The sequence below is a fragment of the Thermodesulfobacteriota bacterium genome, from assembly GCA_040753795.1.
GTDB lineage: Bacteria > Desulfobacterota > Desulfobacteria > Desulfobacterales > Desulfosudaceae > JBFMDX01.
The window spans coordinates 1-57,671 of record JBFMDX010000008.1 but is presented as its reverse complement, the minus strand read 5'-3'; the positions used below and the strand labels follow the sequence as shown (position 1 = coordinate 57,671).

The 57,671-nt window shown below is 57.7% G+C and carries 46 protein-coding genes (1 of these 46 running past the window's edge); 25 read left to right on the top strand and 21 right to left on the bottom strand.

All coding sequences use genetic code 11. The features are described from left to right. The 3 genes from AB1724_11160 to eno form a co-directional block, all read right to left on the bottom strand. Positions 1-32, bottom strand: partial view of a cation-transporting P-type ATPase gene (locus AB1724_11160; protein ID MEW6078364.1) — the start only. Its footprint begins 2,692 nt before the window's first position; 32 of the gene's 2,724 nt are visible here — the first part of the coding sequence; the start codon lies at positions 30-32; its stop codon lies beyond the left edge, outside the window. Between the two features lie 133 nt (positions 33-165). Beyond that, the gene (locus AB1724_11155) at positions 166-1,812 is read right to left on the bottom strand and encodes a CTP synthase (protein ID MEW6078363.1); all 1,647 of its coding nucleotides are present in this window, start codon (positions 1,810-1,812) and stop codon (positions 166-168) included. 48 nt (positions 1,813-1,860) lie between these two features. After that, positions 1,861-3,138 (bottom strand): phosphopyruvate hydratase, encoded by a 1,278-nt coding sequence (eno, locus tag AB1724_11150; GenBank protein ID MEW6078362.1) that lies wholly within the window; start codon positions 3,136-3,138, stop codon positions 1,861-1,863. A 96-nt stretch (positions 3,139-3,234) separates the two neighbouring features. On the opposite strand from eno, the gene AB1724_11145 reads away from it, so the two are divergent. From AB1724_11145 to clpB, 5 genes are all read left to right on the top strand, one after another. Next, positions 3,235-3,657, top strand: a complete 423-nt coding sequence (locus tag AB1724_11145) for a hypothetical protein (protein ID MEW6078361.1) — start codon at positions 3,235-3,237, stop codon at positions 3,655-3,657. Between the two features lie 105 nt (positions 3,658-3,762). Further along, entirely contained in the window at positions 3,763-4,044 is a 282-nt protein-coding gene (locus AB1724_11140) for an HPr family phosphocarrier protein (protein MEW6078360.1), read from the top strand. Positions 4,045-4,069: 25 nt separating this feature from the next. Further along, entirely contained in the window at positions 4,070-5,845 is a 1,776-nt protein-coding gene (ptsP, locus tag AB1724_11135; GenBank protein MEW6078359.1) for a phosphoenolpyruvate--protein phosphotransferase, read from the top strand. 59 nt (positions 5,846-5,904) lie between these two features. Further along, positions 5,905-6,366 carry an SsrA-binding protein SmpB gene (gene smpB / locus AB1724_11130; GenBank protein ID MEW6078358.1) on the top strand — a complete coding sequence of 154 codons (462 nt, stop codon included), beginning with the start codon at positions 5,905-5,907 and terminating at the stop codon, positions 6,364-6,366. Between the two features lie 291 nt (positions 6,367-6,657). Continuing rightward, on the top strand, positions 6,658-9,240 hold the full coding sequence (gene clpB, locus AB1724_11125; protein ID MEW6078357.1) for an ATP-dependent chaperone ClpB: 2,583 nt from the start codon (positions 6,658-6,660) through the stop codon (positions 9,238-9,240). 31 nt (positions 9,241-9,271) lie between these two features. Here the strand turns inward: clpB and AB1724_11120 are convergent, their stop codons facing one another. Beyond that, positions 9,272-10,480: a hypothetical protein gene (locus tag AB1724_11120; protein MEW6078356.1), complete on the bottom strand. Its 1,209-nt coding sequence runs from the start codon at positions 10,478-10,480 to the stop codon at positions 9,272-9,274. 307 nt (positions 10,481-10,787) lie between these two features. Here AB1724_11120 and AB1724_11115 point away from each other — a divergent pair, with 307 nt between their 5' ends. Together AB1724_11115 and sfsA are read left to right on the top strand one after the other, a co-directional pair. Further along, a complete protein-coding gene (locus AB1724_11115; GenBank protein MEW6078355.1) occupies positions 10,788-12,557 on the top strand; it encodes a sigma 54-interacting transcriptional regulator in 1,770 nt (589 codons plus the stop codon). Positions 12,558-12,663: 106 nt separating this feature from the next. Further along, complete coding sequence (gene sfsA, locus AB1724_11110; GenBank protein ID MEW6078354.1) at positions 12,664-13,401, top strand: DNA/RNA nuclease SfsA; 738 nt, start codon at positions 12,664-12,666, stop codon at positions 13,399-13,401. 91 nt (positions 13,402-13,492) lie between these two features. Here the strand turns inward: sfsA and AB1724_11105 are convergent, their stop codons facing one another. The 3 genes from AB1724_11105 to sat all read right to left on the bottom strand — a co-directional run bounded on the left by AB1724_11105 (position 13,493) and on the right by sat (position 15,942). Beyond that, positions 13,493-13,849: a DVU0772 family protein gene (locus tag AB1724_11105; protein ID MEW6078353.1), complete on the bottom strand. Its 357-nt coding sequence runs from the start codon at positions 13,847-13,849 to the stop codon at positions 13,493-13,495. 98 nt (positions 13,850-13,947) lie between these two features. Next, complete coding sequence (locus AB1724_11100) at positions 13,948-14,496, bottom strand: DUF2062 domain-containing protein (GenBank protein ID MEW6078352.1); 549 nt, start codon at positions 14,494-14,496, stop codon at positions 13,948-13,950. A 165-nt stretch (positions 14,497-14,661) separates the two neighbouring features. Further along, positions 14,662-15,942, bottom strand: coding sequence for a sulfate adenylyltransferase (gene sat / locus AB1724_11095; protein MEW6078351.1), 1,281 nt, complete (start codon positions 15,940-15,942; stop codon positions 14,662-14,664). Positions 15,943-16,171: 229 nt separating this feature from the next. Here sat and AB1724_11090 point away from each other — a divergent pair, with 229 nt between their 5' ends. The 5 genes from AB1724_11090 (at position 16,172) to AB1724_11070 (ending at position 23,932) form a co-directional block, all read left to right on the top strand. Continuing rightward, positions 16,172-18,628, top strand: a complete 2,457-nt coding sequence (locus tag AB1724_11090) for a bifunctional aconitate hydratase 2/2-methylisocitrate dehydratase (protein ID MEW6078350.1) — start codon at positions 16,172-16,174, stop codon at positions 18,626-18,628. 78 nt (positions 18,629-18,706) lie between these two features. Beyond that, the gene (locus AB1724_11085) at positions 18,707-19,192 is read left to right on the top strand and encodes a hypothetical protein (GenBank protein MEW6078349.1); all 486 of its coding nucleotides are present in this window, start codon (positions 18,707-18,709) and stop codon (positions 19,190-19,192) included. A gap of 97 nt (positions 19,193-19,289) precedes the next feature. After that, the gene (locus AB1724_11080) at positions 19,290-21,548 is read left to right on the top strand and encodes an adenylate/guanylate cyclase domain-containing protein (GenBank protein ID MEW6078348.1); all 2,259 of its coding nucleotides are present in this window, start codon (positions 19,290-19,292) and stop codon (positions 21,546-21,548) included. 8 nt (positions 21,549-21,556) lie between these two features. After that, positions 21,557-23,200 (top strand): SpoIID/LytB domain-containing protein, encoded by a 1,644-nt coding sequence (locus AB1724_11075; GenBank protein ID MEW6078347.1) that lies wholly within the window; start codon positions 21,557-21,559, stop codon positions 23,198-23,200. A gap of 48 nt (positions 23,201-23,248) precedes the next feature. Continuing rightward, positions 23,249-23,932 (top strand): FecR family protein, encoded by a 684-nt coding sequence (locus AB1724_11070; protein MEW6078346.1) that lies wholly within the window; start codon positions 23,249-23,251, stop codon positions 23,930-23,932. A gap of 270 nt (positions 23,933-24,202) precedes the next feature. On the opposite strand, the gene AB1724_11065 is transcribed toward AB1724_11070, so the two are convergent. After that, the gene (locus tag AB1724_11065) at positions 24,203-24,526 is read right to left on the bottom strand and encodes a hypothetical protein (protein ID MEW6078345.1); all 324 of its coding nucleotides are present in this window, start codon (positions 24,524-24,526) and stop codon (positions 24,203-24,205) included. 189 nt (positions 24,527-24,715) lie between these two features. Continuing rightward, positions 24,716-25,558, bottom strand: a complete 843-nt coding sequence (panC, locus tag AB1724_11060; GenBank protein ID MEW6078344.1) for a pantoate--beta-alanine ligase — start codon at positions 25,556-25,558, stop codon at positions 24,716-24,718. Positions 25,559-25,922: 364 nt separating this feature from the next. Between panC and AB1724_11055 the strand changes: the two genes are divergently transcribed. The 4 genes from AB1724_11055 (at position 25,923) to AB1724_11040 (ending at position 30,693) form a co-directional block, all read left to right on the top strand. Continuing rightward, complete coding sequence (locus tag AB1724_11055) at positions 25,923-27,275, top strand: DUF1015 domain-containing protein (protein MEW6078343.1); 1,353 nt, start codon at positions 25,923-25,925, stop codon at positions 27,273-27,275. A 68-nt stretch (positions 27,276-27,343) separates the two neighbouring features. Next, positions 27,344-28,939, top strand: coding sequence for a phosphoglycerate dehydrogenase (serA, locus tag AB1724_11050; GenBank protein ID MEW6078342.1), 1,596 nt, complete (start codon positions 27,344-27,346; stop codon positions 28,937-28,939). A 63-nt stretch (positions 28,940-29,002) separates the two neighbouring features. After that, positions 29,003-29,998: an adenosine kinase gene (locus AB1724_11045; protein ID MEW6078341.1), complete on the top strand. Its 996-nt coding sequence runs from the start codon at positions 29,003-29,005 to the stop codon at positions 29,996-29,998. 5 nt (positions 29,999-30,003) lie between these two features. Then, complete coding sequence (locus AB1724_11040) at positions 30,004-30,693, top strand: tetratricopeptide repeat protein (protein MEW6078340.1); 690 nt, start codon at positions 30,004-30,006, stop codon at positions 30,691-30,693. 12 nt (positions 30,694-30,705) lie between these two features. On the opposite strand, the gene AB1724_11035 is transcribed toward AB1724_11040, so the two are convergent. Genes AB1724_11035 through AB1724_11025 form a run of 3 tightly spaced genes read right to left on the bottom strand, consistent with a single transcriptional unit; the run spans position 30,706 to position 33,459 of the window. Then, positions 30,706-31,569, bottom strand: coding sequence for a glycosyltransferase (locus AB1724_11035; protein MEW6078339.1), 864 nt, complete (start codon positions 31,567-31,569; stop codon positions 30,706-30,708). A 3-nt stretch (positions 31,570-31,572) separates the two neighbouring features. Further along, the gene (locus AB1724_11030; GenBank protein MEW6078338.1) at positions 31,573-32,586 is read right to left on the bottom strand and encodes a radical SAM protein; all 1,014 of its coding nucleotides are present in this window, start codon (positions 32,584-32,586) and stop codon (positions 31,573-31,575) included. 51 nt (positions 32,587-32,637) lie between these two features. Then, complete coding sequence (locus tag AB1724_11025) at positions 32,638-33,459, bottom strand: rhodanese-like domain-containing protein (GenBank protein ID MEW6078337.1); 822 nt, start codon at positions 33,457-33,459, stop codon at positions 32,638-32,640. On the opposite strand from AB1724_11025, the gene AB1724_11020 reads away from it, so the two are divergent. Then, positions 33,458-34,864 (top strand): glycosyltransferase 87 family protein, encoded by a 1,407-nt coding sequence (locus AB1724_11020; protein MEW6078336.1) that lies wholly within the window; start codon positions 33,458-33,460, stop codon positions 34,862-34,864. The genes AB1724_11025 and AB1724_11020 overlap by 2 nt on opposite strands. Here the strand turns inward: AB1724_11020 and AB1724_11015 are convergent. Further along, positions 34,855-35,700 (bottom strand): hypothetical protein, encoded by an 846-nt coding sequence (locus AB1724_11015; protein MEW6078335.1) that lies wholly within the window; start codon positions 35,698-35,700, stop codon positions 34,855-34,857. The genes AB1724_11020 and AB1724_11015 overlap by 10 nt on opposite strands. Beyond that, a complete protein-coding gene (locus AB1724_11010) occupies positions 35,679-37,598 on the bottom strand; it encodes a VTT domain-containing protein (GenBank protein MEW6078334.1) in 1,920 nt (639 codons plus the stop codon). Before AB1724_11010 ends, AB1724_11015 begins: the two co-directional genes overlap by 22 nt. A gap of 142 nt (positions 37,599-37,740) precedes the next feature. Here AB1724_11010 and AB1724_11005 point away from each other — a divergent pair, with 142 nt between their 5' ends. After that, entirely contained in the window at positions 37,741-39,216 is a 1,476-nt protein-coding gene (locus tag AB1724_11005) for a glycosyltransferase (GenBank protein ID MEW6078333.1), read from the top strand. A gap of 97 nt (positions 39,217-39,313) precedes the next feature. Here the strand turns inward: AB1724_11005 and AB1724_11000 are convergent, their stop codons facing one another. From AB1724_11000 to AB1724_10970, 7 genes are all read right to left on the bottom strand, one after another. Next, positions 39,314-42,247 (bottom strand): rhodanese-like domain-containing protein, encoded by a 2,934-nt coding sequence (locus AB1724_11000; GenBank protein ID MEW6078332.1) that lies wholly within the window; start codon positions 42,245-42,247, stop codon positions 39,314-39,316. A 194-nt stretch (positions 42,248-42,441) separates the two neighbouring features. Further along, on the bottom strand, positions 42,442-45,162 hold the full coding sequence (locus tag AB1724_10995; GenBank protein ID MEW6078331.1) for a calcium-translocating P-type ATPase, SERCA-type: 2,721 nt from the start codon (positions 45,160-45,162) through the stop codon (positions 42,442-42,444). A gap of 9 nt (positions 45,163-45,171) precedes the next feature. Beyond that, the gene (locus tag AB1724_10990; GenBank protein MEW6078330.1) at positions 45,172-46,239 is read right to left on the bottom strand and encodes a calcium/sodium antiporter; all 1,068 of its coding nucleotides are present in this window, start codon (positions 46,237-46,239) and stop codon (positions 45,172-45,174) included. A gap of 105 nt (positions 46,240-46,344) precedes the next feature. Beyond that, the gene (locus AB1724_10985) at positions 46,345-47,124 is read right to left on the bottom strand and encodes a hypothetical protein (protein ID MEW6078329.1); all 780 of its coding nucleotides are present in this window, start codon (positions 47,122-47,124) and stop codon (positions 46,345-46,347) included. 6 nt (positions 47,125-47,130) lie between these two features. Next, entirely contained in the window at positions 47,131-48,120 is a 990-nt protein-coding gene (gene moaA, locus AB1724_10980) for a GTP 3',8-cyclase MoaA (protein ID MEW6078328.1), read from the bottom strand. Positions 48,121-48,134: 14 nt separating this feature from the next. Beyond that, positions 48,135-49,109, bottom strand: coding sequence for a glucosyl-3-phosphoglycerate synthase (locus AB1724_10975; protein ID MEW6078327.1), 975 nt, complete (start codon positions 49,107-49,109; stop codon positions 48,135-48,137). Further along, positions 49,102-50,262: a peptidase dimerization domain-containing protein gene (locus AB1724_10970; protein MEW6078326.1), complete on the bottom strand. Its 1,161-nt coding sequence runs from the start codon at positions 50,260-50,262 to the stop codon at positions 49,102-49,104. The genes AB1724_10975 and AB1724_10970 overlap by 8 nt, the downstream gene beginning before the upstream one ends. A 170-nt stretch (positions 50,263-50,432) precedes the next feature. Between AB1724_10970 and AB1724_10965 the strand changes: the two genes are divergently transcribed. The 7 genes from AB1724_10965 to AB1724_10935 all read left to right on the top strand — a co-directional run bounded on the left by AB1724_10965 (position 50,433) and on the right by AB1724_10935 (position 57,303). Then, positions 50,433-51,095, top strand: a complete 663-nt coding sequence (locus tag AB1724_10965) for a hypothetical protein (GenBank protein MEW6078325.1) — start codon at positions 50,433-50,435, stop codon at positions 51,093-51,095. 37 nt (positions 51,096-51,132) lie between these two features. Further along, positions 51,133-52,320, top strand: a complete 1,188-nt coding sequence (locus AB1724_10960; GenBank protein ID MEW6078324.1) for a BMP family ABC transporter substrate-binding protein — start codon at positions 51,133-51,135, stop codon at positions 52,318-52,320. Between the two features lie 22 nt (positions 52,321-52,342). Then, on the top strand, positions 52,343-53,851 hold the full coding sequence (locus AB1724_10955) for an ATP-binding cassette domain-containing protein (protein ID MEW6078323.1): 1,509 nt from the start codon (positions 52,343-52,345) through the stop codon (positions 53,849-53,851). Further along, positions 53,848-54,897 carry an ABC transporter permease gene (locus tag AB1724_10950; GenBank protein MEW6078322.1) on the top strand — a complete coding sequence of 350 codons (1,050 nt, stop codon included), beginning with the start codon at positions 53,848-53,850 and terminating at the stop codon, positions 54,895-54,897. Before AB1724_10955 ends, AB1724_10950 begins: the two co-directional genes overlap by 4 nt. Next, positions 54,885-55,853, top strand: coding sequence for an ABC transporter permease (locus AB1724_10945; GenBank protein ID MEW6078321.1), 969 nt, complete (start codon positions 54,885-54,887; stop codon positions 55,851-55,853). The genes AB1724_10950 and AB1724_10945 overlap by 13 nt, the downstream gene beginning before the upstream one ends. 207 nt (positions 55,854-56,060) lie before the next feature. Then, positions 56,061-56,495 carry a hypothetical protein gene (locus tag AB1724_10940; protein MEW6078320.1) on the top strand — a complete coding sequence of 145 codons (435 nt, stop codon included), beginning with the start codon at positions 56,061-56,063 and terminating at the stop codon, positions 56,493-56,495. A 43-nt stretch (positions 56,496-56,538) separates the two neighbouring features. Then, positions 56,539-57,303 (top strand): enoyl-CoA hydratase/isomerase family protein, encoded by a 765-nt coding sequence (locus tag AB1724_10935; protein MEW6078319.1) that lies wholly within the window; start codon positions 56,539-56,541, stop codon positions 57,301-57,303. Positions 57,304-57,671 lie beyond the last annotated feature (368 nt).

The window sequence follows — 57,671 nt, the reverse complement described above, 5'->3', positions numbered from 1 at the left end:
CCGTGCCACGCGTTTTCGGGGAGGTTCTTCATATCAATCTCCGTTTTCCAATTCGGCTGCCGCGGACGCGTCGACAGGGGCTCGTCAGCAGAACACGGCCTGTTCCGACGGACGGCTTCCGTCAGCCTGCGGGATCAAATTACGACAAGATGCAAATCGGGTTGATTACGACTTCCCGCCGGCGTATTCCAGAGATGCCTTAATAAAACCCCGGAACAGGGGATGGGGGTTTTCCGGCCGGGACTTGAATTCCGGATGAAACTGGCAGCCCAAAAACCAGGGATGGTCCTTGACTTCCACGATCTCCACCAGCTCGCCGTTGGGGGAGGTGCCGCTGATGATCAGGCCGGCCTTTTCCAGGGGCGCCCGGTATTCATTGTTGAATTCATAGCGGTGGCGGTGGCGTTCGGAAATAGTGCCGGCGCCATAAGCGGCATGGGCGAACGTGTTTCCGGCCACGCTGCAGGAGTAAGCGCCCAGGCGCATGGTGCCGCCTTTATCCGAAGAGAGGTCCCGTTTCTGGGTAGTGCCCGTCTGCTCATCAAACCATTCCCGCATCAGATAGATAACGGGGTAGGCCGTGTCCCGGTCGAACTCGGAACTGTGCGCGCCTTTCAGCCCGGCCACGTTCCTGGCAAACTCCACTACCGCCACCTGCATGCCCAGGCAGATGCCGAAAAAAGGCACTTTGTTTTCCCGGGCATACTGGCAGGCCAGAATTTTTCCTTCCACCCCCCGGGAGCCGAATCCGCCCGGCACCAGAATGCCGTCGACGCCGGCCAGCTTGTCGGCGCGGTTTTCCGGGGTAATGGTTTCCGAATCGATGAACATCAGGTGGACCTTGGCGTTGTTGGCAAACCCGCCGTGATACAAGGCTTCATTCAGACTTTTATAAGATTCGGTCAGGTTGGTGTATTTGCCGACCACGCCGATGCGAACGTGATGTTTGGGGTTCCTTATTTTTTCGGACAACCCCATCCAGAAATCGAGTTTCGGCGCCCGGGTCCAGATGTGGAGCATTTCCACGATCTTGTCATCCAGTCCCTCCTGGTGAAAAATCAGGGGCACCTCATAAATATTATCCACGTCAATGGCCGTAATGACCGCGTCTTTGCTGACATCGCAGAACAGGGCGATTTTCTTCTTGATGGAATCTTCCAGAAAGACGCCGGTCCGGCAGAGCAGAATGTCCGGCTGAATGCCGATGCTCCGCAGTTCCTTGACGCTGTGCTGGGTCGGCTTGGTTTTGACTTCCCTGGCGGTGGCGATGTGGGGCACCAGGGTGAGGTGAATGTAAATCACGTTTTCTTTGCCCACGTCCGCCCGCATCTGGCGGATGGCCTCCAGAAACGGCAGGCTTTCGATATCGCCGATGGTGCCGCCGATTTCCGTGATGACGATATCGGCCGTATTTTCCAGGGAGCGGATGCTCTGCTTGATCTCATCGGTGATGTGAGGGATCACCTGGACCGTGCCGCCCAGGTAATCCCCCCGGCGTTCCTTGGAAATCACCGAATCATAAATCCGGCCGGTGGTGAAGTTGTTGGCCTTGCCCAGATGGGCGTGGGTGAAGCGCTCATAATGCCCCAGGTCCAGGTCGGTTTCCGCGCCGTCGTCGGTGACAAACACTTCCCCGTGCTGGAAGGGGTTCATGGTGCCGGGGTCCACGTTGATATACGGATCCAGTTTCTGAAGCGTAACCGACAGCCCCCGGCTTTCCAGAAGGGCGCCGATGGCGGCAGACGCCAGCCCCTTGCCCAGAGAAGACACCACGCCGCCGGTTACAAAGATGAACTTTGAGGATGCGCCCATTCCCCTCCCCCTGTGTGCTGAAGTTGTTGATGCGTCGACTATCCGGGATTAAAATTCGCAGGCCAGCCGGCCGGCTACCCCCAGCTCTTCTTCAATCCGCAGCAGTTGATTGTACTTGGCGATCCGATCCGACCGGGAAAGGGAGCCGGTCTTGATCTGGCCGCCGTTGACGCCCACCACCAGATCGGCGATAAAGGCGTCCTCGGTCTCGCCGGACCGGTGGGAAATCACGGTGCTGTAACCCGCCTGCCGGGCCAGGTCAATGGTATCCAGGGTTTCGGTCACGGTGCCGATCTGGTTTAATTTCACCAGAATGGCATTGGCCAGGCCCTCATTGATCCCCTTGGCGAAGATCTCCGGATTGGTGACAAAGACATCGTCCCCGACGATCTGGATCAGGTTGCCCAGGCGTTCGGTCATCAGGGGCCAGTTGTTCCAGTCCTGCTCGGCCAGACCGTCCTCGATGGAGACGATGGGATACTTATCGATCCACTTTTCATAGTATTCGATCATCTCTTCGGAACTCAGTTCCCGGCCTTCGGCCTTGAGGACGTATTTGCCCTTTTTCCCCTTTCCCTTGAAAAACTCGCTGGCCGCGGCATCCAGTCCCAGGCAGATATCCTCACCCGGTTCATAACCGGCGGCGGAAATCGCCTCCACGATCAGTTTCAGGGCGGCCTCATTGCTTTCCAGGTTGGGCGCGAAACCGCCTTCATCACCGACGGCGGTGCTGAATCCCTTGGCCTTTAATATTTTCTTCAGGTTATGAAACACCTCGGCGCCCATGCGCAGGCAATCGGCAAAGCAGTCGGCGCCGACCGGGATGATCATGAACTCCTGGATGTCCAGGCCGCTGGAAGCGTGGGCGCCGCCGTTGACGATATTCATCATCGGCATGGGCAGCTGCCGGGCATAAATCCCCCCCAGATATTTGTAAAGCGGCAGGGAATACGCATCGGCCGCGGCCCGGGCCGTGGCCATGGAAACGCCCAGAATGGCGTTGGCGCCAAGCTTGGACTTGTTGGCCGTGCCGTCCAGTTCGATCATGGTGCTGTCGATCAGCGCCTGATCGTCGGCCGGCAGACCGGTCAGCCGGGGCGCGATGAGGGTGTTGACGTTGTTCACGGCTTTGATGACGCCTTTGCCCAGGTAGCGGCGGGCATCTCCGTCCCGGAGCTCCAGCGCTTCCCGGGTTCCCGTGGAGGCCCCGGAAGGGACCGCTGCCCGGCCGATGGCGCCGCAGGCCAGGGCCACCTCCACCTCCACCGTGGGATTGCCCCTGGAATCCAGTATTTCCCTTGCATTAATATCTGTAATTTCAATCATTTTTCATCCTCCCGGAAAGGTTGTTGACGGTTGGCCCTGCCTTGACAAATTCAGGCAGGATGCTACTATCTATTCAGGTTCATGTCAAGGAGACTGATGAACAACCTTTCACCTTATCATAGCGCCCATCTGGTGGTGGCGGCCATACGGATCCTGGAGCACCGCGATGGTCACCCGCCGTCCGTGGAGGCCATAGGAGAGATTCTGGCCGTTTCCGTCGAACAGGTTCACCGGCTCTGCCGCAAGCTGGAGCAGCAGGGAATCGTGGAAATGGCCAGCGGTGCTTACGGGGTCCGTGTTTTTATCCGGGATCACACGGCCATCGAGCATTTGCCGGATGACGCGCCCAGGAGTGGCATGGGCGACGAGCTGGCCCGGTTCAAACAGGAACAGCAGAGCCGGAACAAGACCATCGAGGATTTAAAACAGAAGGAAGAGACCAGGAAAAAGGAGCTGTTCAAGCAGATTGAACAGCAGTTCAAGAAGAAACCACCATCTGATCATAATAATACCGAATAAAATTAGTTTTTTATAAAACCACCGGTTTTCTCTTTTCTTTTTGTGCGTTTTCGTTCATATTAGTTTGATTTCGGGCATATAGTACATAGATTGGATGAAAAAATCATGCATACCTCTTCCGGGAGGCACGGCATAGACACCGTTGTCGTCAACGAACTCGGACTGCATGCCCGGGCCGCCGCCAAGGTGGCTAAAGCCGCCGCCGGGGCCAGGGGCCCCGTCTGGTTGGTCAGAAACGGAACAAGAGTGGACGCCAGCAGCGTTATTGACATCCTGACCCTGGCCTGTGCCAAGGGGGCGGAAATCCGTTTTGAAGCGGATAACCCGGCGGATGCGTTGCTTCTGGAAAAGCTGGTAGATCTGGTTGCGAGGGGTTTTGACGAATAAGAAAAAACAGGAAGAGACGGGAATAATGTCAGGGAGTGACAAACAGATCGCCCTCGTCGGCGTGAGCGGTTCCCCGGGAATCTGTATCGGAAAGGCCTACCTGGTGGACACCGACAGCCCCGGTGTGGAAGTGGTGGAAAAGTATTTTATCGATTCGGACAATATCACCGCCGAAGTGAACCGGTTCAGGGCCGCCGTCAAAAGCGCCAAGGAAGAGCTCACTCAGATCATCCGCGACATCCCGGGAGACCTGCGGGATCACATCCACATTCTGGAGGCCCACAAGGTTCTGTTCAAGGACAAGATGCTCTATGGAAAGGCCATCGAGACCATTGAAAAAGAGCAGGTCAACGCGGAATGGGCCCTGAAAAAGGTGGTGTCCAATATCAAGGCCATGTTCCGGGAAATCGCCGACCCCTATATTAAAGGAAGAGCCGCCGATATCGTTCATGTGTCCGACCGGATCATGCAGCATCTGGTGGGAACCCCCAACGTCAAAATCAGCAAGATCAATAAACGGGTCATTCTGGTCGCCCATGACCTCTCCCCGGCCGATACCAGCCAGATCCAGCTCAACCGGATCAAGGGTTTTATCACCGACAAGGGCGGCCGCACCTCCCACACCGCCATTATCGCCAAGACGCTTGAAATCCCATCTGTTTTAGGTCTGGAGCGGGCCACCTGGGTCATCCGGAACGATGATATCATCATCGTTGACGGCGACAACGGCATGGTCATCATCAACCCCACCGAAGAGACCCTGATTGATTATCAGAACCGGCAGGAAGCCTATTACGCCTATAAAACCGACATCATCAAGGGCGCCCTGCTGCCATCGACAACCGCCGACGGCGTTACCTTAAGGATACTGGGCAACATCGAACTGCCCGACGACATCGATCAGGTCAAGCGCTACGGCGGCGACGGCATCGGCCTTTTCCGGACGGAGTTTCTCTACTTGAGCCGCAACTCCTTCCCCTCGGAAGAGGAATTGTTCGAGCAGTATAAAGAAATCGCCCAGAGAATGGCGCCCCTGCCGGTGACCATCCGCACCCTGGACATCAACGGCGACAAGGCCATCGCCTATAACCAGACGGAAGACGAGGCCAACCCGGCCCTGGGTCTTCGGGCCATCCGCTTCTGTCTCAAGCGGCCGGATATTTTCAGAACCCAGTTAAGGGCCATTTTGAGAGCGGCCGTCTTTGGCAACGTCAAAATCATGTTTCCCATGATCTCCAGCGTCGATGAAACCACCGAAGCCATCAGCCACCTGGATCAGGCGGCGGCGTCCCTGAAAAAAGACAAACTGGAATATAACCGGGATATCGATGTGGGCATCATGATCGAGGTCCCCTCGGCCGTAATCATCGCCGATCTGCTGGCGGACATGGTCGATTTTTTCAGCATCGGCACCAATGACCTGGTTCAGTATTCCCTGGCCATCGACCGGGGCAACCGCAAGGTGGCCCATCTCTTTCAGACCCTGCACCCGGCCATTATCCGCATGATCCGGCAGATCGTGAAAATCGCCCGGGAGAAAGAGGTGGAACTGGTCATGTGCGGGGAAATGGCCGGCGCGCCGATCAACCTGCCGATCCTGCTGGGACTGGGCATGAGGGATTTGAGCATGAATCCGCCGTCGATCCCCATTGTCAAGAACACCCTGCGCGCCCTGGATGTGAAAACGTCGGAAAAATTCATTGTCGATGTCCTCAAGCAGACCTCGTCATCGGACATCAGCGACCTGATCCAGAAGAAATTCGGCGACATATTTCTGAACATGCCGGGAACCGGTCACTAACCCCCTTTAACGGAAATGACTTTGTTTCCGCAGTCAAACATCAGGCCGGGAGCGCCTCCTTGAACGATCAGCACATCAAGATCATCACCGTCAACAAACAGGCCCAGCACGAATACTTCATCGAAGACACCATGGAAGCCGGGCTGGTACTGAAAGGTACCGAGGTCAAGTCCCTGCGGCAGGGCCGGGCCAACCTCAAGGACGCTTATGCCCGGATCAAAAACGGCGAGGTGTATCTGCATCAGATGAACATCAGCGCCTATACGTTTGCCTATTACGACAACCACGAGCCGGAGAGACCCCGCAAGCTGCTGCTCCACAAACAGGAAATCAAACGGCTGTTCGGTAAAATCAATGAAAAGGGATTCTCCCTCATCCCCCTGAAAGTCTATTTCAAGTCCGGCAAGGCCAAAGTGCTGCTGGGCCTGGCCCGGGGAAAAAAGAAATACGACAAGAGGGAAGAGATCAAGAACCGGGACGCCAAGCGGGACCTGGACCGGGAAATCCGCCGGCGACGATAGCCGGTGGCAATCCGCCGGCGACGATAGCCGGTGGCAATCCGCCGGCGACGATAGCCGGTGGCAATCCGCCGGCGACGATAGCCGGTGGCAATCCGCCGGCGACGCTGATTCAATTACACAAATCCTGTCCGCCACAACCATGGTGCCGAACAATCAATAAACCGTTGCTTGTCGCCTTGTTTTTCGCTGTCATCCCCATTGAACCTCCTGTTTTCATGATTATAATTTAAGTCATGCCAGCGCCGTCGGGGAGATCGGCACTGAAACCATATAAAATTACAGGAGAAAACCATGCGCATCGACAAACTGACCATCAAGTCTCAGGAACTGCTGCAGGCGGCCCAGGGCCTGGCGTCCGAACGCGGCCACCAGCAGATCGAGCCGGAGCACCTGCTTTACGCCATGCTGGATGACGCCGGGGGAATGATCGGCGCCATGCTGGAAAAAACAGGTGTGTCCGCGGATGCCGTCCGGCGGGACGTGGTCGCGGCCTTAAACGAAATTCCCAGGGTCAGCGGCGGATCAACGGAAGTCTATATTTCCAGAAGGACCAAGGCCGTCATGGATACGGCCTTTGCCCAGAGCGCCGGCATGAAGGATCAGTACGTCAGCGTGGATCATATTTTTCTGGCCATTATCGAAGAAAAAGGCGGCAAGTCAGCCGCTGTTTTGAAAAAATTCGGTATTAATAAGGAAACAGCCCTGAAGGTCCTGATGGAGTTCCGGGGCAGCCAGCAGGTCACCGACCAGAACCCGGAGGAAAAATACCGGGCCCTGGAAAAATACAGCCGCGACCTGACCGGGCTGGCCCGCCTGGGCAAACTCGACCCGGTCATCGGCCGGGACGAGGAGGTCCGCCGGGTGGTCCAGGTGCTTTCCCGCCGGACCAAGAACAACCCCGTCCTTATCGGCGAACCGGGCGTGGGTAAGACGGCCATTGTCGAAGGGCTGGCCCAGCGCATCGTGGCCGGGGATGTTTCCGAAGGGCTGAAAAACAAGAAACTGGTGGCCCTGGACATGGCCGCCCTCATCGCCGGCGCCAAATACCGGGGCGAATTCGAAGACCGGCTCAAGGCCGTTTTAAAGGAAGTGGAGCGCGCCGAGGGCGAGGTCATTCTCTTTATCGACGAATTGCACACCCTGGTGGGCGCCGGCGCCAGCGAAGGCTCCATGGACGCCTCCAACATGCTCAAACCGGCCCTGGCCCGGGGCGCTCTGCGCTGCATCGGCGCCACCACTTTAAATGAATACCGCAAATACATTGAAAAGGACGCGGCCCTGGAACGGCGCTTTCAGCCGGTCTTTACCAGCGAACCGTCCGTGGCCGACACCATCTCCATCCTGCGCGGTCTAAAAGAAAAATACGAAGTGCATCACGGCGTCAAGATCCGGGACGCGGCCCTGATCGCCGCCGCCACCCTGTCAAACCGCTATATCACCGACCGCTTTCTGCCGGACAAGGCCATCGATTTGATGGATGAATGCGCCTCCAAGATGCGCATTGAAATCGACAGCATGCCGGCGGAGATCGACGAGATCCAGCGCAAGATCACCCAGTCCGAAATCGAACGCGAGGCCCTGAAGAAAGAGACCGACAAGGAATCCGAAGAACGCCTGAAGGCCCTGGAAAAGGAGATCGCCGAATTAAAAGAAGAGATCGGCGGCATGAAGGCCCACTGGGAGCGGGAAAAAGACCTGATCCAGACCATGCGCGCCATCAAAAAGGAAATGGACGAGCTGGGCATCCTCCAGCAGCAGGCCGAACGCCGGGGCGATTACGCCAAGGTGGCGGAGCTGCGCTACGGCCGTACCAACGAGCTCAACAAAAAAATGGAAGCCACCGAAGCCGAGCTGGCCCAGGTGCAGAAAGATCAGAAGATGCTCAAGGAGGAGGTGGATGCCGAGGACATCGCTGAGGTGGTCTCCCGCTGGACCGGGATACCGGTCAGCAAGATGATGGAGGGCGAGCGGGAAAAACTGGTCAAAATGGAAGAGCGGCTGGCCCGGCGCGTGGTCGGCCAGGAAGAGGCGGTGGCCGCCGTGTCCGACGCGGTCCGACGTTCCCGCTCCGGCCTCCAGGATCCCAACCGGCCGGTGGGCTCGTTCATCTTCCTCGGCCCCACCGGCGTGGGCAAGACCGAGCTGGCCAAGGCCCTGGCCGAATTCCTGTTCGACAGCGAGCAGATCATCCGCATCGACATGTCCGAATACATGGAGAAACACGCCGTGGCCCGCATGATCGGCGCGCCTCCGGGGTATGTCGGCTACGACGAGGGCGGACATCTGACCGAAAGCGTCCGCCGCCGGCCTTATTCGGTGGTGCTGTTCGATGAAATTGAAAAAGCCCATCCGGACGTCTTCAACATCCTGCTTCAGATGCTGGACGACGGCCGTATGACCGACGGCCACGGCCGGACCGTGGACTTTAAGAACACCATCATCATCATGACCAGCAATATCGGCAGCCAGATGATCCAGGAACTGACCGGCACGGAACCGGACAAGATCAAGGACCGCCTGTCCGATATTCTGCGCCAGCATTTCCGGCCGGAATTTTTAAACCGGATCGATGAGACCATCATCTTTCACAACCTGGACCGGAACCAGATCGCCCGCATCGTGGATATCCAGGTGGAACGGCTCACTCGCCGCACCGCCGACCGGGGTATCAAGCTGGAGTTGACCGAGGAGGCCCGGCAGTTTCTGGCCGACCAGGGCTATGACCCGGTTTACGGCGCCCGGCCCTTGAAACGGGCCATTCAGAAACACCTTGAAAATCCGCTGGCCCTGGAAATCCTGAAAGGGAACATCCCGGAAAACAGCACTGTCCGGGCCGAGGCGTCCGGGGGTGGAATCGTCTTTACGGTAGCGTAGGGGAAACCGAAGAAAGCGGCCTGGCCGGCCCTTACCCCGAAAAATGTTCCTTGAGAAAGGCGCCGGCCAGCCGCTGAACGCAGAGGTTTTCCGGCGCGTGGAAAGGGCTCTGCCGGGGATCCATCTTGAGAATGGCCTGCAGCAGGGCGGCCGCCTCCTCTTTTCTGCCCATATGAAACAGAACCTCGGCCTTGGCGAAATGGGTATAAAAATAGGTGGGAAAGGCGATGGTCGCCAGTTCCAGGCCCATGGCCACCGTTTCAATGGTATAGCCCGCCAGGCCGAGCCCTTTTTCCGCCAGCCAGCCCCCTTTTTCAATAATCGTGGCGGTGGAAATCAGTGGGCCGGAGTAAAAATAGGTGGCGTTTTCATTGGCGGTCAGCACCAGGTGGTCCATGATGGAATTCATGTAACTGGCCTTGACGACGATATTGGCGTCCTGGATGGAGCGGGCCAGGTTGAGCTGCCGCCAGTAATTGGCCGGCACATAGTGCTGATCAAGGGAAAGGGCTTTGAGCCCGTAAACATTGCCCTCGCGGAAAAAGGGCAGGGCGGTTTCGTTTTCTCCGAAGGACAGGTAGTAATATCCCAGGTAATAGCTGCCCCGGGACACCCAGGTCTGGGCAACCAGATGGTCCGGATGCGCTTCCGCGATTCTTTTGAACATCGAAACCGCTGTTTTTCCTTTTTCAATATCCTCCCGCTGATCCCAGACGGCCAGGGCTTCCGTAAATTCCGGGATGTCGTCCGGCACGGGAAGGGCCCGGCCCACGGGGACCGGCAGCTTACTGGCCCATAAGGCCCCGTAGGTTTTTTTGATATAATCCAGATCCGCGTATGAGGAAACCGAGGTGATCAGCAGTTTCATAGCCGTCATGTTGTCGCCGTCAAGAGACACGGCCCTGGACGCATACGTTTCCGATTTTTTCCAGTTTTCAACCCGGCCGTCTTTTTGAAATCGGCCTTTGAGGTAATAGCTTTGCGAAAGCCACAGGCAAACCGCCATGGGGTTGGCGCCGGTTTTCTCCAGTTCGTGGATAAGACCGATGATCCGATCGATATTTTTCCCGTCCCAGTGATCGTCCCAGAGGGCCTTTACTTCCTGCCAGCGGGAATCATCGGACGGCAGGGGCAGATCCAGATCCCAGACACCCGGGGAATAAGCGTGGGCCGTCCCCCCCCCCAGCAGAAACAGGACCCACAGCCATGTGCTGATTCTGTAAAAACAAAGGCGAAGCATGATATCTCCTCGTAACGATAACGGTCAGACGGATTGAACGCATGGCCATCTATGACAACATTCATGGCGGGTGTCAAGGGCGGATGCTGCCCTGCCTGGTGGCCCGGAAAACATTGACACACAAGACCGGTTTTGCTATTTGAAAAGAATAATAAAAGCAAATGTTATCTTTAATCGGAAGTCAAGGTGTACCATGAAAAAGATTGTTGTCTGCCTGATGATTCTGGTCTTGATCTCCGGTGATCCTAGCCGCGTTCCTTCGGACTCTTTATAGCGCGGAAACTTTAAAAAACAGGCATATGTGACCATGGATAACGGCGCCATTCTTTTTATCTGCCGGCGCAACTCCGCCCGGAGCCAGATGGCGGAAGGATTCGCCAAGCAACTGGCACCGAAGGGACTGACCATATTCAGCGCCGGTCTGGCGCCGGCCGAAAAAATTCATCCGCTGGCCGTGGCCGTGATGGCCGAGTTCGGCATCGATATCTCAAGTCAGCGTCCCAAGCGGATCCAGGACCTGCCCCCCCTGCGGTTTGACCTGGCCGTAACCCTCTGTTCATCCGTCGCGTCGGAACTTGCCAGTCTGGCCATCGCCGGGTCTCCGGCCAATGTCCACTGGAATCTCGATGATCCGGCGGTTAACGGTGAAAACGGGCCGGAAGCAATGGCATCCTTCCGCAACTCCGCGCCGCAGATCCGTGATCTGGTGTCCGGCCTGTTTGACCGGGGTTACTTTGAGGCTTTTGCCCTGCAGAAGCAGAATATGGACCGGATTATCGACAACCTGGCCGAAGGGGTCATTGCCCACGATCTGAACCGGACCATCTTCTTCTTCAGCCGCGGCGCCGAACGCCTGACCGGCCTGTCGGCCACCGAGGTCATCGGCAAGGACTGCCACGAGATTTTCAACCCCCGGTTGTGCGGCGACAAGTGTTCTTTCTGCGATCCGGGCGACATTCCGGAATTCAGGAAAAAGTGCTACACCACCGTGTTGCCCGAGGCCCGGGGGGAGAGAAAGGAACTGGACGTGACGGTGGTGCCCATGACGGGGGCGGACGGCAAGATGCGCGGGGTGGTGGCTTCCCTGATCGACAAGACAGCCTGGAAACGGGGCAGCTACGACCGGGAAGACGGGCTCCAGAGCTTTGCCGGTATCATCGGCCAGACCCCGGCCATGAAGCAGGTCTTTCAACAGATCCGTGATCTGGCCGCCTATGACGCGCCGGTTCATATTTCCGGCGAAACCGGTACCGGCAAGGAGCTGGTGGCCAGGGCCATTCACAGCGAAAGTACCCGCCGGGACAACCTCTTTGTTCCCATCAACTGCGGCGCTCTGCCGGAAGGCCTGGTGGAGAGCGAACTGTTCGGCCACATCAAGGGATCGTTTTCAGGGGCCGTGCGCGACAAAAAGGGCCGCTTTGAACTGGCCGACAGGGGCACCCTGTTTCTGGACGAAATCGCCGAACTGCCCAAGACTGCCCAGGTCAAGCTGCTGCGCTTCCTGCAGGAAGGCATCCTGGAAAAAGTGGGCAGCGAAAAAATTCTGACCGCCAACGTGCGGATCGTCAGCGCCTCCAACAAAGATCTGAAAAAAGAGGTGGAGAAAGGCACCTTCCGGGATGACCTCTATTACCGCATCAACGTCATTCCCATCGTGCTGCCGCCCCTGCGCGAGCGGAAAAACGACATTCCCCTGCTGGTGCGCCATTTCCTGAATGCCGAACATAATCGTCACAACGGCAAGCGGCCGGAGATTTCCGACGAGGCCCTGGCCGCGATCATGGATTATTCCTGGCCGGGAAATGTCCGGGAGCTGGAAAACACCATTCAGTTCGCCGTTATCAAATGCCGCAACAACATTATCAAGCCCGCCGATCTGCCCATGGAACTGGTCCGGTCCGGCGAACGTTCCGGCCAGCGCGGTCCTGTCCCGAAGCTTGACGGCCGATCGGTGAAAGAAGCCCTGGAGAAGGCCGGGGGGAACAAGTCCAAGGCCGCCCGGCTGCTGGGCGTGGGCCGGGCGACGCTGTACCGGTTTCTGGAAATCCATCCGGAGCTGGACATCGCCGATCAATAGGTTCAAGGGGCCAGGTGAGCCGCTTTCCCATGTCATTTCGAGCATAGCGAGAAATCCCCCGAAGGATAACCTTAAACGAAGAAGGGCTAAAAAGGGTGCCCCCGTTTTGAACACAAAGAATTCGCGTTCACCCGACCCGTCTGGAGGATTGTCCTGGGCGAAGCTTACCGCCGGCACATTGATCAAACGTTATAAGCGGTTCCTGGCGGATGTGCGGCTGAAAAACAACCGGGTGGTCACCGCCCACTGCCCCAACTCCGGCGCCATGCTGACTTGTTCTGAACCGGGACGACCGGTTTATCTTTCCCGCCATGATGACCCCGGCCGGAAGCTGAAGTTCACCTGGGAAATGATCGACATGCCGGATTCGCTGGTGGGCGTGAATACCCAGGTTCCAAACCGGCTGGTGAAGCGGGCCGTCGAAGCCGGCGTCGTCGGACCGCTGGCCGGCTATGATACCGTGACGCCGGAGGTCAGGGTCGGAGAGCGGTCCCGGCTGGATCTGCTGCTGACCGCCACGAACCGCCCCCCCTGTTATGTGGAAGTCAAAAACTGCACCCTCGTGATTGAAGGGACGGCCTGTTTTCCGGATGCCGTGACCGACCGGGGGAGAAAGCATTTAGACGAGTTAATGGCGCTGGTCGCAGCGCAAAACCGCTGTGTCATGTTCTTTCTGATCCAGCGGATGGATGCGGTTTCCTTCCGGCCGGCGGATCATATTGATCCGGCGTACGGAAAGGCCCTGAGAAAAGCGGTCCAAAAAGGGGTGGAGGTTATGGCCTGGGACGTGGCCATGGATCTGAAGGGTATTGCCCTGAACCGGCCCCTGGTCTGCCGGCTTTAAGTGGCGGTTCGCTTGACCTCTTTGTCCCTTGAACCCTGACAAAACAATCCGGCCTTTGTGTGTCGCAACGAATCGGGGATGCCCCTGTTTTTTATTGACCGAGCTCCTTTTCCAGCCACTCCCGGACCGGTCCGCTAATGGCGTAAACCCCTTTCTGACGGCCGACGGACTCGAGAAAGGGCTCTCTGACCCCTTCCGGCAACGGAAACGCCGCCAGTTCCTCGGCGGTTTCCGAGCTCCGTTTCACCAGAAACACCCGCGGCTCTTCCTTCCAGGTATTGACGACAAAATAAAACGAGACGTCATTTTTGGACCGGATCACATAATTTCCACCGGACCAGTTGTTGCCCCATTCCAGATAAAGCCGGACGGCTTCCTCGGGGGTCATGTCCCAGTCTATTTCATTGATAAGAGACTTCTCTTTCTTGAGCTGATCCAGTGTCATCATGGCGATTCTCCCTGGGTCCGGAAGAACTGTTCGCGCGCGCGCCGCCTTGTCGCGGCGGCAGCCCGTCAGGTCAGTTCCTCCCGGTTGTAAAAGACGTATCAAATAATCCGGTCATCATCATGACGAATGACCCTGTTTCTGAACCAGCGGGCCACCAGCCCGAGGGCGCGGACGATTATATTTCCCGCCACGGCGGCGGTAATCGCGAAAATCAGCGAGCCGGCCCAGAGATAAAGAGAGTTTTCCATAAAGTTTCCCATCCTTGTTTCAACGCCGAACATATTCAGCAGAAACCGTGTCAGGAGGGGGGAATCTCCCAGCAGAAATTGGCCGAGCTTGTGGGCGGCCAGAAAGACCGGCACCGCCGTAACGGGATTGGTCAACCAGCAGGCGGCCAGGGCGATGGGCAGATTGACGCGCAAGGCGATAACGACGATGGCGCTCAGCAGCATCTGGAACGGAATGGTCGGGGTAAAAGCGATAAACAACCCGGCCGACAGCCCGTTGGCCAGAGAGTTGACGTCAAACCCCCAGATATGGGGATGAAAAAGACGTTCACCGAGCAGGCGGTGCGCCAGGGAGCCCTTCAGCGTATGCCGCATGCGTTCGAGCTTGCGACGCCACCTTTTAAGCCACTGCCACAGCATTTGTTCTTCCTTCAAAAACAGGGAAAATCAATGTAGCACAACGCCGCCGCCAGGAAAAGGGCAACGCGACATAAACCGGAGTCGACATGACGCATGGTGTGGAACAAAAAAGCGCCGGAGAAAAAATCCTCCGGCGCTTTTTTGGTTTTTAAATAACGTCAGGTTTTACTGGCCCTTGCCGGTGGCCGCGGCGTGGGTCTTGATGGCGACTTTTTCGGTCAGGCCGCCGTAGTATTCACGAAGGATATCCAGGACTTCTTCCCGGCCGAAATGGTCGGCGATCGGGGTGCCTTCGGACAGGCCCTTGCGAAGCATGGTGCCGGACAGCATAACCCGGTTTTCCTTGGGATGGGGGCAGGTCCGCAGGGAGGCCATGCCGTCGCACTTGGTGCAGTAGAAGGTCCAGTCGATCTTCAGCGGCGTGCACAGCAGGGCCTTGCCCGGCTCTTTGGGGTGCGGGATTTTGTCGAAGATCGTCTGGGCTTCGAACATGCCGTAAAAATCACCTACGCCGGCGTGATCCCGGCCGATGATCATCCGGGAGCAGCCGTAGTTCTGGCGGAAGGTGGCGTGCAGCAGCGCTTCCCGGGGACCGGCATAACGCATGTCAAGGGGATAACCGCCCTGGACAACGTGTTTTTCGACAAAGTAGTTTTTCACCAGGGCGTCGATGCAGCGGACGCGCACTTCGGCGGGAATGTCGCCGGCCTTGAGGTTGCCGACCAGGGAGTGAATGTAAACGCCGTCGCAGACATCCACTGCGATCTTGCACAGATGCTCATGGGAGCGGTGCATGGGGTTTCTGAGCTGCAGGGCGGCGATTTCCTTCCAGCCTCTTTCCTCGAAAATTTTCCGGGATTCAGCCGGCCGGTGATAAACACCCTTGTACTTTACCGGATATTCGCCCTCGGACAGGACCTTGACCGGGCCGGCCAGGTTAATTGGCTGCTGTTTCATAACCATCTGGACACCGGGGTGATCGGCTTCGGCAATCTTCCAGAATTCTTCGGTGGTCTTGGTGCCTTCGCCCATGAAGGTTTTTTCGCACTCGTACTTTTTGTCGGCGTCGGTCATTTCGTATTTTTCGGTGACTTTCATGGTGGCCATGATTTCGTTGTTCTCAGGGTCCACCAGGGCGACTTCCTCCCCCGCTTTGATGGCGTCGGCATCTGCCTTGGAGGCGTCGAGGCAGACGGGAACCGGCCAGAAGGTGCCGTCGGCCAGCAGGTAATTGTCACAGACACTCTTCCAGTCAGCCTTGGTCATGAAACCGGTCAGCGGGGAAAAACCGCCGATGCCGATCATGATCAGGTCGCCTTTGGCCCGGGGGCTCAGGGGGATTTTCTTCAGTCCGGCGGCTTTTTTCTTTTCCGCTTCCAGGGCGCTGCCTTCCAGAAGACATACGGTCAAACCTTTGCCGCCATGCGGCGCAATCAAGTTACTCATTTTTAAAATCTCCTTTCAACGTTTCTTGGGTTATCCGAAAAGGCAAATCATCGATGCCGTTTGGTTTTTCTGTACTAAAGACAAAGAAAATAGAGTTTGTTGTTTTTTTTGTCAATATAAATCTTATACCCCTTGTTGAGTGAAGGCGTTTTTGCGATAATCATCCCGCCATAACCGGCCCGAAGCGGCCGCGTGAAACAGAAATATTATGACAATCAAAGGCTTGAATATGTTTGATCGATATCGGCAGGAAGCCGAAGCCCGAAGGGCCAAAGGACTGCCTCCCCTGCCTCTGGATGAGGAGCAGGCCAGCGAGCTGTGCCGGCTCCTGGAACAACCGCCGCCAGGCAGCGAAGCGCTGCTGCTGGATCTGATGGAAAACCGGGTGCCGCCGGGAGTCGATCCGGCGGCCAGAATCAAAGCCGCTTTCCTGGGTGCCCTGGCCGTCGGAAAGGCGGGTTCCCCGCTGATCGGCGTTGAAAAAGCAGTCGAGTTTCTGGGCGCCATGCAGGGCGGATATAATATTGAATATCTGACAACCTTTCTGGAGGATGTCCGGCTGGCGCCCCTGGCCGCCGTTCAGCTGAAAAATGCCGTTTTTATCGGCGACGGCTATAAAAAGGTAGCGGACCGGATGGGGACCAATCCCTGGGCCGGGCAGGTCATGGTCTCCTGGGCGGAGGCGGAATGGTTTTTAAACCGCCCCGGCCTGCCTGAAAAAATCAGCGGCATCGTCTTCCGGGTGGACGGCGAAATCACCACGGACGATTTTTCCCCGGCCGCGGAAGCCGGAACCCGCTCGGACATCCCCCTGCACGCCCTGTCCATGCTCCGGCGCCGGGTGGACTCGCCGCTTGAAACCATCGCCGACCTGAAGAAAAAAGGCCTGCCGGTAGTTTTTGCCGGTGACGTGGTCGGAACCGGATCGTCCCGGAAATCCGCTGTAAACTCCCTTGTCTGGCATATCGGCAACGATATTCCCGGTATTCCCAATAAACGGCGGGGCGGCCTGGTGCTGGGCGGTAAAATCGCGCCGATTTTTTATAATACCCTGGAAGACGCCGGCGCCCTGCCGGTCGAGTGCGACGTGACCGCATTGGAGACCGGCGACATCATCGCCGTTTTCCCCCGGCAAAACAGAATTATCATTGAAAGCAAGAAAAACCGGGAAGTTCCGTTTTATCTCCGATCCCCCGTACTGATGGATGAGGTTCGGGCCGGGGGACGAATCCGCCTTATTGTCGGCCGCACCCTGACCGCTACCGCCCGCCGTCATCTGGGGCTGGTTGAATCAGACGTTTTTGCCCGACCTCCCCGTCCGGCGGAGAAGACCGGCGGCTTCACCCTGGCCCAGAAAATTGTTGGCCGGGCCTGCGGCAAAAAAGGCGTGGTTCCGGGAGAGTATTGCGAGCCGGTCCTGGCGACGGTGGGCTCCCAGGACACGACCGGCACCATGACCCGGGACGAACTCAAGGAACTGGCCTGCCTTTCCTTTGGCGCGGATCTGGTCATGCAGTCTTTCTGTCACACGGCCGCCTATCCCACGGACCGGGACCGGGCCATGCACCGGAACCTGACGGCCTTTTTTGTAGAACGCGGCGGCATTGCCTTGAAACCCGGTGACGGCGTCATTCACGCCTGGCTCAACCGCTTGATCCTTCCCGATACCGTCGGCACCGGCGGTGACTCCCACACCCGCTTTCCCGTGGGCATCAGTTTCCCGGCCGGTTCCGGACTGGTGGCCTTCGCGGCTGCCATGGGCAAAATGCCCCTGGACATGCCCGAGTCCGTGCTGGTCAGGCTGACCGGAAAGCGGCATAACGGCATCACCCTGCGGGACGTGGTCAACATGATTCCCCTGACGGCCATCGAAAAGGGTCTGCTGACCGTGGCCAAGGAGAACAAGAAGAACATCTTTTCCGGCCGCATCATGGAAATTGAAAGCGACCAGCCGTTGACGGTTCCCCAGGCCTTTGAGCTGACCAACGCATCGGCCGAGCGATCTGCGGCCGCTGCCGCCATCCGTCTCGATCCGGAGCAGGTGAGGGAGTATACGTGCGCCTGCCGGAATTTTCTGGAGCAATTGCTGGCGGCAGGATATCAGGACGCCGCCGCCATCCGCCGCCGGATGGCGGCCATGGATACCTGGCTGGCCGACCCGGACCTGCTGGCCGCCGATGAGGACGCAACTTACGCGGCCGTGGTCGATGTTGACCTGTCCGCCCTGCGGGAACCGGTGCTGGCCTGTCCCAATGATCCCGACGATGTCCGTATCCTGTCCGCCGTGGCCGGTACCGGCATCGACGAGGTGTTTATCGGTTCCTGCATGACCGGTATTGACCATTTCCGTCAGGCCGCACGGATCTTGAGCCGGGTGGATAAACTCAGCAGCCGCCTGTGGGTGACGCCGCCGACCAGAATGGACCGGGACGCCCTGGCCGCCGAAGGGGCACTGGCCGTTTTCCAGCGGCTTGGCGCCAGGATCGAAATTCCCGGCTGCTCCCTGTGCATGGGCAATCAGGCCAGGGTCTCGCCGGGCACCACGGTCATGTCCACCTCCACCCGCAATTTTCCCCACCGCATGGGCGACAACACTCGGGTTTTCCTGGGTTCGGCTGAAATAGCCGCCGTTTGCGCCATACTAGGCCGTATTCCCACAGTTGATGAGTATATGAGATTCTGGTAGGTATTTCCCATTTGACACATATCTTACTATTTGTTATGGTATAAAACAAATTACCTAACAAACACAGGGGGGTGTACTATGGCTAAAAAAATGACGCTCAGTGTGCCGGATGATCTCTATGAAAAAATGCTCAAGTGGAAAGACGCCTTCAACTTTTCAAAAGTGTTTCAGCGGGCCATGTCCGCGCTGATTCAGAAAAAAGAGGATTTTCAGGCCAGAATTCAGCAGGAGCTGGATCAGACCGCGGTGATTGAACGGCTGAAAAATGAAAAAGCCGAGGCGCAAAACAACTATTTTGATGTCGGCAAAAAGGAGGGCGTACAATGGGCAAAAAGCGCCCATTATAATGACCTCCAGTACGCGCTTCTCTGGATACCGGACGACAAGCCAACCCATGACAAGGTGCTGGGGCACTATTTCCAGGAAAAAATCGAACAGGACGATATCATGGACTATGCCGTAGGCACTGACCCGGTCTGCATCAATGAATTCGCCAGGACCTTTCTGGAGGGGTGGAAGGAGGGGGTGAACGAATTCTGGAGTCAGATCAAGGATAAAATCTGATACATGCGTTGACTTTGATTCCACAGGTATTTTATATAATAATATTTTAGTGATATTCTTTAATCAATAACCCTATTCCGCCCTGTGGATTGACGCCATGGTGTCGTTACTGAAAAAGACCCTGTTCCGGGGGCCCCTGACCCTGTCGATCATCCTCGTTGTGCTTGGTGCCGGGCTGTTCATCTCCTCCGCCATTTCCTTTTTAAGCATCATGGAACTGAAAACCATCGATATGAGGTTCATCTTCCGGGGCAGGAAGGACATCGGAAACGCGGTGGTCCTGGTAGCCGTCGACGAAAAAAGCCTGAAAGAGCAGGGCCGCTGGGCCTGGCCCCGGTCAAAGATAGCCGACCTCGTCACCCGGTTGTCCGACAAGGGCGCCCGGGTCATCGCGTTTGATGTGGGCTTTTTTGAACCTGAAAGCACGCTCATCATCAACACCATCGAGGAAATAAAAAACGCCGCCAGGACCGGCGCTCCCGGCGGCAACCGGTTCGTCGACTACCTGGAAACCCTGCAGTTTAAGAATGACAACGACCGCATCCTGGCCGAAGCCATTCGCAAATCAAAAGCGCGCGTGGTGCTGGGGTTTTTCTTCCAGATCAATCCCGAAGACGCGTCCCACATCAGTGAAGACGAGATCCTCATGCACGGCGAGAATATATACGGCGCCGAATTTACCATGAGCCAGCTCACCTCGGAAGGGGCGAAAACGACGGACATGACGGAAGCCATCTCCCCCCAGTCCAATATCCGCTTGATAACCGAAAGCACTTCCCTGTCCGGATTTTTCAACAAGCTGACGGATCCGGACGGGGTTGTCCGTAAAATCCCCATGGCCATCCGTTTCAGGGAAACGCTTTACGCGCCCCTTTCTCTTAAAGCCGTCAGCGCCTATCTGGACGCCCCTCTGGCCATCCGGGTCGGGGACAGCGGCATAGAAAGCGTCCGGGTCGGTGACCTGTCCATTCCGGTGGATGACCGGGGCGAAATGATCATCAACTACCGGGGACCGGAACAGACCTTCACCCATATTCCCGCCACCGATATTCTCAACGACCGGGTACCGGAAGAGGCGCTGCGGGACAAAATCGTCCTGATCGGCGCTACCGCCATCGGCATTCATGACGAGTGCGTCACCCCCCTGGCCAAGGTGTTCCCGGGGCCGGAAGTGCATCTGAACATTATGGACAGTATTCTGGCCGGAGACTTCATTTTCCACCCGGTCTGGGCGTTTATATTTGATCTGATGATCATCGTACTGGGCGGCATGCTGCTGGCGGTAGTTCTGTCCCGGACAGGCGCTTTCAGCGGCGGCGTGGCGGCGGTCGCCCTGTTTGGTGGCTATATCTGGCTGTGCCAGTATTTTTTCTCACACATGGGCTGGATGCTGAACATGGTCTATCCCCTGTGCGTCTTTCTGGCCATTTACCTGGCGGTAACCTCCTACAAGTACTTTTCCGAGGAGGGGCAGAAAAAATTCATCCGGGCGGCCTTCTCAAAATATCTGGCTCCGGAAGTGGTCGACCAGCTCATCGCCTCTCCCCACAAGCTGGTGCTGGGCGGCGAGCGGCGGGAAATCACGGCCTTCTTCTCCGATGTCCAGGGCTTTACCGGTATTTCCGAAAAACTGGGCCCGGAAGAACTGGTGGAACTGCTCAATGAATTCCTGACGGAAGTGTCGGACATCATCATGAAGTACAAGGGCGGCGTGGATAAATATGAAGGCGACGCGGTCATCGCCTTCTTTGGCGCTCCCAACGAGCTGAAAGATCACGCCGAAGCGGCCTGCCTGGCCTGCATTGATATCCAGGCCCGCCTGGTGGCGCTCCGCGAAGGCTGGAAGCAGCGGGGAAAACCGGAACTGAAAGTCCGTATCGGCCTCTATTCCGGCCCGGCGGTTGTCGGCAACATGGGCTCCAGAAACCGGATGAACTACACCATGATGGGAGATACGGTCAATACCGCCGCCCGCCTGGAAGGCGTCAATAAGCGCTATGGGACATATATCCTCGTCGGCGACGCCACCTATCAGGCGGCCGCCGGCACCATTGCCGCCCGGGAACTGGATGCCGTCAAAGTTATCGGCAAGGACAAGCCGTTGATTATTTATGAAGTGCTGGGCAGAAAAGGCGAAATCCCCAAAGCGCTGGCCGATACGGTTGATCTCTATGCCAGGGGCCTGGCCGAATATCGTCAGCGCAACTGGTCCCGGGCCGTGGCTTTCTTTCAGATGGCCCTGGAGGTAACGCCGGGAGACGGCCCCAGCACCGCCATGATAACCCGCTGCCGGACCTACATGGAAAACCCGCCCGCTGACGACTGGGACGGATCCTTTGCCATGGATACGAAATAGGCCTGCGTATGCTCCCAATACGGCGGAAGGGTTTTCTTCGATTTCCGGCTTGTCTGTTAACGGTAGTCCCGGTCTGTTTTTTTCTTTTTATAACGGTCGCCCGGGCGGGCACCGACCGTGATTTCCTCTTTAACAAAGCCCAGATTTTTATGGCGTCCGGGAAATACCTCGAGGCCCTGGGGTTATACCAGGCGGTGGCGGACAATGCCCCGCGGCCCGACGACAAAGCCAATGCCATGGTCATGATCGGCTACATCTACTCGCAGTTCCTGGATCAGCCGGACATGGCGCTCAAAAATTATGACTATGTGGCGGAAACCTACCCCCGGTCAGCGGCAGCCGGAGACGCCCTGTTCAAAAAAGGCATGGTGCTTTATCAGCTGCGGCAATACGAGGCTGCCCATGACGCCTTTTCCGATTACCTGGGAAAATATCCCGATGGCCGGTGGCGCCAGTCCGCCCGGGCCTGGCAGGAAACCACCACGAACCTGGCCTCGTCCGGGGCGTCCGGGTGGTCGGCGGACGGGCTCTGGACCTTTACCGGAGATACCACCGTCCGGGTCCTGCTGGCCGATAAGGTAAAAGAGCTGACCCTGACCGCTGACGGATCACTGGTCCTGTCGGGCGTGACCTCCGGAAAGGTTTTTTCTTCCGGCATAAAAACAGCGGAATTTTCCCTCTCCCGCCAGAAGATAACGGTCAATGGCAAGGCCTGGCCGGAGAGCGAACCCCTGATGGTCAAATCCACCGGCGCCAGCCTGGCGCTGAACAATACCCGTTACCGTGGACATTTTATTGTCGTGGCCGATGAAGACAGCCTGTCCGCCATCAATCACGTGGACGTGGAGGGCTATCTTTACGGAGTGGTGCCTTCCGAGGTGCCCAGTTCCTGGCCCGCGCAGGCGCTAATGGCCCAGGCCGTGGCCGCGCGCACTTACGCGTTGTATATCAAGCAGAGAAGCCCCGAAAAATATTTTGACGTCAAGGCGACCACCGAGTCACAGGTGTATGGCGGGCTGGACGCGGAAAAGGCGTCGGCCCGGACCGCCGTCGACCGGACCCGGGGTCAGGTGCTGACGTTTAACGGCAGGCTGATCGTGGCCTATTTCCATGCCAACAGCGGCGGCTACACGGAATGTCCGGAACATGTCTGGGGCGCCCGGCTTCCCTACCTGAAGGACCAGCCGGACGAGTACAGCAAAGACACGCCGGGCAGTACCTGGGAATGCTTCCTGCCTTTTTCGGACATCAGGCGGCGGTTGAGGCAGTTTGGCGTGGCCGCCGGAAACATCAAATCCATCCAACTGAACAGCCGAACGCGATCCGGCAGGGTCCGCGAGGTAACCGTGGTGTCGGACAAGGGTGTCCGGAAAATAGCCGGCAACCATTTCCGCCTGGCCCTCGGGGGCACCCAGTTGAAAAGTACCTGTTTTCAGGTCGCCGCCGGCAAAGACGGCATCCATTTCCAGGGCCAGGGTTACGGTCACGGCGTGGGCATGAGCCAGTGGGGAGCTTACCAGATGGCCCTGCAGGGCCATGATTATAAAAGTATCTTGAGCCATTATTATACCGGCACCCGGGTGGCCGCTCTGTCCGCCCCCCGTCAGTCGGAAAACCAAAAACCATTGCAGGTTGCAAAAGGAACTTGGTAGGTGTCTATTTCTGTTGTGCGCGTCTTTTTTTTTGTAGGGCTTGTCCTGATGGCATCGCTCCCGGCCGCGGCCGGCGTCGAAATGATAAATGGGGAAAATGAAGGTGTCGGAGCGGAAGTCACCTGCCTGGTCGGGCGCTGTTTTGTCGTAACCCCTGGCCTGGAACCGGTCCGCGCCCTGGCGGCCGGCGACCGCCTGGCACAGGGAGACCGGTTACGGGTCGCCGATGGTTCAAAAATAGAATTGCGCCTGGGGGACGACAGCCTGGTCCGCCTTGACGCCGGTTCGGTTGCCGTGATCACATCCCTGTCCCTTGATCCTTCGACCGGCCTCCGGTTTGTTGACATCGGCATCATCATGGGCAAGCTGTGGGCCTCGGTTGCCAAGTCCCCTTCCGTTGAAGACCGCTTTGATGTTTCCACCCGGACGACCGTTGTCTCCGGACGGGGGGCTGTTTTCCGCATGAACGTCAACGACGACCAGGCGGCCGTGATCAAGGTATATGACGGCGCCGTGGAAGTGAAAAGCACCTCTTCACCGGCACCGGGTTCAGCGTCCCTCGACAGCGACCAGACCGCCGATTCCCTGGACTCTGCCCGTATTCTGGAGCCGGGCCAGGAGATGGCCATCCATACCGACGGCTCCGCCGCCGCGCCTTTCGCCTTTTCCTACGATGAGGACCTGACTGAATGGGTCAAGTGGAACCGGGAAAGGGATGGGGGGGGGAAGTGATGAAGTGGTTAAGTGTTAAGTGATTAAGTGGTTAAGTGGTTATGAAGCGGAAGGGTTCAGCCATTCAAAGGGTGTTAAAGTTTTAAAGTGTTAGGGTGTTAGGGGGAGCAAGGAGTCGAGTGAACGTCTGAAGCAAATGGCAGCCAGGGCTTCTACCGACTTGAGTAAAGATTCAGTTTGTTCATTTCCCCCGACTTATCAAAACCCGAGTGCCCTGGCGGTCCACTTGAGCTTCTTTGTTAAATGTCAATAGAAAAACGAGCTATTTTATTAAATTGCAACCGCAACCAAAAATAATAATACAAATACGAAAATAGGCAGCCAACCAAAAGACAATAAAGCTATTCGCAATTTTTTATAATTTTCTTTTCGTGAACTGCTGCGATTCAACAATAGTGTTGCCGTAATAGACAGTAAAAACTGTACCGCAAGCCAAAAAATATATACAAATGGTGCGCCTTCGTCTTCAACTCCTTCGGGTGGCCCCAAAATCAATTCACTCATAATTAATGCAAACCAAATAAGCCCCAATAGCACTGGTATACTCGATATGGTCGCAAAAACTGGAAAAGATTTTTTGGCTTCGAGGTTCATAAGTTCATTGAATTGGCATTTAACATTATAATTATGATGCAATACGGTTGAAGGTCCCCTCGGCCCTTCGAACCCTTCTCCTCCCCCCTAACCTTAACACCTTAACCCTGAAAGGCCGAAGCCTTCCATTACTTAACCACTTAATCACTTAACCACTTAACCACTTAATCACTTCGTCCCCCCCTGCCCCTAAATAACCATATTATCAATCAACCGCGTCTTGCCGCCCACGCGCACGGCCAGGGCCAGAAGGACCGGGCCGGAGATGTCGTCAACGTCGGTGAGCCGGTCGGGATCACACAGGGTCACGTAATCGATCTCGGTTTCCGGAAAGGAGGCGATGTGGCGGCGGACCGCTTCGATGATGCGGGCGGCGTCGGTCTCCCCTTCCTGGATCATTCCCGCGGCCAGCAGCAGGGACTGGTAAAGCGACAGGGCCGACGGCCGCTGGGCTTCCGTCAGGTAGATGTTGCGCGAACTCATGGCCAGTCCGTCCTTTTCCCGGATGATGGGCGCGCCGATGATGCGGATGTCGAAATTCAGGTCGATGGTCATGCGCCGGATGATGGCCAGTTGTTGATAGTCCTTCTGGCCGAAGATGGCTACATGGGGCTTGACGATGTTAAACAGCTTGGAAACGACCGTGGCCACGCCCCGGAAATGGTGGGGGCGGGAAAGGCCGCAGAGGTGGTTGGGCAGTTGCTCCAGGGAAACATAGGTTTCAAAACCGCTCTCGTAGAGGCCTGCTTTTTCCGGCGCGAAAATGGTGTCGGTTCCTTCGTTTTCCGCGGCCCTGGCGTCTTGTTCAAACTGCCGGGGGTAGCTGGCAAAATCCTCGTTCGGTCCGAACTGGGTCGGGTTGACGAAGATGCTGAGCACGGTATGGTCCCCGCGCTCTTTTGCCAGCCGGAGCAGGGACATATGGCCGTCATGAAGACAGCCCATGGTGGGTACGAAAGCGATGGTTTTCCCCGAGCGCCTCAGTTGGTCGGCGCGTTGCTGCATTTCTTCCGGAGTGGTGATGATGTCGATGGCCTCCTCCTCCCTGGCTGAACACCAAGTGATTGATTTTGAAGTTAATTGAAAACACGGGCCGGACACCGCCGGCAATCGTGGGAATCTGGATTGATTATAGTCAGGGTCGGCGGGCTTGTCAAAAACGGAAGGGTTAAGGCATACAAGGTTTAAGGCGTAAGGTTCAAGGTGCAGGGTACAGGGGAAAAAAGGGTAAGGGTCGAGGGGGCGAAGGTAAAAATATTGGGGTCTTACTTATTGCAATAGTAAAACCTTTATGTTAGAAAAATCGCAACGTTTTTCCGGCAAATCGGGCATGGTCTTTATTTTTTAAGAACGTGTTTTTTGATTTAATAAATTCATAGAATTGTAAAGGATTCCCATGGCCCTGGTCATCCCCTTTAAGGGAATATTATATAATAAGGAAAGAATCTCCGATTTCTCTTCGGTGGTGGCTCCACCGTATGATGTGATTTCCGGAGAGGAAATGGTCAAATTCTGCGGCCGGCACCCCCGGAATGTGGTGCGGCTGGTCCTGGGTGAACCCGGAGAGCGATCCGGCGACAATTCCGTCTTTTACAAAAATGCGGCCGACCGGTTCCGGTCCTGGATGGCCGACGGTACGCTGGTAACCGATGACGCCCCCGCCATGTACCTGACCTCGGTTGAGTTTACCCTTGACGGCAGACGTTTTCTGCGGAACGGGCTGATCGCCTATGTTCGACTGGAGCCGTTTGCCAACAAAGTGATCCTTCCCCATGAACGGACCTCTTCCAAGGTCAAAACCGACCGGCTGAATCTGTCCAAGGCAACCGGCGCCAATTTCTGCCAGATTTTCTCTCTTTACACGGACCCGGAACAGGTGGTTGCCGGCACATTGACCGAATCGGTGGGTAACCGGCCGCCGGATATCGACCTGGTGGATGACGCCGGCGAGCGGCATCGGCTGTGGCGGATTACCGACAGCCGGGTGACCGGCCGGGTAACGGCGGCCTTAAAAGAAAGGCGCCTTTATATCGCCGACGGACACCACCGCTACGAAACCGCCTTGAACTACCGCGCCTGGGTGGCGGAAAACGATCCGAATTTTTCGGAAAACCATGCCGCCAATTATGTCATGATGAGTTTAAGCAGCATCTCGGACCCCGGTCTGGTCATATTGCCCAGCCATCGCCTGCTGCTTACAGCCGATCCGGGCCGAATCGAGGAACTGGTCAGCCGGGCGGCCGGATATTTTGATATCCGGGAAATCCCGTTTGATCCGGCCGGACGAAAAGAGGCGGAAAGGCAATTCAGGGACCGGCTGCGGGCCGGGTTCATGGACAACACCTTCGGCGCGATCATCAACGGCCGGCCGGTCTTTTATCTGCTGACCCTGCGGCCGGGGGCCATGGAAAAAGTTTTTGGAGACTCCATTCCAACCGTGCTTCGTGATCTGGATGTGACGGTTCTGACGCAGCTGATATTAAAGGCGCTGCTGGGATACAGCCAGGCGGAACTGGATGAAGAAGAGGCGATCGCTTACACCAGCCAGTTTGACCGGGCCGTTGAATCGGCCTTGTCCGGAAAGTGCCGGGCGGCGTTCCTCCTGAATCCGACCCGGAGCGAACAGGTGCAGGCCGCGGCGGCCGGCGGAGAAATCATGCCGAGAAAATCGACTTACTACTATCCCAAGACCCTGACCGGGCTGGTGTTCAGCGATCAGACCAGGCGGCGGATAGCGGAAGATAATTGATGGTAAAAACCATATGAAAAAAGCGGCCGCTGACGCGCCTGAAAGAAGCGGCCCGGAGGAAAAACCCGATGGAAAAAACCTGGAAAGTACTGGTCAGTGACAAGCTGGGTGAGGCCGGAATCAAGATATTTGAAAACGCGCCGGGGATTCAAGTGGATGTCCACACCGATCTGACGCCCGAAGAACTGATGGAGGAGATTGTTCCTTATCATGCGCTGGTTATCCGGAGCGCCACCAAGGTGACCGCCAATCTGTTGGCCGCCGCCAAAAATCTGAAAGTGGTCGGCCGGGCCGGCATCGGGCTGGACAACGTGGATATTCCCGCCGCCACCCAGAGAGGCGTGGTGGTCATGAACACGCCCACGGGCAACACCATCACCACCGCCGAGCATGCCATTGCCATGATGATGGCCCTGTCGCGCAAGATCCCCCAGGCCACGGCCTCCCTGCGGGCCGGAAAATGGGAAAAGAAAAAACTCGAGGGCCGGGAACTCATGGGCAAAACCCTGGGACTTCTGGGCTTCGGCAAGATCGGCTCCATCGTGGCCGACCGGGCCCGGGGCCTGAAGATGAAAGTGATTGTCTACGACCCCAACGTCAATCCCGAACGGATCGAACAGGGCGGCTTTGTCAGCGTCTCCCTGGAGGAGCTGTACGAGCAGGCGGATTATATTACGGTGCATGTCCCCAAAATCAAAAAAACCGTGGGCATGCTCAACCAGGACGCTTTTGCCCGTATGAAGGACGGGGTCATGATCATCAATTGCGCCCGCGGCGGGGTCATTGACGAAAACGATCTGTGCGAGGCCCTTAAATCCGGCAAGGTCGGCGGCGCCGCCCTGGACGTGTTCGCCGTGGAACCGCCGGGTGATTCCCCGCTGCTGGCTTTTGACAACCTGATCTGCACCCCCCACCTGGGCGCGTCCACCCGGGAGGCCCAGACCAACGTGGCCGTGGACGTGGCCAACCAGATTGTCGCCTTTTTAACGGAAGGGACCATCATTAACGCCGTCAACGCCCCGTCCGTTATCGGGGAGCGGCTGAAAAAGCTCAAGCCCTACCTGGATCTGGCCGAACGCGTCGGCCGTCTCCAGGCCCAGATCATTCATGGAAAACTCAAGGAAGTGACCGTTGAATACAGCGGCGACTTTTCCGGTCTGCAGATGGAACCGGTCACCACCTCTCTGCTGAACGGCCTGCTGGATCCCCTGGTCACGGACACGGTCAATGCCGTCAACGCGCCGGCCATCGCCCAGGAAATGGGCATCCGGGTATCGGAGAGCGCCAGCGCCGAGCCTTGCGACTTTATCAATCTGATGACCGTCCGGGTCACCACCACCGAGGGAGACCAGACCGTGGCCGGCACCGTCTTCGGGAAAACACAGCCCCGGATCGTGCGCGTCAACGATTTCCGGATGGATCTGGCTCCCGTCGGCGCCGTGCTGATGATCCTGACGGCCAACAAGCCCGGCGATATCGGCCGGGTTGGAACGCTGCTGGGAGAGGCCGGTATCCGTATTGCCGGCATGACCATCGGCCAGAAAGAGGAACCCGCGGATACCAGCCTGATCCTGGTCAGAACCGGGGAGGCCATGCCGGACGCGGTTGTGGACAAGCTGAGAAAACAGGATAGCGTCATGTCCGTGACGCCGGTCCTGTTTTAAACGGAATGATGCCTGGTCCTTCAGACCGTGACGGACAACGAACCAATGGCGGGATAAAAGGCCATGTTTGACGGAAGAAAAAAAATAGTCGGCATCGGGTCGGCCCTGGTGGATCTGCTGCTGCACGAGGAGGACGCCTTTGTGGCGGCCCTGGGCGCTGAAAAGGGTGGGATGACCCTGGTCGATCCTCATTTTATCCATAATGTGGCCAGTTCGGCCAAACAGGCGCCGCGGGTGGTTTCCGGCGGGTCATCCTGCAATACGGTCATCGGCGTGGGCAGGCTGGGTGGGTCCGCCTCGTTCATCGGCAAGCTCGGCAATGACGAATTCGGGCAGATCTTTGCAGAGGATTTGAGAAAGAGCGCCGTGGATCCCCTGCTGTTTACTTCCTCTTCACCCACCGGCCGGGTGCTGTCGGTCATCACCCCCGACGCCCAGCGGACCATGTTCACCTACCTGGGTGCTTCCACCGAGCTGGACCCGGCGGTTATCACCCCGGAGCTGTTCACGGACACCGCCGTCCTGGTGCTGGAAGGATACATGCTGTTCAACCCCGACCTGGTCATGGCCACGGTTCAGGCGGCCAAAAAAGCCGGTGCCCGCGTTTCCCTGGACCTGGCCAGCTTTGAAGTGGTGCATGCCTCCAAGGGGCTGCTGAACGACATCATCCGGGACTACGTGGATATTCTGATCGCCAACGAAGACGAGGCGGAGGCGTTTTGCGGACACCGTGATGAACAGAAGGTAATGGCCCACCTGCTGGACCGGGCTCCCCTGGCGGCCCTGAAACTGGGGGAAAGGGGCAGTCGCATCAGCTATAACAGTCAGATCTTCCGGATCGACGCCCATACCCACCGGCCGCCGGTTGATACCACCGGCGCCGGAGATCTGTGGGCGGCCGGTTTTCTCTTCGGCCTGGTTAACGGATATCCGGTGGATAAAAGCGGCACCGTGGGATCGGCCTGCGGGTATGAGGTGTGCCAGGTGGTGGGAGCGAAGATTCCCGATGCCGGCTGGGAGCGGATCAGAGCACTGATAGCATCTTTGAGCGAGGAGTAAGGCATATGGCAAAAATGAACAGGGTATCGCTGGCCAGAAAACGGGAGCTGGAAGAACCGGATGTGGTCTTGAGCTTTCTGCAGCGCGCGACCGTATGGGTTTCTCTTCATAGACGGCAGATATTGATTTCGGCCGGTGCCTTTCTGGCCGCGGTGATGATCATCGTGGGGGGGGCTTATTATTTCGCCAGGACCGAAAAAGTCGCCTTTGACCGCCTGGCCGGTATCAGCCCGGCTGCCCTTGATAAAACCACCGCCGATGCCGACAAACAGAACAAGGCCATGGAAGCGTATCGACAGCTCAACGAAGAATACGGCCGCACGTATGCCGGAAAAGTTGCCGGCTTGAAATACGCCGAGGCCGTCTATCAGGCCGGCGACTATGAAAAGGCCATTACCGCTTACCGGGAGGCATTATCCGACTTCAAAGGCAACGCCTTTCTGCGGGCACTGGCCTTAAACGGCCTGGGATACGCCCATGAGGCCAGGAGCGAATATGACCAGGCGATAACCTGCTTTCAACAGATTCTGGATGACCCCGAGGCCATGATCAAGGATGAACCCCTGTTTCATCTGGGCCGTCTGTACGCGTTGAAAGGGGATAAAGAAAACAGTCAGGCCATGTTCAGCCGCCTTCTCAAAGATTACCCGGATTCTTCTTATGCGAAAATTATCCGGGAAGGCGAAAGCGGGTAGGCAGGCTCTCGGTCAGACCCGGCCCGGGAGACGGCCTTCCCCGGGCTTATAATAATGCTTATACAAGGCGGCCGTGTCCGGTTCGGCGACAAGTCGGCGGATCAGGTATTTTGCCACCGTTATGATAACCCAGGGCGCGTTCCGGAATCCAATTTTCCTCCATCGCCGGGTGGACACCCGGGCGCTGCCGAGCAGATGCACCCGTTGCCCCAGCCGGTGAAGCCGGATGGAAAACTCCACATCCTCCATCAGGGGAATGCCCGGAAACAAATCCCGGGCAACAACCGGTCGGCGGCGGAAAAACTGGACCTGATCGCCGAAGCTGATTTTTAAAAACGCGGCCCTCAAATCATTGGCCAGTGCAAGTATCCGGAACCGAAGCTTTGGGGAATCAAACTGTCCCCCCACCGATCCGCCGATAACGTCCGGATGATGATTGAGCAGGGCGACAATCCGGTCCACGTTTTCGCCCGGCAATACGCAATCCGCATGAAGGATTGCCACCGCGTCCCCGCCGGCCGCCTCGATGCCGCGCTTGATCTGCCCGCCCCGTCCGCCGCCGTTTTCCACCGGCCGCTCATGAACCAGCACCCGGGCGCCGTTCTGACGCGCCAGCAGACAGGTCTGATCGCTGGATCCACCGTCCACCACAACGACTTCAATAACATAGCGGTTGCCGGCCACCGACCGGATACAGTCGACGATGGTTTTCTCTTCGTTAAGCGCGGGGATGACGACGGACACGGAACGACAGGGGGTTGTCCACCGGTCTTTTGGCGGGGCCAGAAGCCGGAAAGCAAATCCGGTTGCCGTCTGCGCCCAGATGAAAAGATCGCGGACGCAGTTGTTCAGCCTGCGGGCAAATGCATCTTTCATGAATCAAGCACCACCCGGCACCTTGTCGCTGAAAAACCGGGACGGGCCCTGACTGGTGCCCCAATCGCATTCTTCAAAAATCTTCCGGCAGCCGGCCACGGTTTCGCCCCGGCCCTCTTCGGTTTTTTCCTCGGTATCGCGGGGGTTGGCGCCGACCTCCGCCCAGAACAGATTGGCCCCGGCCAGCCCACCGAGGGTGCAGGGCTCATGGGTGCAGTTACCGGCCACGGTCCGGGGCATGCCCAGGCGGGTGACCGCCACGATCTGGGCCATGCGCAGTTCGGTAATCATGCCCCGTTCGGCTATTTTCGTGCCCGGAATGGATATCCGCCGGGCGGCGCCGCTGAAGGCCGGGTTAAGAGAAGCGGTAAACAGTATCATATCGGCCAGTTCTTCGTTGGAATGTTCGGGTCCCACCGGCTCCACGCAAGTGCCGACCACCAGTCCGGCTTCCTTAAAATTTCGCAGGCTTTCAATCCTGGCCGTTGGATTCAGCCCCGTGTCTTTTCCTTCCCGTAACCGCCGGGCATGATAAACCCCGGTATACCCGGCTTCTTTTAACTTCCGGGCGTTCTCCAGGGACTGGTCGCCGACATTGGCGATCATCATGGTTTCCGGTTTGAGATGCCGCCGGATCTCCCGGGAAATGTCCAGGAATTCGGAAAACGGATAATGGGCCGTGGTCATGACGTAAACGGCATTGGCGCCGTCGGTTTCGAATTGACGGGCATAGGCAACGGCCGTTGCCACGCTGATCCGGGTTTCATCTTTAAACACGCCATTGCTCTGGGCAAAAGAACAAAACAAACAATTGCAGGGGCAGGGGGCAAGATTCAAGGCAAATTGGGCGTGGACTTCCGCCCGGTTGCCGGACAGCTCCCTGGATATCCGCTTGGCTTCGGCCATGATCCGGTAGGATTCCGGAGAACCCGGCGGCCAGGCGAGCATCTCTGTCAGTTCATCTTTAGTGAAGCTCAACCCGTCTCTTGATTTTTTTTCCAGGTCATCGATCTTCATGTCTTGCCCTTTCTACTTCCAAATATGTGCCGTCCTTTCCGGTTGATGTCATCATTTGTACCACTCCTCCGTGCCGCCTTCAAAGTTTGTTGCTTCGGGTAAACCGGCCAGGTGATGAACCAGCCAGGCATATCCCGACCGAATGCCGCCGGTGCAATAATAAACCACCGGCCGGCCGGGATCAACGCCGTACTTTATGAGCAGGTCTCTGACCTCGGCGGCGCTGACGGGTCGACGGTCTTTGCCGGCATAAAACTTTTCCCAGGGAATATGCGTCGCGGACGGGATATGGCCCATGATCCACTCCCGCGTTGAGCGGGTATCTACCAGTTGCGACGACGGTAATTTATTACGGATATCACCGGCACTGGTATTGACCGAAGGCTGAATCTGAAAATGATAGGTCTTGGGAACGTCGTTGGGCAACTCGTCACCTTTCTTAACGGGAAAGCCGTTGGCGCGCCAGGCCTGGATGCCGCCATTGACCAGTCGCACCGGCCCCTTGTGCCCGAGCCAGACAAGAGCCCAGCAGGCCCATCCCTCCCCGCCCCAACTGGTGTCGGCATCGCCGTAAACCGCCACCGGCGTATTCTCGTCTATCCCCATCTTTCCCAGGGCCGCGGCCAGGTCCGCCGGCGGCAGGGTCCGATACTGTACCCCTTTGTCATCGGTTCTGGTATAGTTCTCCCAGGAAAAAGACCGGGCCCCGGGAAGATGGCCGGCTTGCCACTCTTTTTCAGGCCGGGCGTCCAGAACCGCCCAGGCCGAAGGGACTTGACGCAGGGTGGACGCTTCCATCAGGGCAATGTCCGCGGCCGGCGATATGCCGGCAAATAAAATAAGAAACAGAAAGCATAAAACGGAAAAAACCATGCGTTTTACCGGATGCGGCCAATGGCGCCGGACTGTCCCGCCGCTGGCCATCTTCCTTTTATATCTGCCCATTGCGGCCGCGCCGGATTTGAGGCTGGCCGTCCCGGAGTGGATCGGGTTTACCGCCGTCATCGTCATTCTCCTGTCCTTGATTTTATTCCTGGCCCCGTCCATTGAAAACCAATGGTCGGACGGTTTTATCCTGCTGATGGCCGCCGTTCTGCGCGGCCTGTTCCTGTGGCGAGCGCCGGAGTTGTCGGACGACATTTACCGGTACCTGTTTGACGGCCTGATCCTCGTCAATGGCCGCAACCCTTATGCCCTGGCTCCGGCCGACGCGGCAACCGCAATGCCGGCGTTGTCGGCTCTGGCCGGCCGCGTCAATCACGCCGAGCTGCCCACCATTTACCCGCCTGCCGCCCAGTTCGTGTTTGCCTTCGGCGCGGTCTTGGGGAATGTTGGCGGCATGAAACTGGCAATGGTTCTGGTCGATCTGGCCGGTTGCGCCCTGATCCTTAAACTGCTTGACCGGCTCCGTCTTCCCCGCAACAACGCCGTCATCTATGCCTGGCATCCCCTGCCGGTCATGGAGATTGCCGCCTCCGGACACATTGACGCCGCTGCCGTTGCCTTGACGTTTCTGGCCCTCTTTTTCCTTCTGGCGGAATCAGTTCCCGAACGGCCTTCTTCGTTTGACCCGGTGAAAACCGGAAAGCAAGCGACTGTTTTTACCCGGCCGGGATTGGCCGGATGGACCGCCGGTGTTTGTTTTGCCCTGGCGGTTTTAACCAAATGGACGCCCCTGATCTTTGCGCCGGGCCTCTTGCCGCTGACGACTTCAAACAATAGAAGATATGCCGGACTTGGCTTTCTGACCGCCGTCGCGGTCATGATCGGTCTTTTCTGGCCGGAAGTTCAAAACGCATTTTACACCCTGTCCGTATACGTGGCCAATTGGGAATTTTCCGGGTTTGTTTTCCGCCGGCTGCGGTCGGCGACGGGATCAGGGAACACGGCCAGGCTGATCATTGCCGGAACTTTTGTGGCCGCCATGGGGGCGATCTATTTCCGGCGCATCCAGCTTGCGCGCCGGACATCTCCTGCTCATGCCAGGGATGTGTTCCATTGCTTTTACGCCACCGCCGTCTTGTTCCTTTTTCTGAACCCCACCCTTCATCCCTGGTATGGCCTCTACCTGGTCGCCTTCCTCCCCTTTGCCGCCGGACCCGCCGGGATTGTCCTGTCCTGGTCGATTTTTCTCTCTTACCGGGTGGTCATCTTATACGCAATGACCGGACAGTGGATTGAAAGCGATTTTATCCCTTTTCTGATTATGGCGGCTCCGGCCGGCGCTCTGGCGGCCGGGCTTATCACCCGGCCGGCCTGCTATAGAGGCTATCGCTGATAAATCAGCGCCAGCGAAACGTTTTCTCCGGCGCTGATGTTTTTACCGTAGATTTCCGGGCGATACCCCAGCTCCAGGCCCCAGTCTTTCATAAACTTCCACCCCAGCACCGCCTCCGGCTTGCCCAGGTCATAATCATTGGTGGCGCTGGGATTGGTGTTGTCGCCGGACCCTTTCTCCGCGTTATCCATGCCGAGGATGCCGTCCAGCTTGACGCGGCCGTACAGCGTTTTGGTAAAATCCACGCCGGCTTCGATCAGATACTTCAATTCATCGGCCGGATCCTCGGCGCGGAACCGGTACCCGAGTTCGGCGTTGACATAACCGGGGAAGTGGGGATACAGGGACTGCCCGTAAAGGACCCGGGCTTCATAGTCGTACTGGCAGTTGCCCAGAGGGACGGCATCGTCCTCGTCATAGGCCTCGGGAATTTTCACCAGGGCCTGGGCGGAAAAAACGCCGCCATGTCCCGTGGTCAGCAGGCGGTATTTCAGGCCCAGCTCCAGATCCGACCATCCGTCGGTCTTGTTGACGATTACATCATCTTCATACTCCAGCCATTTGTAGGACCACGAGCCGACTACGGTCAGATCGTCACGCAGGCCATATTCCATATACAAGCCGGCGTTTTTGTCCGTAAACTCGCCGTCAAAAGGAAAGTTTTCCTTGTCCCCGTCTTCATCGAAATATTCATCCGCCGCATAGTGATTGCCCGTGAGCTGGGCATAAAACCCGCCCTTGTCCCGGGTCCAGGCCCCGGCGAAAACCGTTCCTGATACGCACAATACAATCAGCGCCTGCAAAAAAGATGTTTTCATAAGTTGTTTGATCGACATTTCTGATTTCTCCTTGTAGCTTTTGTGGAATCTACCTGCCTGATTTCCTGTTTATGATGATTTTTTGATCGCGCATATCGATATAGAATGGGCAGCAGCATCAGCGCCCCGATCAGAACAAGCCCGAGGGCGAAGGTCGGCGATATCCTGCCCCGAATCAGGTCCGGCAGGGAGCTTGAAAAAACTATAAAGGCGATGCAGCCGGGCAGCATGCATATAAACGATGCGGCGGCATAGTGGGCAAAAGGAATGGCGGTAAGTCCGAAGGCGTAATTGAGCATATTGAAGGGAAAGACGGGGATGAGCCGGGTAAAGGCGACGATTTTCCAGCCATGCCGGGAGGCCCCTTCGTCCAGCCTTTTCCATCGGGGGCTGGTCAGCCGCCGCCGGACCCAGTCACCGGCCGCGTAACGGGCGACCAGAAAAGCCGCGCAGGCGCCGGCGGTGGCGCCGATAATGGTATAGACCACGCCCCAAACCGGACCGAAGATGATGCCGCCGGCGATGGTGATGGGAAGACCGGGCAGAAACAGAACCGGCGCTATGGTATAAATCAGGATATATAGCACAGGAGCGAAAACGCCCCAGGACTGGACCCACTGACGCAGGAATTCCGGATCTAGGACCCGGATACCCCCGGCGGCATGCCCCACGCCGATCAGCGCCGCCAGTAAAAGCAGAAGTCCAATCCGCCCCCGGCTTTTAGCCTTTGCCGGCGGATCAGCGGACCAGGTCCGTTCCCGAACGACCCCTCCCGGGTTCTGCTTTTGCAGATATCGTTTAAGGCGGAGACGGTTGATATAGGTCATCGGCGAGCGGGATGTTTTGACTTTCCCGGAAACAACCGCTCGCGGCTCCAGAACCGCGTCCAGGATATGAAAGACCGGAGTCCGGCCGGTTAGCCGGGGGGCGCATCCGGCGCAATAGGTCAGCAGGACCCGGCCGCCGGCCTCTTTCCGGCGGCGCCCGGCCCAGGCATCGGCAAACTCAGGCGCCACGGCCCCGGCGTTGCCTCCCTCGCCGCAACAGAGGGTTTTCTCTCCGGCATGAACCATTTCTACGATCGAAAATCCTTTTTCAGCGGCCAGCCTTCTCACCGCCGCATGTACTTCCTTTTCCTGCCTCACCCCGCAGGGGTCATGAATGGACACGGAAAAATCACCGCCGGTGGCGCCGGTTTCCGGTACTCCATTTTGAATCAGCGTTTCATAAACCGTCATTGCCTCCAGGGGTGCGCCATGCAGCCGGAACATCCGGTGACAGTTCGGACAGGCGGTGATGACCCGTTTGATGCCATGGTCGACCAGAAACGACTTCATTTCGTCGAACATGGCCGAGAAGAAGTCGGCCCGGCCCAGGTCATGGGAGGGGCAGCAGCAGCAGTCCAGCACCACGCCCAGGGCGGGATCGGACTTTTTTAAATGCTCGTAAATCCGGATGGTCTGGTCCGGCCGGGTGCCGGGCAGGGCGCAGCCGGGGAAAAAAACCGTATGACAGGACGGGGGAAGGGCGTACCAGGAAAAGCGCCTGGAGACACCCCGCCGCTCGTAAGACAATAAAGCCCGGTGTTCGGGCAGCGGAGCGATACCGCGATTCACCGCCTCCCGCCTCATTTCCAGGAACATCTCTTCCGGCCGCAGGGCCATCGGGCAGACGGCGGCGCAGAGACCGCACAGGCTGCATTCATAGGCCAGCATCAGCCATCTGGGATCGGACGGGTCATGGCTGGTGGCGATTTCAAGCGGGGTACCGTACTTTTTAAGAAAAGCGCATTCTTCCCGGCACTTGGGACAGTCGATACACACCTTCCCGATATACCGCAGGCATTCCTGGAGTGCCGGCCGCAAAGAAAGATCATGGTCGCGGTTTTCCAGGCGGACCGTCGTCTGCTTTGTCACTTTATCCCCTTTTTTTCATTAAACAAAATTTATTGATAAGATGCCGGCCCGCACCCTGTCAAATCGATATTATCTATCCGAATTTCTTCATCCATACATTATTTCGATAGGCCATAATTCCCTTGGACCGTCCTCATCAATCATGTTAATTCCATTGTCCATGATGGATATCCTTATTCATATCGGCGTGGCGCTGCACATTGTCTGCATGGCCGGCCTGGTATTGTTCGGATGTCACCGGCTCTGGCTTCTGGCGTGCTGGCCGAAGACCACCGGAGAATATCCCTGCGTCTCGGCCCTGCTTAACCATCCGCCCCGGGTGACCGTTCAACTGCCGCTGTACAACGAAAGCCGGGTGGCCGCCCGGCTGATCGATGCCGTAGCGAGAATCGCCTGGCCGGCCGCGCGGATCGACATTCAGGTGCTGGATGATTCCACCGATGAGACAAAAGATATCGTGAACGAACGGGCCGCCTTCTGGAGGGACCGGGGGCATGCCGTCCGGGTCATCCGCCGGCCGTCGCGCCGGGGTTATAAAGCCGGCGCCCTGGCCAACGGCCTGCGGTCGGCCCGGGGACAATTTATCGCCGTGTTCGACGCGGATTTCATCCCGCCACCGGATTTTCTGGAGAAAACCATCCCCTGTTTTGCCGATCCGGGAGTGGGCCTGGTGCAGACGCGATGGGGCTTTCTCAACGCCGGCTATTCCTGGCTGACCCGGATCCAGGCCCTGCTGCTTTCCCCCCACTTTTACATCGAGCATAACGTCCGCCATCGCCGCGGTCTTTTCTTCAATTTTAACGGCACTGCCGGCGTCTGGCGGAAAGAAGCCATTGAATCCTCGGGCGGCTGGCAGGCCGACACGGTCACCGAGGACCTGGATTTGAGCTACCGCGCGCAAATGGCCGGATGGCGGTTCGTATATCTGGATTCGGTGGTGGTGCCGTCGGAGCTGCCGGTCACCCTGTCCGGGTTCCGGGGCCAGCAGCAGCGCTGGAGCAAGGGGTCCATTCAGACCGCCCGGAAGATTCTGCCGGTCCTGTTTTTCTCCCGGCTGCCTGTTTCCGTCAAAATTGAAGCGGCTGTGCACCTGCTGGCCAATTTCTGCTGGCTGTTTGGATTTATCGCCACCCTGACGCTTTTCCCTTTGATCGTCTTTCGGGTGGGTATCGGGCCCTGGCAGATCCTGACCGTGGATGTGCCGGTGTTTCTGCTGTCCGGAGGGGCTTTTCTGGCTTACTATTGCTGCTTTGCCTTTTTTTCCCGGCAGAAAAGCCTGCTGCTGATGCTGCCGATTCTTCCGGCCTTCAGCATCGGGCTGGCGCCGGCACTGTCATTGTCCGTTGTCGAAGGCCTTTTCGCAAGGGGTGGATATTTCAACCGGACGCCCAAACTGGGACTGGTGGAAAAATCACGCCGGAAACAAACCGTTGTCCGGGAATCATCGCCCGTGATACCGATCCCGCTCCTTGTCAACCTGATCCTGCTGGTCTACACTATTGCCCCCCTGGCTTGGGCCATGGAACGTCAGACCTGGGGCGCCCTGCCGTTTCTGCTGCTTTTTCCCCTGGGGTTTCTGCTGGCCATCGGAAAAGACCTGCACGAGATGATCCAATAAGGAGGGCCGCCCTCCTGTCTATGTGTTTCTATCATCCTTGCATGCGATAGTCGTATGCACGGGTCACGAAGGGTTTCTACCGCTGCAAACGGAACGGTTATTCTGGAATTCCGGTTTCCCTTGGGTTTGAATCATCAGTCGACCAGAGGTACCACCCGCCTTCATAGTTTGCGGCCGGCCATCCCATCATATAGGCGTAAAAGGTATACATGGCCGACCTGGCGCCCCCGCCGCAGTAGAAATACATTTTTTTATCCGGTGTAAATCCATCCCGTGTCCAGTTGTTTTCCGCATCTTTAAAAGAAATAAAGGACTGGTGATCCTCACTTACGACATCAACCCAGTCGCCTATCCATTTGGCGGTCGGAATACGGCCATATTCTTCAAACCACCAGTAATAGGAATTGGATTGGCCGGTGAATTCCGTCCACTCCCGGTCGTCGACGACGACTGAATCGGTGTCCGTTCCATTGATCACGTTTCGGACATCTTCGGTGGTGGCGAGAAATTCCGGGCGCCCCGAAGACTCGCCGAAACTTACCACCGGGGTCCATGAGGTGGGGCCTGTTTCAACCGGGTATCCGGCTTCCGTCCAGGCTTTGTAACTTCCGTTAAGAATGCGGACATCCGCTACCCCGGCGTATAGTAACGCCCATGCAATACGCCCGGCCGTCATCATTGAAATATCGTCATCCGCATAAACGACAACCGTTTTATCCTTGGTAATTCCCATGCCTGCAAAAAAATCCTGCAGAACGGGGAGTGATTTGACATACGAATGGCTCGGATCCGCATACCCGTCACCATACTCTGAAGTCGGTCCGGTTTCCACCGAATAGGTGTCCAGGAATACGGCGCCGGGGATGTGTCCTTCCGTGGCAAAGGGAAGCCCTGCACCGGTCGTGGATATCTCATTTGTTTCCCAACGGGGATACCAGGATGTAAACACTATGGTGTAGGGTTTTCCAAAATTGTCGTTATCCATCAACACGGTTTTAATCCATTTTGCATTAACAAGCCGATTGACATTTGGATATCCATCGAAGTCATATTCGGGATAGACACCAAAGGCGACGGGTCGACCGGATGGATCCTGGATCCAGCCGTCCGTAGCACCGGGAAGGTCTTCCGGCGCCGTGTAGGAGGCATCTTCAATATAGTCGGTACTCCAGCCTTCCCAGCCGTCCGAGTAATTCCGGATATTTTCATAGCCCATCAGGTAGGCATACAAAAAACTTAAACTGGACCGGTAACCGCTGCCGCAATAAAAAATGACATCTTTTTCGAAGGTGTTGCTGTCTGAAGATTCGATGCCGATCTCTTCCCACATCCGTCTCACGTCCGCGAAGTTTTTCAGCGAGCCGTCCGCATCGAGATACTCAAGGTCCGGGGTGTCCGCATTAAATGCATACACGGCGCCCGGAATTCGGCCTTTTTGAACCACATAACTATAGCCGCTGGTGTCCCCGGTGTATTCCGGGTAAGTGCGCACATCCGCCAGAATCGTGCCCTCATTATTATAGACCTCCTCAACCTGCGCCGTGCTCGCAATCATCTCCGCTTGAAGCGTGCCGGTGTAGGTCACGGCAGTCGGCTCGTTGATTGCGGTTTCCGTGGCGTATCCGGCCGCTTCCCAGGCCGCTATGCCGCCGTTTAAGAAGCGCACGTCCTGCACACCGGCATATTTTAAAATCCACCACAATCGTGCGGCGAATATGGGGCTGTTGCTGTAAACGACGACCGTCGTATCGGCCGTAATCCCCATGCCCCCGACGGCTGCTTTCAATTCGGCTTCCGGAAGCAAAAACCACCTCGGATAGCCGTTTTCATACGTGTCGGAATTGGAATGAAACGCACCGGGAATATGGCCTTTCAAATAGGAATCGTCCGCCCACCCCTTGGCCATGTCTTCAAAACTGCCCCACTGGGTTTCAAAAATGAGATAGCGATGGTTGCGATCATATCCGTACCCGGGGGGCGGGGAGGTGGAACTGCCCGACGCATGATAATCAATCAGCGCTTTCACCCATGCCGGATAAACCAGGGCCTGGTAGTTTTCAAGCCTGTCCATGGGATAGGCGGCCTCATCGGCGGCGGCCCAGTCCCAGATGGAAGCATCGTAATTGGCGACCCGGGTAAATCCCATCAGACGGCCCAGGAAATACAGAAAGCCGCTGCGAATGCCGGCGGTGCAGTAGCCGACCACCTCCTTGTCGGCGGTGATGCCCCGCTCGTCGAACAGTGATTTTAAATTCGCGTAACTCAAAATACTCTTGTCGGAATTGTAGAGCCATTCATAAGGCAGATGAACCGCGCCGGTAATGTGCCCGCCCCGGGCCTCACCGTAAAGCTGCCAGCCGTTGAACTCCTCGTCGGTCCGCGTGTCTACCAGCAAAAAATCACCATCGCCGCGCCTGGCCGCGATATCTTCCTTGTCAGCCAGAACGCCGGCGTTGACACTGGCATTGAATTGCGCCGCCGGCAGGTTGTTGATTGTGGTTTCCGTCGGAAGCCCGTCGGCGGCCCACTTGTCCCAGCCGCCATTGAGGATACGGACATGGGTGTTGCCCATGTATTCCAGCATCCAGAAAAAACGTCCGGCCGATCCCCAGGAAGCGGTGGTGTCGTCATATACAACAATATCGGTGTCGCGCGTCAGCCCGGCCGCGCCCAGGGCGGCTTCCAGCTCGGCCCGGGGCAGCAGGGTTCCGTCCGTGGCCGACCCGTCCCAGACGGAAAAATCGCCCCACTGGAGGTTGATGGCGCCGGGGATATGGCCGGCGGCATAGGCCTGGGTCGCGCGGGTATCGATGATGATCGGGTCCTTGCTGACGGCGCGTTTGGCCAGCAATTCTTCGGCCGAAGCCAGCAGACCGGCGTTGGGAAACAGGGATACATCCCCGGTCAGGGGTTCGGACGGGGTGACCGTCGGGTTTTTTGAGTGGCTGCTGCTGGAGCTATCGCACCCGCTGGTGATCAGGATAGCGAAAGCCAGCGCCAAAAAAAGATACGGTATATTCTTCTTCTCCATCTTTGTCCTTTCCCTTTCCTTTTGTCATGGTAACCCGCGAAATGTCCTGCCGCACAGGGCCTCACTTTCCAGCAAACCCTTTCTTTCGTCAAATACATAATTTCAATTTTTCTATGGTTGGCTATAGAAAATATCAATGGATGACGGTTCAGGACTGGATCTGGCTGATGAGCGATAATGGGAAAGTCATCGGGCTATGGCGTCGGCGCGATCCCGGATTGCTTGATGGCCGTCCGTCGTCGGGCCAGCTTGACCATCTCCACGGCCCAGAGAGGGAAAGACGAAACCATGATGATCATGGCCCAGTCGGAAAGGGTCAGGGGGGTGGTTCGAAAAATGTGCTGCAGAAAGGGGAGATAAACAACGCCCAGCTGAAGCAGGAAGGATATGCCGTTGGCAAGGATCAGGGTCCGGTTTGAAAAAACCCCCATCCGGAACAGGGACTTGTCCCGGCTGCGGCAGTTAAAGGCATGAAACAGCTGGCTGCAGGCCAGCACAATAAAGGCCGCGGTCCGGGCCCGGTCAATGCTTCCCTGCTCGATATAAAGGACAAAGCCGAAGGCACCCAGACCGCACAGGGCGATAAACGCCCCCTGCGCCAGCATTTGCAATACGGCTGAACGGGTCGCCACCGGTTCGTTTCCCGGTCGCGGTTTCTGCTTCATAATATCCGGATCAATGGGCTCCATGCCCAGGGCCAGGGCCGGAAGGCCGTCTGTAACCAGATTGACCCAGAGGATCTGCACCGGCAGAAGGGGAACCGGCCAACCGAACAGGGCGGCGACAAACATCACCAGGATCTCGCCGATGTTGCAGGAAAGGAGGTAATGGATGAATTTGCGGATGTTGTCGTAGATGCCCCGGCCCTCTTCCACGGCCGCGACAATGGAGGCGAAGTTATCGTCGGTGATGATCATGTCCGCGACTTCCTTGGTCACATCCGTGCCGGTGATGCCCATGGCCACCCCGATATCCGCCTCCTTGACCGCCGGGGCGTCGTTGACGCCGTCTCCGGTCATGGCCACCACCTGCCCCTGACTTCTCAGCGAACGGACAATCCGCAATTTATGTTCCGGCGACACCCGGGCGTAAACCGAGATCCGTTGCGTATACCGATCGAGTTCCGGGTCGGAAAGACCGTCCAGGTCATCGCCGCTCAGGCCCTGCGAATCCGTGGCGGCTATGCCCAGCCGGCGGGCAATGGCCAGGGCGGTATGCTTATGGTCGCCGGTGATCATCACCGTGCGGATGCCGGCCGAGGCACACGCCTGAACGGCTCTCCCGGCTTCTTCCCGCGGCGGATCGATCATGGCCAGCAGTCCGGCAAAAACCAGGTCCGTTTCCACGGCGGCGGACTCACCAGCCGCCGGAGACGGTTCCAGATCGCGCCAGCCAACCGCCAGAACCCGCAACGCCTCACCGGCAAAGCCGGCATTGACCTCCAGAATCCGGGATTTTTCTCCGTCGGTCAGCGGCACCACCCGTCCCCCTTGCTCGATACGGGTGCAGGCGGCCAGCATTGCCTCCGGCGCCCCCTTGACCCAGGCGACCGTTGACTGCCCGTGCCGTCGCATCATGGTCATCATCCGCCGCTCAGAATCGAAAGGGATCTCGGCGACAAAAGGATATTCAGCCTCCAGCGCTTGCTTGCATAATCCGGCTTTTCCGCCAAGGGTCAGCAGCGCCCCTTCCGTGGGATCACCGATGACGGCATATCGGCCATTTTCATTGGTCAGGGCGGCGCCGTTGCACAGAACCCCGCAGAGAATCGCCTTCCGCGCCTCCGGCAGATCCGCTATCCCCAGCCGCCGGCCTTCCGCCGTGAAGAACTCGCCTGCCGGATCGTAACCCAGGCCGCTGACGGCAACGATCGTGTTTCCGGCAAAAATTCGCTGCACGGTCATTTCGTTTCTGGTCAGGGTGCCGGTCTTGTCGGAGCAGATGACGGTCGTGCACCCCAGGGTTTCCACCGAAGGCAGCTTCCGGATCAGGGCGTTCCGTTTGACCATCCGCTGCACGCCCAGGGCCAGGGCGATGGTCACCACCGCCGGCAGCCCTTCGGGAATGGCCGCCACCGCCAGGCTGACCGCGGTAAGAAACATGTCCAGGGGGTTTCCGCCGCGCAGCAGCTCCAGGCCGAAGACCAGAAAAACCAGGAAAAAGCAGAAATAAACGATCCAGTGCCCGAACGCCGCCAGCCTTTTCTGCAGGGGCGTGGATTCATCTTCCATGCTGGCGATCAGCCCCGCCACCCGGCCCAGTTCCGTGCGCGGCCCGGTTTCCACCACGATGGCTCTGGCTTTTCCGGCGGCGGCCGAAGTGCCCATAAAAACCATGTTGGCCCGGTCGGCCAGAGGAAGGGTTTCCTGCGATACCGGAAGAGCGGTTTTGGCAACCGGCGTTGATTCGCCGGTCAGGCTGGCTTCCCGGGTGCTGAAATTGCAGGTGACATAAATCAGCCGGGCGTCCGCCGGGACCATGTCGCCGGACTCAAGCTCCAGAAGATCTCCGGGCACCAGTTCGGTCGAAGGGATAACCGCCGGCTTGCCCTCACGAATCACTTTCGAGGAGGGGGCGGCCAGTTTCTTCAGGGCCGACATGGCTTTTTCGGCCCGATACTCCTGGATAAAGCCCAGAATCCCGTTGAGGATGACGATTCCGATGATGGCCAGGGCGTCGACCCATTCCCGCAGGAGCCCGGACACCACCGCCGCTCCGACCAGGACCCAGACGATAAACCCGGTGAACTGGGAGGCCAGAAGCCCCAGGGCGCTTTTTCTTTTCTCAACGGCCAGCTCGTTTCTGCCGCTGCTTGCCAGGCGTTCCCGCGCTTCCGCCGTCGACAGTCCGCAGGCGCAGTCCGTCCGCATTGTGGCGCAGAGTTCATCCGTGGATAAGGACCACCAGGGCCGCATGGGAAAACCTTATTTTGCGCTTTTCATCTCACGCCAGGCCAGGATGGCGAGGGTGACGGCAGTCAGCGGAAATATGAAATAGGTCATTGCCCGGTCAAAGGCGTCCAGGGCCGAATGCTGGGACGCGGCCAGAAAGAGGTAAAGAATGTAGGCCACGTAATAAAACAGGAAAAGCAGGCCGTTTCCGCGGGAAATGCTAGACCCCGTGAAAAAAACGGGCAGACAGGCCACCGCCACGGCGATCATGACCGGAATGTCGAACCGCAGGGCCGTCGGTGATACCGGGATGCCCGCGGGAGATACCAGGCTTGACAGACCCAGCACGAAAAGGATGTTGAAAATATTGCTGCCTATCACGTTGCCCACCGAAATGTCCCGCTGACCGCGGATGCTGGCGACGACGGACGTGGCCAGTTCCGGCAGGGAGGTGCCCAGCGCGACCAGGGTGAGCCCGATCACCAGTTCACTGACGCCCAGATACCGGGCAGCCGCCGTAGCGCCGGTAACCAGCCAGTGCGAGCCCAGAACCAGAAGTCCCAGCCCGGTGAGAACATAGAGAACGTTGCGCATCCATCGGGAGGAGGAATCCGCCGCTGCGTCCGACCCATCCTCATTGTCCGCTTGCGAAAGTCCCTCCCTGCGCCCCATGCGGATAAGGATAACCGTATAGGCGATGGCGCCGGCAAAAAGAACGGCGCCGTCCAGCCGTCCGAGCTTGCCGTCCATGGCCATGACAAAGGTCAGAATGGAAATCCCGATCATGACTGGAACGTCAAAGCGGACCAGCTGGCTGGAAACCGCCAGTGGGGCGATCAGGGCCGACAGGCCGAGAATCAGCAGGATGTTGGCGATATTGCTGCCGACCACATTACCAAGGGCGATGTCCGCCTGGCCGCTGAAACCCGAAAAAACGCTTACAGCCAGTTCCGGCGCGCTGGTTCCGTACGCCACCACCGTCAGGCCGATGATCAGGGCCGGAATCTTCATGGCAATGGCGATGCCGGAGGCGCCGCGGACAAGCATTTCCGCGCCCCCAACCAGCAGAACAAAACCCAGGATGAGAAGCAGAATGGTCATGGGTTCTCTCCATTCTAAAAAAAGTTAAAACCGTTACGCTCATTTCCCTAACAGCACGCAAAGGAAAATGCAAATCTTTTGCCCACCGGAAGGGTTACGATAATGTTACCGGTTATCTGACAGGCAGTCCTTGTATTTAGACTGGATTGTTTCCAGCAGCCGCCGGCCGATCTCCAGTCCGATATCGATAAACTGCGGGCCGTATTCTTTTCCCACGGAGGTGCGAAACGTGGCTTTGATGGTGGCGATGTATTCCAGGGCGCCGGGATAAAGGCTGAAAAACCGCGAAGGCGGCAGGGGAACGGGGGCGGCCGCGATCATCTTCCAGACGGTGTGCGTGAAGTTGTCCGGCCCCCAGCGGAACTTGTCGGCATCGTACAGGCTGCCGGCAATAATGTCCTGTTCAACGGATTGAGGCGACTGAACGTCCTTGAAGGCCTCATGGTTGCGGATGGCAAACACCACGCAGTCGATACTGTCTTCGTCCAGCAGATGATCCCGTTTCAGCTTTTCCCGAGCCGCTTCGGCGCCGATGATGGCGTGCTGGCGGTGCCGGCGGCGGATGTCGTGCAGCAGCCCGGCGCAATGAGCCATGAGCACCAGCCGCCCCACCTGCCGGTCCGGAAGACTGGCCCGGGTCCCCTCCACGGCCGCGATGACGCCGGCGTCCAGGGCGACCTTTTCCGCGTGCCCCAGTCCGTGGCCCAGGTTGCTGCGGGTTTCCTCCCGGACAAACCGGGACAGGTCACGGATCATCGGGTTGTCCCGGAACATCTCCCGGGACCGGATCACGGAAAGGGAAAAAACCCGGTAAAATTCGGGTTCCGGACAGGCGGCGGCGATTTCCCGGGCCGCCTGCTGAAGAAGAGAATAAATTGGCTGCATCGTTTCTCAACCGCCGATGGCGGACATCACCTGCGTCAGGGCGTTGTTTTTGCCGGCTTCATTGTGGGAGTATCCCGGTTTTTTCAATACCGCCTGACGGAAAAGACCGGCCAGATCGTCGTCGCTGGCGCCCTGCCGCAGAGGGGTTTTCAGGTCCACTGCGATATCGGAAAACAGGCACGGCTTCAGCCGGCCGTCGGCGGTCAGTCTCAAGCGGTTGCATGTCCGGCAGAAATGCCGGCTGATGGGGCTGATAAAGCCCACTTCTCCCCGGGCGCCGGGAAAGCGGAACCGCTCGGCCGTGTCCCCTGATCCGGTGCGTTCGACCGGGATCAGTTCGCCGCCGACGGCTACCCGTCGCTTTATCTCGGCGGTAAGGATCTGGACATCGGCCTTCAGGGTTTCCCGTTCCGACGGCATATACTCAATAAACCGCATATGCAGGGGCAGATCCAGGGACAGCGCGGCCAGGGCGGGCAATTCATCGTCGTTGATTCCTCTCATGGCCACGGCATTGACCTTGACCGGAGAAAAGCCCTGGTCCAGGGCGGTCATGATACTTTCCCAGACGGCGGCAAGCGCATCCCGCCCGGTGATGGTCTTAAACTTTTCCGGGTCAAGGGTGTCCAGGCTGATGTTGAGCCGGTGGATGCCGGCGGCCTTGAGCGCGGACAGGTTTTCCTTCAGAAAGACGCCGTTGGACGTCATCGCCATGTCCGTGATGCCGGGAAGAGCGGCGACCTGGCCGATAAAACCGCAGACTCCTTTTCTGACCAGCGGTTCGCCGCCGGTGATCCTGATTTTGGTGATGCCCAGGTCCACGCCGGTCCGGATGATCCGGAGAGTTTCCTCGTAGGTCAGGATATCGTCATGAGAAAGCAGATTAAAGGTTCCCGCAGGGCGGCAGTATATGCAGTTCAGGTTGCAGCGATCCGTGATCGAAACCCTCAGATAGTTCAAACTCCGGTTGTGCGTGTCGGTCAGTGTCCGCTGCATCTCTTATTCCTGTCTTATTCCTTCAAGAGCCGGTTCCGGTATGCCTCGATTTCCATCATGGGCGGGCGCTCCGACATTTTTACGGCAAACAGGTCCGCGACATACTCACCCGCTCTCCGGTCAAACCGGATCATTTCATGAAACAGTTCCCGGGCCAGCTCAATTCTCTCCATCTTTTCCAGGCGGTTAAAAAAAGTTTTCAAAATCACAAAGGCCATTTTCCCCAGCGCCCGGGTGTCCTGATTGGTATGGACCCGCCTGTCCATATCGACCTGGGCCATGACGTTCAGGCCCCACTTTCTATATATATCAAGTATCATGCTGGTTTCAACGCCATAACCGATGGGAAAAGGGATATTTTCAAAAATTTCCCGGAACCCGGCGTACTCTCCGGAAAGGGGCTGAAAAATCTGGGCCAGTTCCGGGAAAAACAGGGAAAAAAGCGGGCGGACCACCAGTTCCGTCACGCGGCCGCCGCCGCCGGGAAGAACCCGGTTGTGATCCAGGGCGATGGATCGGTCGTAAAAGGCCTTGGTAAATTTAATGTCCTGATGCTGAATCAGCGGCCCCAGGAGGCCGTAAACAAACCGGGGGTGGATATTTTTGATGTCCGCGTCGATGTACACCAGGATATCCCCGCGAGTGACATACAGCGCTTTCCACAGGTTTTCCCCCTTGCCCCGGAACTTTTCCAGCTGGGGCAGAATATCATCCGCCCGGAAGACGCCGGCCCCGTATTGGGCGGCGATTTCCATGGTGTTGTCCGTCGAACCGGAATCGATGACCACGATTTCATCCACCAGCCGGTGGCGCGTCATCAGATCGGATTTCATCATGACAATTTCCTTGGCGATGGTGGCTTCCTCGTTCAGGGTGGGAAAACACAGGGAAACCGAGAGGCGGCGCTTTTGCTTGGCCGCCATCAGCCGGGACAGATCCGAAAAGGCCGAATGATGAAAGGTATGGGTTTCGATCCAGGGTTTAGCCATCGCACACCCCGCTGTCCATGGCGGCCATGACGCCGACGACCTGGGCGATCCCCTTGAAGAGGGGACTGATCCTGACCCGGGCCTGCTCCGGTAGATAGGCGTCGGCGCCATGGGTCAGGCCGAGCGTAATGGCCGGAATATGACGGGAAAGAAACACGGACAGTTCGGATTCGCTGGGCATGGTAACCGGTTCCAGTCGCAGTTTTTTCATCACCGCCGCGGCGGATTTGACCAGGGGATGACTGAACTTGAGCCGGGCAGGCGCCTGTTCGCTGATGCTTTTCAGCTTCAGCCCGGCCTGAAGTTCATGCGCCACGCCGTTGACGATATCCCGGATATCGGTATACAGGGATCGCACCACCTCAAGTGAGTCGCTCTGGACTTCCAGGCCGAGGACCGCATCGGCAGGGATCGTTCCGTGCCGGGACCCCCCGCTTATTTTGCCCATGACGATCCTGGACCGCGGCCGCTGGGGAAGACGAAGCCGCAGAATCTGGTTGATGACCTCATTGAGCACCAGGATGGGGTTGGCCGTGTCGCGCGGCCGGCCGCCAGGGGAGGGGGGCAGGGCGCATTCAATCTCGCAGCGGTTCAGCCCTTCTGAAAAATAACTGAGCCGGCCCAGTTCGCATGCCTCCAGGATGATGGCCCCCCGGATGGGGGTTTTCCAGTTGCCGACCAGATGTTTCATGCCCGCCAGGTTTCCGGCGCCGAGAGACCGGACGACACCGGCCAGAACAATATCCGACACAAAAGAGAGCCCCGCGGCCGCGATGATGTCCGGCAGGGAGGCCAGTACGCCCACGCCGGTGGAATTGTCGGTTATTCCCGACCCCACGATGGCGTTGCTGGTAACCGTATAATTATGATCCACGTCCCTGTCCACGGCGGTATCCAGATGGGCCACTACAAAAACCGGCGGTTTGTCCGGAGATGTCCCGGGAATAACCCCGACAGGATTACCGAGGGGGTCCAGCCAGCACCGGTCAACGCCCGCGCTGGAAAATCTTTCCAGAAGCATATTGGCCCGTTTTTCTTCCGCAAAAGTAGGTGCCGGGATCTGGCCGGTCATAATAATATTGGTGATAATGACGTCCTTTAAGGATTTGCTTGTTTCCACGAAAGATGGTATCTGGTCGAGATAGGAAGTCATTCGGGGTAATCTTGTAATTATTCTAATTTGCAGATGAAACAGGCTTTAAGTTCATATTGAGGGAATCGCGGTTTTAAGTCAAGGCAAACCGTCTGAAAAGCGAATCGAAAGATGTCGCCAACGGCATGAGACGGAATTGGAGAATGAAAATCGAAACGGAAGATTATGGGATGAAGACCAGGCAGCTGGCCGAAAAATATTTAAGTAACGGAAATAACCGGTGTCTGATCGTGTTGCGGCATTCCGTGCGCCATTATGACACGGACAATCCCATCAACGAGCCTTTTATGGGCCTGACCGAAGAAGGCAAGCAGCTGTCTTACCAGTGGGGCCATACCCTGTCGCCGAAAAAGCGTCTGAATTTCTTTTCCAGCTTCATCGGCCGGTGCATTGAAACGGCCTATCTGATGGACAAGGGGCACGTGGCCGCCGGCGGCGTTACCAGCAATAATATGATTGAAGCCACGCTCTCCCCCTTCTATGTTCGGGATGTCCTGCGGCTGTTTGAGGAATATATCAGGCAGCCGGATTTTCTGACGGTATGGTTCAAAAACGACATTCCGTCGGAAGTTATTACGCCGCCCGGGCAGGTCGCGGCGGCCATGATGGCCTTCTGGAAGGAGAGGTTGTCGGACAGCCGTCTTTCAGACCAGGTGGATGTCTGCGTGACTCACGACTGGAACCTGTTCGTGCTGCGGTGGTACTTGTTGGGCATCTTCCCGGATCCGCGGGAAAAAGTGGATTATCTGGAAGGCCTGATCGTGTTCCGGGAAAAAAACAAAAATTATGTCGCCGCCCCGGGGCACGCCCCCCGGGCGCTGCGGCTGGCCTGAACATCGTATCAAACAGACAATCAGCAAGGAGAAAAACATGCCATCTTTCCGCAAAGCGGCCCTGGCCGCAGCGTTGATACTGCTGACAGCTGTATTTGTCCCGTCAGCGCCTGCCGCGGAAAAGCCTTTTGTTTTTGGAATGCTGCTGGTCGGGCCATACAACGACCACGGCTGGAGCCAGTCCCACTACGAAGCTGGAAAATATGTGGAAGCCAGAACCGGTAACACTCGCATGCTCTACATTGATAAAGTCAATCCGGCCGACCGTCCCGGCATGACCGTACCCCAGCTGGTGGAAGACCTGGCCGAAAAGGGCGCCCGGCTGATTATCGCCAACTCCGATGACATGAAGGATGGCATCCGGCAGGCGGCCCTGGCCCATCCGGACATCCATTTCATTCATGTTTCCGGAGACGATGTGCTGACCGGCAAGGCACCGCCCAACCTGACCAATCTCATGGGAAAAATGGAATACGCCAAAATGATGGCGGGGTTCGTGGCGGCGCTGACCACCCGGACGGGGAAAATCGCCTATCTGGGGCCGCTGGAAAACGAAGAGACCCGGAGACTGGCCGTGGCCTGTTTTCTGGGAGCGAAATACGCCTGGGAAAACATTTTAAAAAAGCCGCTGGACCTGTTCCGTTTCCGGGTCTCCTGGATCGGTTTCTGGTTTAACATCCCCGGCGTTACCGCCGACCCCACGGCCGTTGCCGGAAATTTCTATGACACGGGATATGACGTGATCGTTTCCGGCCTGGATACCACCGAAGCGGTCACCGTCGCCAGGCAGAAGCGGGATCAGGGGCGGATGGTCTGGGCCATGCCTTATGAGTATATCAACGCCTGTCAGACCGGACCGGAAGTCTGTCTGGGTGTTCCCTATTTCAACTGGGGGCCGGACTATCTCAACCTGATCCGGCAGTCCATGGCCGGTCAGTGGGAGAGCCGGTTCATCTGGTCGTCCCCGGACTGGACGGACATGAACAACCCGGACACCGGGGCCATCGGCTTTAAACCGGGCCCGGCCATGGCGCCGGAGGTGAAAAAGGCGCTGGATGAATTTTCCGCCGGACTGGCTGACAAAAAAATTGAACTGTTCCGGGGGCCGCTGCTCTACCAGGACGGCACCGTGTTTCTCAAGGACGGTGAAATCGCCACCGACCGGCAGATATGGTACGTCAGCAAACTGCTGGCCGGAATGACGGGAACGGGCGGCGATCAATGATCCTTTGCCGGCCGGGAACCTCATGAAAGTTGAACTGTGCCACATCAGAAAATATTTCGGGCCGGTTCCGGCCAGCAACGGCGTCTCGCTGACCATTGCGCCCAACCGGATCCACGGTCTGCTGGGTGAGAACGGCGCCGGTAAAACTACTTTAATGCGAATTCTGGCCGGATATACCGGTAAGGACGGCGGCGATATCCGGATCGACGGCAAAGCCGTTTCCTTTTCATCGCCCCGGGACGCGGCCGCCCGGGGCATCGGGCTTTTGCATCAGGATGTTCTGGATGTGCCGGCGTTTTCCGCGCTGGAAAATTTCATGCTGGGACGGACACCCGGCCTGCGGCTCAACCGGAAAGCCTTCTCCCGGATATTCCTGAAAACCGCCCGTGATCTTGGCTTCTCTATAAGGCCCGATGATCCTACGGTTTTACTTACCGTAGGGGAAAGACAGCAGGCGGACATGGTCCGGCTGCTGTCGGCGGGGACCCGGCTGCTGATTCTGGACGAACCGACCACCGGACTGTCCGAAGACCAGAAGGACGTCCTGATCGCGGCGCTGCAAAAATTTGTATCCGGCCGGGGCAACAGCGTCGTCCTGGTATCCCACAAACTTTCCGACATACGGCAGTTATGCGACCAGGTGACGGTCCTGCGGCAGGGCGCTGTTATCGGAGCGCAGGATCGCCCTTTTTCAGAGGATCAGCTTCTGGAACTGATGTTCGGGGAAGGACGGGCACCACAACGGCGAAAGCTCCGGGAGACAGGCGAGATTGTCTTCTCCGCCTCCGGAATCCGGGCGTCCGGCGGACGGGCCGGGCTTTTCGTTGCCGATTTTTCGGTCAAACAGAAAGAGGTGATCGGGCTGGCCGGCCTGGATGGAAGCGGGCAGGAGCTCTTTCTGAAAGCGTCCGCCGGCCTGACGCCGGCCAAAGCCGGAAAATTCGTCCTTCGCGGGGAGGATGTCACCGGCCGGGATTACCATGCGCTGCGGCAAAAAGGCGTCGGCTATATTCCCTCCGATCGGCTGTATGACGGCCTGGCTCCGGATCTGACCATCGCCGACCATTTCCTTGTCGCCGAAGGGGCGCCTCCTTTTGCAAATCGCTCAACCACGGCACTGAACCGGGCCGCCGCGGCCATTGCTGATTTTCAGATCAAAGGTCGGCCGGACACTCCCGCCCGGTTCCTGTCCGGAGGAAACCAGCAGCGGCTGCTGCTGGCCCTGATCCCTGAAAAAACGGCGCTTCTTCTGCTCGACAACCCCACCCGGGGGCTGGACCCGGAGTCCGCCGCTCTGGTCTGGTCAAGGCTGCAAACCTTCTGCGATAAGGGCGGCTCCGTCGTTTTCTCTTCGTCCGACCTGGATGAAATGCTGACCATGGCCGATCGCATTGGCGTGTTTTACGAAGGAAAACTGGCGGCGATATTTCCGGTAGAAGAGAGCGTTTTGGATTCTTTGGGAAAAGTGATGTCCGGGAAAAATAGGGATATCGGCCCTGCCGCCTTTAAAAGGAAGCCTCCGCAAAAATGATAAACCCGCGGACATTGAGACATATCATCAGCGGCCCAGGACTGGTTGGCCTCGTCTCTCTTCTGGCCGGCGCGGTGCTCCTATGGGTGGCCGGCGCTTCGCCGATAGAGGGCTACGTCAATATCATCAAAGGCGCTCTGGGGTCGACCGGCAAATTTTTTTTTGTTGTCCGGACCTGGGTGCCCCTGGCGATATGCGCCTGCGGATTGATTTATCCGTTTCGGGCGGGGCTTTTAAATATCGGTGTGGAAGGACAGATGATCTGGGGGGCCGTCTGCTGCACGGTTGTTCTCCGTTGGGCAATAGTATGGGGTTCACCGGCTCTGACGGTGATGCTGGCCTTCGCGGCGGCGGCTGCCGGCGGCGCCCTGTGGGCGATGCTGGCCGGTATATTGAAAATCAAAGGCGGCGTCAACGAAATCTTCGGCGGTCTGGGCCTGACGTTCGTGGCCCAGGGCGTCGTGCTGTGGCTGATTTTCGGTCCCTGGAAGCGGCCCGGGGTCGCGACCATGAGCGGCACGGAAATATTTTCCCCCGACCTGTGGCTGCCGACGGTGCTGTCCGGCCGGATATCGCCAGCGGCCATTCTTCTAACGGTCATGCTTTTTGCCCTGACGGTTCTGCTCCTGACGCGAACCAATTTGGGTCTCTATTTTCAGGCCGTCAGAAGCAGTCAGCGGGCCGCGTTTGTTCTGGGACTGAACCCGTCCGGTTATTTTCTGTTAGCCTTGGCCATTTCCGGCGGATGCGCGGGGTTGGCCGGCGCCGTTCTGGTGGCCGGGGTGTATCATTGCCTCATCCCCTCCATCTCCGGAAATTACGGGTACCTGGCCCTGCTGGTGGTCATGCTGGCCGATCATCGTATCGGCGCCGCGGCGGTCGTCGCTTTTCTGTTTGCCGGGTTGAACGTCGGCGGAGTTCAACTGCCCCTGGTGATGCACCTGGATTCCTCGCTGTCGGGAATCCTCCAGGGCGCGCTGGTTCTTACCGCTCTGGCGGTTTACGGCCGCCGGCGGAAAAGACGGGGGCCTGAATGGACGGTATGACGGTAACCCTGTTCTTTTCCGCCGTGGTCTTTTCCGCCACCCCGATTTTGCTGGCCGTGATCGGCGAGACCCTCTCTGAAAAATCAGGGTTCATCAATCTGTCTCTGGACGGCACTATCCTGTTTAGCGCCATGGGCGCTTTTGCCGTCGCCGTGCAGACGGACTCGCTGCTGGCCGGTTTTATCGCGGGCGCCCTTATCGGTGCCGGAGTGGCTGCCGTAGCGGCGGTCTTTTCCCTCTATTTGAACGTATCCCAGATCGCGACCGGTTTTGTTTTGTCCCTGATGACGCGGGATATGGCCTATTTTCTCGGCGCCCCTTTTTCCGGTATCACCGGCCCCCGGGTATCGCACCTGGCCATCCCCGGATTGTCCGGCCTGCCCCTGATCGGTCCGGTTTTGTTCGATCAGAATCCGGTGGTTTATTTGAGTTTGAGCATGGCAATTACGGTCTGGTGGCTGATCAGCAGAACACCTTTCGGGCTGAATCTGCGGGCTACGGGAGAACACCCGGAAGCGGCTTTTGCCAGGGGGCTCAATCCAACACCCATCCGTCTGGTTTGCGCCGCGGGAGGCGGGCTGCTGGCGGGTCTGGGCGGCGGGGCCTACTCATTGTGCGTGAAGGCCGGATGGGGACATCCCCAGGGGGCGGAAGGGGTAGGCTGGATTGTTCTGGCGCTGGTTATCTTCGGTCGCTGGGGAGTCATTCGGGCGGCTATGGGCGCGTACTTCTTCGCTTTTCTTCAGGTCGGCGGCGTTTACCTGCAAACGCAGGTTCCCAGGATCCCGGCACAGGTCTTCCAGGTGGCGCCGTTTCCGCTGATGATTTTTACCCTGCTGCTTATGAATCTGTCTCCCGGGAAAGGCGTGCGGACCCCACTGGAAGCCGGTCACCGCCGCGGACGGGGCGAAGGCATGCCGGCGGCCCTTGGGCGATCATGGCCCGGCGGCCGCTGATTGGGACAACGTCCGATTCAGCCTCATGCCGGCAGAAGAATTTTCCGGACCATTGTCAAGCCTCGTATACTTTGCTATAAACAGACCAAACCGGCCGGGGCGGAATAACTTGAATTTTGATCGCCGGGCAGACCGCCGCCAGCCGGCGGGTCCGTTACGCGATAGACCGGAGAACCGGGCACCGGTGAACGGGAGAGCAGGCGCTGTATGAAAACTCAACAGGTTAGGTTGCTGTCGCAACGAATGCGGGTTGATTATCCATGGCCCGTCTGGGCCATCGGCTGGCTCGCTATTTTAAAAGCGTTTATCTGGCTCGGCGCGGAGCCCCCGGCCCTGCCCGCCAACCAGATGACACTGATGGGATACAAGTACGCCCTTTTTATGCTCCCCCTGTTTTTTTGCGGTATCGGCGCCTGGAACATGAAAAAATGGGCGGCCTGGGGGTTGGTCGGCCTGGCTGTCGCCGACCTGCTGTTTTATCTGACCGTTCCCTCGGTCAGAGCGTCGCTGGCCCTTAATACGACTTCGTCCGTAGCCTATACATTTTCAATAACGGTCTTTGCTATCAATGGACCGCCGAGCACGATCCTGATCCTGCTGTTGTCCCCGGCGCTGATGAAACGCCTGAATCCGTCCTCTTGAACGGCAACGGACAAGGCCTAACAACACACACCAGGTAATATTTATGGAACTGAAATACCACACCATGGCGGTCGAGGAGCGGGTCGCGGTCATCACCATCAACCGGCCGGAAAAGGGCAACGCCCTTTCCCCGGAAGTCCTGACAGAGATGACAGCGCTGTTTACCACCCTGGATGCCGATCCCCAGGCCAATGTAATTGTCCTGACCGGCGGAGAAAAAATGTTTTCCGCCGGCTTTGATCTGGACGTGGTCCGGCAGATGGAGAAAGTGTCCAACGAAAGATTCATCGCCCTGTTTCACCGGGCTTACCGCTCCATTCTTTTCTGCAGCCGTCCGGTGATAGCAGCGGTCGGCGGACCGGCCATCGCCGGCGGTTTTGACCTCACCATGATGTGTGACATCCGCTATGCCTCCGAAAACGCTAAATTCGGTCAGCGGGAAATGGCGCTGTCTTTGCCGCCCATCATGGATCCCCTGTGGCGGATCATCGGCCTGGGCCGTGCCAAGGAAGTGGCCTTTACCGGCCGCATTTACGATGCCGCGGAAGCTGAACGCATGGGTTATGTCAGCCGCGTTTTTCCCAGGGGAGAACTCCTCCAGTCTGTTATGCCGATCGCCAGGATCATGGCCGGGTACGACCGGCAATGCCTTGTGGAAACCAAACAACTGACCCATCTGCTGATGAACAAGGATCTGGACGGCGCCATGACAACCCAGGAGTGGTTGTTCCGGTCCTACATCGGCTCCCCGGACAATCAACAGCGGGTGACGGAACTTCTGGCCGGCCTGAAAAAAAGGACCGGTTGACAATCGTCATGATGTCTTTTCAGCCGTAACGCTGCCTCCGGCGCCATTTCCGTCATGCTGCCCGCTTCTCCGATCATCGTCAATATGGAGTGATCCGTCCGTTTTTCTGCCGTCCCGCCGGCAGAACCCGTCCCCAACAATAATACGTCCCCGGCCGCGGGATAGTGCTGCCTACCCCCGTCGAATACAAAAACTTTTATTATAATATTTCACTTGACATTATGTATAATCAATGTTTAGTTAGCATAAACCCGAAGGGTGGGGAGAAAAGACTTCAGTCAATGAATATGAAAATCGCTGTTTGTGCTATTGATGGCGTGTTTTCCTGACGACGGTGATGATGGCAGATGGCAGGCCCCTCAACCCCC

What these genes read in the sequence shown, in the direction of transcription:
- AB1724_11155 (MEW6078363.1), bottom strand. Translation starts at nt 1,812, where the DNA reads ATGGGCGCATCCTCAAAGTTCATCTTTGTAACCGGCGGCGTGGTGTCT.
- eno (MEW6078362.1), bottom strand. Translation starts at nt 3,138, where the DNA reads ATGATTGAAATTACAGATATTAATGCAAGGGAAATACTGGATTCCAGG.
- AB1724_11145 (MEW6078361.1), top strand. Translation starts at nt 3,235, where the DNA reads ATGAACAACCTTTCACCTTATCATAGCGCCCATCTGGTGGTGGCGGCC.
- AB1724_11140 (MEW6078360.1), top strand. Translation starts at nt 3,763, where the DNA reads ATGCATACCTCTTCCGGGAGGCACGGCATAGACACCGTTGTCGTCAAC.
- ptsP (MEW6078359.1), top strand. Translation starts at nt 4,070, where the DNA reads ATGTCAGGGAGTGACAAACAGATCGCCCTCGTCGGCGTGAGCGGTTCC.
- clpB (MEW6078357.1), top strand. Translation starts at nt 6,658, where the DNA reads ATGCGCATCGACAAACTGACCATCAAGTCTCAGGAACTGCTGCAGGCG.
- AB1724_11120 (MEW6078356.1), bottom strand. Translation starts at nt 10,480, where the DNA reads ATGCTTCGCCTTTGTTTTTACAGAATCAGCACATGGCTGTGGGTCCTG.
- AB1724_11115 (MEW6078355.1), top strand. Translation starts at nt 10,788, where the DNA reads ATGGATAACGGCGCCATTCTTTTTATCTGCCGGCGCAACTCCGCCCGG.
- AB1724_11105 (MEW6078353.1), bottom strand. Translation starts at nt 13,849, where the DNA reads ATGATGACACTGGATCAGCTCAAGAAAGAGAAGTCTCTTATCAATGAA.
- AB1724_11100 (MEW6078352.1), bottom strand. Translation starts at nt 14,496, where the DNA reads ATGCTGTGGCAGTGGCTTAAAAGGTGGCGTCGCAAGCTCGAACGCATG.
- sat (MEW6078351.1), bottom strand. Translation starts at nt 15,942, where the DNA reads ATGAGTAACTTGATTGCGCCGCATGGCGGCAAAGGTTTGACCGTATGT.
- AB1724_11090 (MEW6078350.1), top strand. Translation starts at nt 16,172, where the DNA reads ATGTTTGATCGATATCGGCAGGAAGCCGAAGCCCGAAGGGCCAAAGGA.
- AB1724_11085 (MEW6078349.1), top strand. Translation starts at nt 18,707, where the DNA reads ATGGCTAAAAAAATGACGCTCAGTGTGCCGGATGATCTCTATGAAAAA.
- AB1724_11080 (MEW6078348.1), top strand. Translation starts at nt 19,290, where the DNA reads ATGGTGTCGTTACTGAAAAAGACCCTGTTCCGGGGGCCCCTGACCCTG.
- AB1724_11075 (MEW6078347.1), top strand. Translation starts at nt 21,557, where the DNA reads ATGCTCCCAATACGGCGGAAGGGTTTTCTTCGATTTCCGGCTTGTCTG.
- AB1724_11070 (MEW6078346.1), top strand. Translation starts at nt 23,249, where the DNA reads ATGGCATCGCTCCCGGCCGCGGCCGGCGTCGAAATGATAAATGGGGAA.
- AB1724_11065 (MEW6078345.1), bottom strand. Translation starts at nt 24,526, where the DNA reads ATGAACCTCGAAGCCAAAAAATCTTTTCCAGTTTTTGCGACCATATCG.
- AB1724_11055 (MEW6078343.1), top strand. Translation starts at nt 25,923, where the DNA reads ATGGCCCTGGTCATCCCCTTTAAGGGAATATTATATAATAAGGAAAGA.
- serA (MEW6078342.1), top strand. Translation starts at nt 27,344, where the DNA reads ATGGAAAAAACCTGGAAAGTACTGGTCAGTGACAAGCTGGGTGAGGCC.
- AB1724_11045 (MEW6078341.1), top strand. Translation starts at nt 29,003, where the DNA reads ATGTTTGACGGAAGAAAAAAAATAGTCGGCATCGGGTCGGCCCTGGTG.
- AB1724_11040 (MEW6078340.1), top strand. Translation starts at nt 30,004, where the DNA reads ATGGCAAAAATGAACAGGGTATCGCTGGCCAGAAAACGGGAGCTGGAA.
- AB1724_11035 (MEW6078339.1), bottom strand. Translation starts at nt 31,569, where the DNA reads ATGAAAGATGCATTTGCCCGCAGGCTGAACAACTGCGTCCGCGATCTT.
- AB1724_11030 (MEW6078338.1), bottom strand. Translation starts at nt 32,586, where the DNA reads ATGAAGATCGATGACCTGGAAAAAAAATCAAGAGACGGGTTGAGCTTC.
- AB1724_11020 (MEW6078336.1), top strand. Translation starts at nt 33,458, where the DNA reads ATGCGTTTTACCGGATGCGGCCAATGGCGCCGGACTGTCCCGCCGCTG.
- AB1724_11025 (MEW6078337.1), bottom strand. Translation starts at nt 33,459, where the DNA reads ATGGTTTTTTCCGTTTTATGCTTTCTGTTTCTTATTTTATTTGCCGGC.
- AB1724_11015 (MEW6078335.1), bottom strand. Translation starts at nt 35,700, where the DNA reads ATGTCGATCAAACAACTTATGAAAACATCTTTTTTGCAGGCGCTGATT.
- AB1724_11005 (MEW6078333.1), top strand. Translation starts at nt 37,741, where the DNA reads ATGTTAATTCCATTGTCCATGATGGATATCCTTATTCATATCGGCGTG.
- AB1724_11000 (MEW6078332.1), bottom strand. Translation starts at nt 42,247, where the DNA reads ATGGAGAAGAAGAATATACCGTATCTTTTTTTGGCGCTGGCTTTCGCT.
- AB1724_10995 (MEW6078331.1), bottom strand. Translation starts at nt 45,162, where the DNA reads ATGCGGCCCTGGTGGTCCTTATCCACGGATGAACTCTGCGCCACAATG.
- AB1724_10990 (MEW6078330.1), bottom strand. Translation starts at nt 46,239, where the DNA reads ATGACCATTCTGCTTCTCATCCTGGGTTTTGTTCTGCTGGTTGGGGGC.
- AB1724_10985 (MEW6078329.1), bottom strand. Translation starts at nt 47,124, where the DNA reads ATGCAGCCAATTTATTCTCTTCTTCAGCAGGCGGCCCGGGAAATCGCC.
- moaA (MEW6078328.1), bottom strand. Translation starts at nt 48,120, where the DNA reads ATGCAGCGGACACTGACCGACACGCACAACCGGAGTTTGAACTATCTG.
- AB1724_10975 (MEW6078327.1), bottom strand. Translation starts at nt 49,109, where the DNA reads ATGGCTAAACCCTGGATCGAAACCCATACCTTTCATCATTCGGCCTTT.
- AB1724_10970 (MEW6078326.1), bottom strand. Translation starts at nt 50,262, where the DNA reads ATGACTTCCTATCTCGACCAGATACCATCTTTCGTGGAAACAAGCAAA.
- AB1724_10965 (MEW6078325.1), top strand. Translation starts at nt 50,433, where the DNA reads ATGAAGACCAGGCAGCTGGCCGAAAAATATTTAAGTAACGGAAATAAC.
- AB1724_10960 (MEW6078324.1), top strand. Translation starts at nt 51,133, where the DNA reads ATGCCATCTTTCCGCAAAGCGGCCCTGGCCGCAGCGTTGATACTGCTG.
- AB1724_10955 (MEW6078323.1), top strand. Translation starts at nt 52,343, where the DNA reads ATGAAAGTTGAACTGTGCCACATCAGAAAATATTTCGGGCCGGTTCCG.
- AB1724_10950 (MEW6078322.1), top strand. Translation starts at nt 53,848, where the DNA reads ATGATAAACCCGCGGACATTGAGACATATCATCAGCGGCCCAGGACTG.
- AB1724_10945 (MEW6078321.1), top strand. Translation starts at nt 54,885, where the DNA reads ATGGACGGTATGACGGTAACCCTGTTCTTTTCCGCCGTGGTCTTTTCC.
- AB1724_10940 (MEW6078320.1), top strand. Translation starts at nt 56,061, where the DNA reads ATGAAAACTCAACAGGTTAGGTTGCTGTCGCAACGAATGCGGGTTGAT.
- AB1724_10935 (MEW6078319.1), top strand. Translation starts at nt 56,539, where the DNA reads ATGGAACTGAAATACCACACCATGGCGGTCGAGGAGCGGGTCGCGGTC.